Below are 41,755 nucleotides of genomic sequence, written 5' to 3' on the forward strand. Positions count from 1 at the left end.
CCTCAAAGAGCTCCAGGCCCTTCTGGCCACCTGGACAGGCCGATGCCCCACCTGCCAGCAAAGGCCGCCCTAACCACCTAACAAAGCACTACTAGAGGGCGGGCGGGTCGAAGTCGAAGTCGAGCCGTTCACCGCGCATGGCGACCCTGGTGTCCGGATGGTCGTTGCCCAGCACCCGCTGGTAGCGCTCGAAGGTGTCGGCCTCCAGCGCCTGGGCCTCCTCGAAGGCACCCTCCGCCCGCAGGTCGATGACGAGGTTGTTCGCGCAGGCGAGAGTGAGCGGGTGGTCCACCCCCAGCAGCTCGCGCAGCTGGGCCAGCGTCTCCTGCCCCAGCCGCCTGGCGCTGGGGGCATCCCCCTGTGCCGCGAGGTCGCTGGCGAGGTTGATCGCACAGGTGAGGGAGTAGTGGTGCTCACGGCCGAGCGTGCGGTCGAAACCCTCCAGGGAGCTCAGATCGAGCCGGCTCGCCTCCTCGATCTGCCCGTTGACCCGCAGCAGCAGCGCCAGGTTCATGTCACAGCCGAAGGTGAAGGGGTGCTCGTCGCCGTACATGCGGGGATAGCGAGCCGTCACATCCCGCAGCAGCTCCAGCGCCTCGGTGATCTCACCTCTGGTGCGTTGCGCGTTGGCCAGGCACAGTGCCGCCGCGAGCGTGTCGTGGTGGTCGCGCCCGAAGATGCGCTCCTCCCGCTCGTACGTCGCCTGCGCGAGGTCGAACGCCTCGTCGATCTGCCCCACCCGCCGTTTGGCGATGGACAGATCCTTCGCCGTGCGCAGGGTCCAGGGATGGTCCGGGCCGAGTTCCTGCACCCCGAACTCGTACGCGTCCTCGCCGAGGTCGCAGGCTTCGGCATAGTCACCTCTGAGCCGCACGATACGTGAGAGACCGTTGCCCGAGGTGAGGATGTTCTGTTTGCTGGATCCCGAGTCGGGACGGCGGTGCAGCCTGTAGGTGGTCTCCTGCAGCTCGAAGGCCTTCTCGTAGTCGCCGAGCAGCAGATAGTCGATGGCGAGGTTGTTCATGGCGCGCAGCGTCCGGTGATGCTGGGGGCCGAACACGCTCTGGTGCCGCCCCAGCGACTCCCTGTCGTGCGCCAGGGCCGCCGTGAAGTCACCTCGCATCCGCAGGTCTCCACCATGACTGTTGGTGAGCAGGAGGGTCTCCACGTGGTCGGGTCCCAGAACCCTCCTCATCCGCGTCAGGGTCTCGCGGTTGAGTTCGAAGGAGGCCCGGTAGTCGCCGAGCTCGCGAAGGACGATGCCGAGATGCCGCTGCGCGGAGAGCACGTGCTGGTCCTCGTCCCCGCTGTCGGCCCGCCATCTGGCGATGAAGCCCTTGACCAGGTCGCTGGCTGACTGGTAGCCCCCGGACGAGTAGAGGTAGCGCACGACGTCGAGGGCGAAGCGACGGATGCGGGGATCCTCACCGGCCTCCACCATCGCGGGTGTCATGTGGCTGAGCAGCTCGGCGTAGCGCGGCCACAGGACGGTGTCGTCCGGAAGGCCCGGCGCCGCCGCGGCGAGCATGAGGTGCACCTCGTGGCGGAAGGACACATGCTCCTCCCAGCCCAGCTCGGCGCGGAGCAGTGCCTGAACCAGCCGGTGGACCTGGATGGTCCGGTTCTCCGAGTCGATCCGCGCCAGGGCGTACCGGCCCAGCTCCCTGATGGCCCGGCTCAGCAGGATCGGATTGTCGAGAAGCGGGCCAAGACGCGACCCGGCCGCGAGGTCGTCGGGAAGTGCCCCGAACACGTCACGGGGGATGGGATCGGGGCCGAAGAAGGCGCAGCAGCGCAGGAGTTCCACGGCCTCGGGCAGCTTCGCCTTGAGCTGTGACACCGACAGCGACCACGCCGCCGTCATGGACAGCGGATAGTCCGACGCCTTGTTGGCGTCGAGCAGCTGGGCCGTCTGCTCGTCCAGCAGCCGGAGATACTGCTCGACGGACATCCCGGTCTCCGTCTGCAGGGCTCCGGCCTGCTCCAGCGCGAGCGGGAGGTCGCCGAGCTGCTCGGCCAGCCGGTCCATGTCCTCGTGGCTGGTCGAGCCGGGGACCCGCCTGGTGAGGAACTCGATGCTCTCCGCCCGGCTGAAGACGTCGACGGGCACGGTGTCGACCACGCTCTGCCAGGCGTAGTTGCGTGAGGTGATCAGGACGTGCCCCGGGCCCCTCGGGATGATGTCGTTGATGTCCTCCGGCTGCTCGGCGTTGTCGAAGATGAGCAGCCACCGGGAGTACGGGTCACCGCGGCGCAGGGCGTCCAGCACGGCGGCGGACGCGTCCTCCACCCCCATCGCGGCGGAGGAGGGCACGCCCAGGTGCGGGGCGAGCGCGGCCAGCGAGGAGCGCACCAGCATCGGCTGGTCCGCGGGTATCCACCAGACCAGGTCGTACTCGTGCCGGAAGCGGTAGGCGTACTCGATCGCGACGTGGGTCTTGCCGACACCGCCGAACCCGTGAAGGGCGTGCGGCACCACGGCGGTGACCTCGGACGTGACGCCGGTGTGCAGCTTGTCGAGGAGGCCTTCACGACCTGTGAAGTTCTTGTTCTGCTGGGGGACCCTGCCCCAGATCTGGGGCTGGCGTCCCGGCAGGCGGGAAGTCCCCGAAGACTGTGAAATGGGCACGCGACGGCCTCCACTCGCCCGATTGGGAATCAGCTTATGGCTCCGGGCCTCCGCGAGCGCATAAGCGAAGGGGTCAGAGTCTCATTGCCGCACCTCAACAGCGGATCTCTGTCACACCCTAAAATGCCTATTTTCCGGTCAACTATATAGTCCCGCCCGCCAAATTATCTTCCCGAGTACTCGCCTGAACACCGAAAGGATGTAATCATCAAGGCGTAGGCGAGGACGCTCGGAGATCCGGGGACGCGGGCGTCTCGCCGTGGGCGCAAGGGAGTCCGCATGAGCGAGGAAGCCGCCACCGCTAACATCGATTCCGGCAAAGGCCTGATCGACCTGACGGGTCTGAACTTGGCCGATCTGGACAAAATCGGCGATTCCATCCTGGACCTGGTCCGCCGGCGAATAGCCGCCGACGGGGACGCGGGGCCGGTGGCCGGATTCGACTCCTCCATATAGAAACCTTGGTGATAACCCACCAATGTGCGACATTGGAGTGCGAGACTGGCACTTTCTGTCGACAACAATGGTGGGACCGTGGACGATGTCGACTGGCAACGGTTGATCGACCAGCTCCACAGGGGTGACTGCACCCCTTTCCTCGGAGCGGGCGCCTGCGCCGGGACGCTCCCCACCGGTGCCGCCCTGAGTAACCGGTACGCCCTTCACTACGGCTACCCGTTCTCCGATCCGGGAAATCTCGCCCGCGTGATGCAGTACGGCGCGGCGGTGGTGCGGGATCCGGTGGACCTCAAGGAGGGGGTCTGCAGGCTGCTCCGCTCCCACGGCGGGCCCGCTCCCGGCGATCCGGAAGAGCCGCACCGGCTGCTGGCCGGCTTCCCCGTGACGACGTTCCTCACCACGAACTACGACGACTTCCTGGCCGAGGCGCTGCGGGCCGAGGGCAAGGAGCCCCACGTCGCCGTCTCCCCCTGGTGGGAGGCCGATCCCGCCGCCGCGCCCGTCCTGCCGGAGCCGACGGTGGACTGTCCCCTCGTCTACCATCTGCACGGAAGCTGGTCCGAACCGGCGTCACTGGTACTGACCGAGGCCGACTACCTGACCTACCTCGTCAACATGGTGGACGTCGTCGCGACCGGCGGGAGGCACCCGCTGCCGACCCCGATCCTGCGGGCGATGACCGCCCGGCCACTGCTCTTCATCGGCTACAGCCTGCAGGACTGGACGTTTCGGGTGCTGTTCCACGGCCTGATGCGCGGTACGCCGCGCAGCAACAAGCGGCGGCACGTGAGCGTGCAGCTGATGCCCGAGATCAACGGATCGGCGAGCGACGCGGAGAGCAAGGCCAGGCGCTACATCGCCCACTATCTCGACGGCTGGAACATCTCGATCTTCCTGGGGACCGCCTCGGAGTTCTGCGCGGAGCTCCTGCGGAGAATGGGACGGACACCATGACAGACGCGACTCACCGGAACGACGAGACCATCCACCCGTACGTGGGGCTACGCCCCTATGACCGCGACGAGCACGCGCTGTTCTTCGGACGGGAGCGCGAGGGCCGCGACATCTCCACCATCTGGCAGGCCACCGGTCTCACCGTGCTGTTCGGCGCCTCGGGGGTCGGCAAGACGTCCCTGCTGCACGCGGGTGTCCTGCCGCGCATCGAGCCCGAACGCGCCGACGTCCTGCCCGTGGCCCGCGTGTCGCCCCGCGGGATCACCTCGCTGCGCCCAAGGGTCACCGGCAACCCGTACGTACTGGCGCTGCTGTCGGCCTGGGCACCGGAGGAGCCGCTGTCCGTGCTGGCCGGGCTGACGGTCTCGGACTTCCTGGCCAGACGCCCGGAACGCGTCGACCGGTACGGTGACCCGGTGCCCACCCTGGTCGCCGTCGACCAGGCGGAGGAACTGTTCGGCGGTCCGCCCGACCGGGAGGAGGAGCGCCACGCGCTGCTGCGCCAGCTCGCGCGGGCTGTCGAGGAGCACGACGGGCTCCACCTGCTGCTCTCACTGCGCGAGGAGTATCTGGCCTCCGTACTGCCGTACGAGCGCCCGCTGGGCCGGGGCTCGCGGGCGCGGTTCCAGTTGCTGCCGCTCTCGCGCGCGGCGGCGCTCGACTCCACGACGAGACCCCTCGAGCACACCGGCCGGTCCTTCGCCCCGGGGGCCGCCGAACGACTCGTCGACGACCTGCGCACCGTCCCCTTCCTCAACGACGAGGGGCAGACGACCACGGTGACGCTCAGCACCGTCGAGCCCGTCCAGTTGCAGGTCGTCTGCTCCGCTCTGTGGGACTCGCTGCCGCCGGGCCTGCACGAGATCACCGCCGAGCATGTGAACCTGCATGTGAACGTCGACCACTTCCTGACCGGTTTCTGCGAGCGGATGCTGGCGCAGGTCGCGGCCGAGTCGGGGATCACCTCGAGCGAGATCCGTTCCTGGCTGCGCAGGACCTTCGTCACCGAGCACGGGACGCGCAACACCGTCTACGAGGGCCTCCGTGAGACGGCGGGCATGCCGAACGCCATCGCCGAGGCGCTGGAGGACCGTCACCTGCTGCGGGGCGAGCACCGGCTGGGGATCCGCTGGTACGAGCTACAGCACGACCGCCTGATCGGCTCGGTGCGCCAGTCGCAGCACCCGGCGACCTACCTCGGTGACGCGCGGGCGGCACTGGCCAGGCGGAACTGGGAGACGGCCCGCGACCTCGCGGAGGAGGCGGTCCGCGCCTCGGGGCCCGGTGAGACCTGGGTGCGGGCCGAGGCCCTGGTCGTGCTGGGGGAGGTCGCGGCGGCGGGAGGCGAGGTGCAGGGGGCGCGCCGCCGGTTCGAGGAGGCGGCCGACGTGTTCGCGACGCTCCAGCGGTTCAACGGGGTGGCCTCGGCGCTGACCGCGGAGGGACGGCTCTGGCTGGCCCAGGGCGAGTACGCCAGGGCGGTGGAGCAGTTGCGCGCCGCGCTCTCCTGGGTTCCCAACGACCTGCCCGCACAACTGGCGCTCGGGGAGGCCCTGTGGCACCTGGGACAGCCGCGTGCCGCGCTCGCCCTGCTCAACGGCGCCGTGGCGCTCGCCAGCGAACCCCCCGTCGAGACGCTGGCGCTGCGTGGAGAGATCCTCGCCGATCTTGGAAGGCCCGGCGAGGCCCTGCGCGACCTGGATCGCGTGAGACGGCACCAGCGGCCCACCACGATCGCCGCCAGGGCGCTGGCCCTCGCCCTGGCCGGACGGTTCGACGCCGCCGGGCAGGAGATCCTCGACGCGACCGCCGACGGGTCGGACAGCGGGCCGGTCCTGCTGCGGGCCGCACGCGTCCATGCCCTGCTGGGGCAGCACGCGACCGCCGAGGATTTCGCCTCGCGGGCGCTCGGCGCGGTCACTCCCGGGCTTCCACCGCATCTTCGGAAGCAGGCTGAGGATTTCCTCCGGAAAACGGCGTGACATCGGTTCTCGCCGCCTCCCATATGTGGTTGAACTGCTCCACCCAGTAGGTGTACCAGCGCTCGTCGCGGCCGCGGGTCAGCTCCAGATGCATGCGCGACGAGGTCGAGGGATTGTGAAAGCCGTGAATCTCCACGATGACCCGGCCCCGTGGGGTCTCCGGGTCGAGAAGCACCAGGCTGAATCCCGGACTGTAGGAAAGGAGGCGGTACTCGAACTCGCCCACGGTCTTCCAGCCGCTCATCAGGCGGAGGCGCTCCATGGTGCTCTCCAGCGCGGCGGGAAGCCGCTGGACGGGAAACTCGATCGAGTCGTCCAGTTGCTTCGCGGTCTGCTGGACCGCCCCCTTCTCCAGGGGGTCGAGAATGACGATCCTGACGCGTCCCCTCTCCCGCGCGAGCACCGTGTTGCGCATGATCTCGCAGGTCTGCGCGGAGAGCAGGTTGACCGCGGAGGGGGCGAACACCCGGACGTCACGCGCGTGGGCGAGCAGCGACGACAGCGGCGCGCTGTCGTACACCGACCGGTCGTTCAACAGCCCGTCGGGAGATTCGGCGGGTTCCGCGGGAAGGGTGATCCGGTAGAGCAGCAATCCCACTCCCGAGAGCAGGACCGCCCATCTGAGGTCGTCGTCCAGCGCGTCGCTGACGATTGACAGGAACGCGAAACCGAAGACGACGATCGTGAGAGCGTACGCGTCGATGTGCTGCCGAGCCTTGAAATCACTGCCGATTCTTCGCAGCCACCGCACATCGACCCCCAGCCATTCGGCACCGTCGAAACAGCTATGCCCATTGTCGGCGGTCCGGACCTCGTGGCGCGCGATGTTCCGCCCGGCGGCCGGGGCCTAGACCGTGACCGGCCGGCGGCGCCCCTGACGGAGACCGTCGACGGCGAGGGCACCGCCACCGCTGAAGGCGATGGCCAGGGTGCCCGCGGCAAGGGTGAGGACGAACTCGTAGCCCCCCTCGCTCACCGAGAAGCCGGCCGGGGCGTGGGCGAAGACGATCGCGCCGAGCATGTTGAGCACGAGGAGAGTGCCGAAGACCGGCAGGGCCGCGCCCAGGATGAGCGCGATGCCGCCGACGACTTCGAGGACGGCGACCGCCGGAGCCGCGACGCTCGCCAGCGGGATGCCCAGCGAGTCGAAAAAGGCCGTGGTCTGGGCCAGCCCCATCGTCATGAACTTCTGCAGCCCGTGGACCAGGAAGACCGCGCCGATGCCGATCCGCGCCAGCAGCAGGGCGTAGGGGCGCACTCGGTCAAGCATGATGACTCCTCTTTGTCATTCGAATTTGAACCAAACCATAGTGGTTAGTTCAAATTTGAACAAGCCGTAGGATGTTCTGGTGAGCGAGACGAGATGGCTCAGCGAGAGCGAGATGGCCATGTGGGTGGCCTACCTGTCCGCGACGCATCTACTGGAGCGCCGCGTCGAGGATCAGCTGAAAGCCGACTCGGGTCTGACCCACACCCAGTACGAGATCCTGGTGACACTCTCCGAACGCCCCGACGAGCAGATGCGGATGACCGAGCTCGCCCGCCGGCTGATCACTTCCAAAAGTGGTCTCACCTACCAGATCGGGCAGCTGGAGAGGCGAGGACTCGTCACGCGGGCGACCTGCCCCTCCGATGAGCGGGGCGTGCTCGCGGTGCTCACCGAGGAGGGCAGGCGCTGCCTGGAGCGGACCGCCCCCGGGCATGTGGCCGTGGTGCGCGCCTTTTTGATCGACCGGCTCAGCCCCGAGGAGATCGAGACCATGAGGCGGATCATGACGAAGGCCGCCGTGGCCATGGAGGCGGCGCCGGCCGGTCCGCTCCGCAACCCTCCGCCGGGCAAAAGCCCAGGTTAGCGCGCGGGCCGGGCCCGGGACCCCGGTTCTCGCTTTCGGCCACGGAACCGCGGGGAAGACGCGAGAATCCGGTACGGCTCGCACGGGGGGCATACCGTGCGAGCCGTACCGGATTCAGGGCCGCACCACCGGGTCAGGCGGCGGTGCAGCTGACCGAGGAGGGCGCGCCGTTGGTCCCGGACCAGCTGCCGGTGAACCCGAAGGACGTCGAGGCGCCTGAGGAGAGGTTGCCGTTGTGGGACACGTTCCGCACCGAGACACCGGCGCCGCTCTGGGTGTGCTGTCCGTTCCAGAGCTGGGTGATGCTCTGGTTACCGGGGAACGACCAGCTCGCCGTCCAGCCCGTGATCGCCTGGGCTCCGCTGCTCTTCACGGTCACCTCGGCCTGGAAACCGCCCTGCCAGGAGCTGACCAGCTTGTAGGAGGCCGTGCAGGCCTTGCCGCCGGTCGGGGTGGGAGTGGGAGTGACGGTCGGGGTGGGGGTCGCGGTGGGCTGCGGAGCCGCCATGGCCAGGTCGTAGGCCCGCTGCGGCACGAACTGCCCGGCCCCGGCGATGCAGCCGTCCGCCTCGCCCGGCAGCTTGATCCAGAGGAACGCGTCGATCGCCGAGTCGCCGGTGGCGTTGGTACTCGGCGTGCCGATCGCCCGGCCACCCGGGTCGCACCACTCGCTGCCCTGCGGGCCGTTGCCGTTGCGGCTGGTGTCGATCACCGCGCGGAGCCGGGAGACGCCGGTGGCGGAGATGACGTTCTTGGCATAGGCGACCTCGGTGGAGCTCCACCGGTAGTTGGAGACGTTGACGGAGATGCCGTCCGCGCTGCCTCCGACGTCCGCGGCGTTCAGCCGGGCCGCGGCGTCGGAGGCCGACAGCCATCCCGAGTGCCCGATGTCGTAGTAGACCTTGGCCGAGGAGGAGGCGGCCTTCAGCTTCTTGCCGGCGTACGCCATGGAGGCGTTGGTCTCCTGCTGCTGGGAGGAGCTCATGCAGTTGGTCATGATCGGGAGCACGTCTGGCTCCAGGATGATCGACGCCGGGCGTCCCTGGAGGCCGGCCGCCAGCTCGTCGATCCACTGCCGGTAGGCGGTGTGGTTGGGCGCCCCGCCGGTGCTGGCGCCGCTGCAGTCGCGGTTGGGGATGTTGTAGACGACGAGGATCGGGATCTTGCCCGCGCCGGCCGCCGCCCCGACGAACGACGACACCTGGCCGCGGATGGTGGAGGTGTTGGTGGTGGTGTACCAGCGGGCCTGCGGCACGGCGGCGATCCGGTCGCGGATGACCGGCGCCCGGTAGTCTCCGGCGTTGGCCGCGACCCATTTGGCGGCGCCGGTCTCCGGATCGACGTAGAACGGGGAGTCGGCCGCGGACGCGCCGGAGGCGACGGTGACCGCGGCACCTGACCCGATCACCAGAGCCGCGCAGAGCGTGGCCAGAACTGACCTTCTTGGCATGGATCGACTCCTTCGGGGGGGATGCATGGGAGCGCTCCCACCATAGGCGGCCGACCACCCCCGGATACAGCAGGCGCCCCTGGCTCCTCACACCAGGACGCGCTGACCTGTGCGAACGCCCGCCACAGTGGATGAAAGTTTCAATGTCGCGGCTCACCCCCGATCGGTGGGTGACAGCACGGGGAACCGGCGCAGTGTCGGGCTGAGCAGCGTACCCAGCGCGACAAGGGCCAGGCCGGCCGCGCAGACCAGCACGGCGGCCGGGCCGTCACCGGCCGTCATGAGGAAGCCGCCGGCCATCGGCCCCAGGGCGGCGGCCCCGCCGGAGAAGAGCCCCGCGATGCCGGACAGGCGGCCGCGCAGGTGGTCGGGGGTGACCGTGAGCTGGTAGGTCAGGACCGTGGTGTTCGCGACCGGCGCGAGGAACGCGGCACCGCCGAGAAGCACCCCGAGGAGGATGCCGCTCGGGACGAGCGCCATCGCCGCGGTCATCACCGCGGCGACGAGCGGAAAGCCGACAATGGTCAGGGCCGGCGGGAGGGCGGCGTGCAGGCGGGCCGCGGCCAGTGCGCCCAGCAGGCCCCCCGCACCGATGCACGCCATCGTCAGGCCCACCTCGCCGGCGCTCACCCCCTCCCCCGTCATCGCCAGGACGATGATGACGAGCGCGCTGAAGACGAGGTTGGAGGAGACCATCCACACCAGCGTCGTCCTGATGACCCGGTGTCCCGCCACCCAGCGGATCCCCTCGGCGACGCCGCCCACGGCCGAACCTCCCCTCGGGAGCACGGCGGGGGCCACCCGCCGCGGCAGGCGCAGGAAGAGCAGCGTGACGAAGGAGAGGCCGAGCATGATCGCGTCGGCGCCGAAGGGTGCCGTGTGGTGCAGGGTGAACAGGAAACCCGCCAGCGCGGGACCGAGCAGGGTGGCGATGAAAGGGCGCGCGGTATTGCGGGCGACCGCCTGCGACAGCTGCGACTCGGGCACCACCTGGGGAAGCGCGGCGTGCTCGGCCGGCTGGAAGACCGAGCTGAAGAAGCCCTCGACCGCGGCGGCCAGCAGGATGTGCGGGAAGGCGTAGGTACCCAGGAGCAGCGCCACGACCACGCTGCCCATCGCCAGGGCACGGGCACCGTGGCACAGCAGCATGACCTTCTTGCGGTCCCACCGGTCGGCGACCACCCCGGCGGGCACGTTCGCCACCATGTGCGCCACCGCGAGCACCGACGACGCGAGGCCCATCTCCAGCGGCGAGCCCGACATGGCCAGGATCAGCAGCGGGAAGGAGACGAAGGTGATCTCACTGCCCAGCTCGGAGAAGAGCTGGCTGGTCCACAGGATGTTGTAGTCGCGGTTGCGGGACAGGCGGATCGGCCCGCCGGCCACGTCACCGGCCATGTCACCGGCACCTGCCTGCGCGGTGCTCATCGCGGCGTCAGCCTTCCCCGCCGGGGGCGTCGTTCTCGTCGCGCGCCCGCCGGGCCAGCCGTCCGGTGACCTGGATGAGATCGATCCCTCCCGTCTCCGGATCACGCAGGAAACGGCCGGTGTAGGTGGTACGGCCACCGGCCGTTTCCCGCATCGTGAAGCGCAGGCCCTCGTAGCAGGTCAGCTCGAACCGCTCAGCCTCGCCCGTCGTCAGGCGGAGCCCGCCCGCACCGTCCGCGACGACCGTGAGCTCCATCTCCCCGTTGACGTACCGGCCGGCGCATTCCGGTGGTCCCGACGTCCGCAGGGCCGGGTCGGGCGGCGCCGACAGGCCGCGGCCTCCCACGGCCAGTCCCGCCGGGCGGAGTTCCGCCAGCAGGTCCTCCCAGAGCGCCGGTCCGGTGGCGGCGTTCGCGGTCAGCGCGACGACGGTCCCGCCCGCCGGTTCGAACCGCAGGTGGCAGGAGGTTCCCTCACCGGTGCCGTCGTGCCCGAACCAGTCGGGCCCGGCGTCGTGGTACATCGCCCAGCCGAGCCCCCAGGAGTCGGCCATGCCGAACGGTCCGGCCGTCACCCCCGCGAGCTGGTCGCGGCGCATCTCGCGGGCGGAGTCGCGGTCGAGCACCGGCTGGAGCGCCGGGTGGGCCAGGTGCATCAGCGCGAACGTGACCAGATCGGCGGCCCCGAGGGCGAGCCCGGCACTCGGCGCCGCCACCTTCGGCAGGGTCTGCCAGGTGACCGGCAGCATCCGGTCCCGCGGCTGCCGCACCGTGTGGCCGTCCACCACCGGCCGGAACCCCGACGGCGGCCCGACGACGAACGCCGGCGCGATGTCCAGCGGCTTCAGCAGGACCGCCTCCATCGCCTCCCACCAGCTCATCCCGGTGATCACCTCGACGAGGTGGCCCGCCAGGATGTAGCCGATGTTGGAGTAGGAGAAGACGGTCCCCGGCGGGTGCGCGGTGCCGGACTCGCGGCAGTGGCGCGCCACCCACCGCCGGGCCCCGGAGTGGTCGCCGCCCTCGTCGATGTTCGAGGCCAGCCCGCTGGTGTGGCTGAGCAGCCGCCGCGCCGTCATCCTCGGGCCCGGCCCGCCGCGTCCGGCCCCCACCTCGGGCACGTACTCGGCCAGCGGGGCGTCGAGATCGATGTCGCCGCAGGCCGCCAACGTCATCACCAGCGTCGCGGTGAAGGGTTTGGTGAGCGAGCCGAGCGGAAAGGCGGACCGTCGGGTCACCGGCTCGCCGGCCCCGTACGTCTCCTCGCCGGTCTCGGCGGTGACGGTCTCACCCGCGTGGTGCACGGCCAGCTGCGCCCCCGGCACGCGGTGCTCGCGGGCCAGCCGGGCCAGCCGGGCGGGAAGGTCGACGTCCACGCTCACTCCCTCTCCGCCCGGCCGGCGGCCGGATCGATGTGTGCGGCGACGGCGCGCAGCGCCTCCAGGAGGTCCTCCGCCAGGCGCTCGACCGTGGCCCGGTCGTGCACGCCGACCACGTGGCGCCAGTCGAAACGCAGCCTGCCGTCCGCCGGGTAAGCGATGATCTCCAGGGGCCGGATGCCCGGCGCGACCGGCTCCGCCCGGCGGGCGGGCCGCGGGGAGTGGAACGAGCGGTAGAGAACGCTCTCGCCCGGGTCGACCGGCTCGTGGAAGGCGAAGGCCACCCGTGGCCGGTCCCCTCCCGGCGGTCGCGGGGCAGCCGAGCCCCGCGGGGCGAGGTGGCGCAGCGCCCCGTAGCCCAGGCCGGCGCTCGGAACGGCGCGCAGCCGCCCGCGTACGGCCCTGACGATCGCGGGCCAGTCGGGCGGGGCTCCGCCGGGCGTGTCCTCGAGCACGACGGGGAACGTGCCGGCGAACCGGCCGACGGTGCGGGAGAGGTCGACCCCGTCGAAGATCTCCTCCCTGCCGTGCCCCTCCAGCTCGACCAGCACGCGGTCAGCGCCCGTCCAGCGGCACAGCACCCGCCCCAGCGCGCCGAGCAGTACGTCTCCGATCCCGGCGCGGAACGCCGCGGGTGCCGCGCGCAGCAGCGCGCCGCTCTCGCCCTCCCCGAGAAAGACGGACACCTCACCCGCGACCGGCGGCGCCTCACCCGGCCCCTCGGGCGGCGGCGCGGTCTCGGGCAGCGCGGTCCAGTAGGCCAGTTCCTCGTCGAACCCGCCCTCCGCGGCGTGCCCGGCCAGCATCCCCGCCCAGCGCTGGAAGGAGGAGGGCTCCGGTCCCAGGTCCACCGGCGTTCCCGCCGTCGACTGCCGGTAGGCCCGCTCCAGGTCGTCGAGCAGGATCCGCCAGGACCGGGTGTCGGCCGCCAGCGGGTGCACGGTGAGGCAGAGCCAGGGCCGCCGGCCCGGCCCGAAGTCCAGCAGCGAGGCCCGGAACGGCTCCCCGGCCGGATCGAGGCCGCGGGCCGCCTCGTCTGCCGCGAACCTGTCCACCACCTCCCGCACGGCCGCGATCTCCGGCGGGCCGGACTCCGTGGCCTCTCCCGCGCCGGATCCGGCCGCGGCCCGGAGGTCGAACCGGCGTAGCGGGTCACCGGCGGCGGCCGACGGCGCGGCCCGCTGCCACCAGGAGCCGTCCGCGTGCTCGAAGCGCGAGCGCAGCGCGTCGTGCCGGGCCACCAGCGCGGCCAGGGCCGCGCGCAGTCCCTTCTCGGCGGTCCCCTCGGCCAGCTCGACGAGGACCGGCCTGGCGAGGAGGTGCGGGGACGCCCCCCTGGTCTCGACGAACTCGCGCTGGCCGGGTGTCAGGGGTGCCGGGCCGCCCACCCGCGGGCCGGGCGCCTCTCCCGGCCCGGCCGCCGTCGCGAGCCGTGCCACGGTCTGGTGCAGGAAGAGATCCTTGGGCGAGAGGCGCAGCCCCGCGTGCCTGGCCCGGTGGATGACCTGCATGGTCAGCAGCGAGTCGCCGCCGAGGTCGAAGAAGTTGTCCTGCACGCCGATCCTGGCCACCTCGATGCCAAGGACCTCGGCCCAGATCCCGGCGAGCAGCCGCTCGGCCGCGTCGCGCGGGGCGACGCGCCCGGCCCCCGCATCGCCCTCGGGAGCGGGCAGCGCGCGCCGGTCGGCCTTCCCGCTCGACGTCAGCGGAAGCTCCTCCAGCAGGACGAAGAAGGCGGGGACCAGGTAACCGGGCAGGGAACGCCTGGCGTGGTCGCGCAGCTCCGCGACCGACGGCGGCGTGTCCCCCGCGGGCACCAGGTACGCGGCCAGCCGCCGGTCGCCCGGCCGGTCCTCCCTGACCACCACCGCCGCGGACGCGACGCCCGGGTGGCCGAGCAGGACGCTCTCGATCTCGCCGGGCTCGATCCGGAACCCCCGGATCTTCACCTGGTCGTCGACCCTGCCCAGGAAGGTCAGCACGCCGTCGGCCCGCCACCGGACCATGTCCCCGGTACGGTACATCCGCGCCCCGGCGGGACCGAACGGATCGGCGACGAACCGTTCGGCGGTCAGCGCGGGCCGGCCCAGGTAGCCGCGGGCCACGCCGTCCCCGGCGATGTACAGCTCCCCCGGCACGCCCGGGGGCACCGGCTGGCAGAGCCGGTCCAGCACGTACACCCGGGTGTTGGCGATCGGCGCTCCGATGGGGGGCGCCACCGTGTTCCCCGCCTCGACCGCCGCCGTGGTGGACCAGATCGTGGTCTCCGTCGGCCCGTACAGGTTGGTCACCGACCGCGCCGAGGCCGCCAGCGTCCCGGCCAGGTCCGCCGGCAGCGCCTCGCCGCCGACGAGGACCCGCACGCCGGCGAGGACCTGGCCGGTCTCCTCGGCCACCGCCCGCCAGAGGCTGGGCGTCGCCTGTATCACCGTCACGGATTCCTCGGCGATGACCTGTCGCAGCCGCCAGGGGTCGTGGACCAGCTCGCGGCCGGCCAGCACCACCGCCGCACCGCTGATCAGCGGCATGAACAGCTCCAGGCCCGCGATGTCGAACCCGACCGTCGTCATCGCCAGCAGGCGGTCGCGCGGGCCGAGGCCGAACCGGTCCCGCATGTCCACCAGGAAGTTGCGCAGGTTGCCCCGGGAGACCACCACCCCCTTGGGCCTGCCGGTGGAGCCCGAGGTGTAGATGGTGTAGGCCGCGCCGTCCGGATGGAATCCGCCGGTGACGGGGTCGGTGACGGGGCAGCCGTCCAGCGCGGCGAGCACCTCGGGGTCGTCGAGAAGGATCCGGGGCACCTCCTCGAAGGCGCCGGCCAGGATCTCGGCCTCGGCTCCGGCGGTCAGCACCAGCGCGGGGCCGGCGTCCCGGAGGAGGAGCGCGACGCGCTCCGGCGGGTGTTCGAGGTCCAGCGGCAGGTAGGCGGCGCCCGTCTTGAGCACCGCGAGCGCCGCCACCACCAGGTCCGCCGTCCGGGGGAAGGCCAGCCCCACCAGCGTCTCCGGGCCGACACCCCGCGATCCCAGGTGGTGGGCGAGCCGGTTGGCGCGCGCGTTCAGCTCCGCGTACGTGAGCGTGAGGTTCCCGCGGACCAGCGCGGTCGCGTCCGGGGTGGCGGCGACCTGATCCTCGAAGAGCCTGGAGAGGTCGGCCCGCGGGATCTCCCTGCCGGTGTCGTTCCACTTCACCAGCGACCGCTCGCGCTCGGCACTGGTCAGTAGGCGAACCTCCGACAACCGGCGCTCCGGATCCTGCGCCACGGCGTCGAGCAGCATCACCAGGTGCCTGGTCATGCGCTCGATCGTGGTCTCGTCGAACAGGCCGGTGCTGTAGGCGACGGCCACGGTCAGCGCGCCCCGGTGCTCGTAGAAGTTCACGATCAGGTCGTGGCTGACCTCGCCGCTCGTGACGGGCAGCGTCTCGGCGCGCAGCCCCGGCAGGTCCTCCTCCCGCGCCGGGGTGTTCTCCAGCACCACCATGACCTCGACCAGAGGGGTGCGGCTGGGGTCCCGCTCGGGCCGCATGATCTCCACCAGCCGCTCGAACGGCACGTCGTCGTGGGTGAACGCGTCAAGCACCGTCGCACGGACCTGGGAGAGCAGCTTCCCGAAGGACGAGGACTCGTCCACCAGGGAGCGCAGCACCACGGTGTTGACGAAGAAACCGACCAGCCCCTCCAGTTCGGCCCGGTTGCGGCCCGAGGTCGCCGTGCCCACCGCGACGTCCTGCTGGCCGCAGTAGCGCGCGAGCAGCAGCTGCGTGGCGGCGGCCAGCACCATGAACAGGGTGGCGTCGTGCCCGCGTGCCACGGTCCGCAGCCGGTCCACCACCTCGGGCGGCATCTCCACCGTGTGCGTCGCGCCGGCGGAGGCGCGCACGGCGGGTCTCGGCCGGTCCACGGGCAGTGCCAGCGGGGCGATCCCGTCGAGCCGCCGCTTCCAGTAGCCGATGTGCCCGTCGAGCGCCGGCCCCTCCAGGTGCTCCCGCTGCCAGGCGGCGTGGTCTGCGTACCGTATGGGGAGCGGCGCGGGTTCGCGCCGCTCGCCGCGCGTCTCGGCGGAGTAGAAGGCGGCGAAGTCCTCGGTGAGCACCCCCATCGACCACCCGTCGGTCACGATGTGGTGCATGAGCAGCGCCAGCACGTGGTCGGCGGCGTCCAGGCGGATCAGCACGGCCCGGAACAGCGGGCCACGCCGCAGGTCGAAGGGGTGCGACGCCTCCTGTTCGAGCTGCCGCCACATCGCGGCCTCGCGCTCGCCCGCGGGTGTCCCCTCCAGGTCCACCGTCTCGAAGGCCGCCTCGAAGGCCGCCTCGGAGGGGGGATGGATCGTCTGCGTGCCCCGTCCCCCGACGTCGCCGAACGTGGTGCGCAGCGACTCGTGCCGCCCTACCAGCCGCCGCAGAGCGGTCCGCGCCGCACCGGCGTCCAGCTCGCCGCGGAGTCGCAGGGCGAGGGCCGTGTTGTATCCGGTGCCGCCGGGTTCGAACGCGTCGAGGAACCACAACCGCTGCTGGGCGAAGGAGAGCGGCAGGTCGTCGTCGCGGTCCACCACCTCGATCTCGCGCCGGGCGCCGCCCGGGTCGGCGCCGCCGAGCAGGGGGGCGAGCGTCGCGATGGTCGGCGTGTCGAAGAGCTGCCTGGGCGGCGGCGCCGAGCCGAGCGCGGCCCGGACCCGCGAGATGATCTGGATGCTGAGGATCGAGTCGCCGCCGAGGTCGAAGAAGCTGTCGTGTACCCCGACCCGGGCGGTGTCCACTCCGAGCACCTCGGCCCAGATCGCGGCCAGCAGGCGTTCGGTCGCGTCGCGGGGGGCGACGTACGCCGTGCCGGTGTCGGCGCCCCTGCCGGGGTCGGGCAGCGCGCGGCGGTTCAGTGTGCCGCTCGGGCTCAGCGGCAGCGCCTCCAGGGTCACGAACCCCGACGGTACGGCGTGTCCCGGCAGGACCCCGCTGAGGAACTCCTTCAGCTCCCGGGCGTCCGCCGGCTCGCCCGCGGGCACCACGTAGCCCGTCAGCCGGACGCGGCCGGGGGCGTCCTCCCAGGCGGCGACCGCGGCGGCGGCGACACGGGGGTGGCGGGCCAGCGCCGACTCGATCTCGCCCAGCTCCACCCGGAAGCCCCTGATCTTGACCTGGTCGTCCACCCGTCCCATGAACTCCAGGTTCCCGTCGGCGCGGCGGCGCACCAGGTCTCCCGTCCGGTACATCCGGCCCTCGGCGCCGGGCGCGAACGGGTCGGTCAGGAACCGCTCCGCGGACAGCTCGGCACGGTTCCAGTAGCCCCGCGCCACCCCGTCGCCGCCGATGTAGAGCTCTCCGGCGACACCGAGCGGCACCGGGCGCATCTCCCCGTCCAGCACGTAGACGCGGGTGTTGACCAGCGGCCGTCCGATCGGGACGAACGCCGCCTCGCCCACCGGATCGCCGCCCAGCTGGAAGACCGTGGAGTCCACGGTCGTCTCGGTCGCGCCGTAGGCGTTGACGACCACGGTGTCCGGTCCCACCCCGCGCAGCACCTCCTCGGAGTCGCCGGCCGGCCAGCCCTCCGAGCCGACCATCAGGACGCGCAGCGAATCCAGCCGCACGCCGCGCCGCCCGGCCTCCTGGACCAGGGCCCTGGCCAGTGACGGGACCGTCACCAGGATCTCCGCCCGGGTGCGGGCCAGCGTCTCCAGCAGGGCGGCCGGGTCCGCCACCGCCTCGGCCGGGCACACCGCCATCGTCCCGCCGAACAGGGCCGACAGCAGGAAGTCGCCGAAGAACAGGTCCACCGAGAGACTCGACACCGACAGGGAGCGAGGCCGCGTCCCGGACAGTCCGTAGCGGGCGTCCCAGGCGCGCACCATGTGGTGGACGTTGCGGTGCTCGACCATCACCCCCTTCGGGCGGCCGGTGGATCCCGAGGTGTAGACGATGTAGGCCAGGTCCGCCGGGGTCACGGCGACGTCCGGCGGCGACGCGGGCAGGCCGTCGAGGACGGCCCGGTCCCGGTCCAGGCAGACGAAGGACGCCGGGGACCCGGCCACCCGGTCCAGCAGCCGCCGCTGGGTCACCACGACCGGGGCCGACGCGTCCTCCAGCATGGTCGCCAGCATCCGGGGCGGGTAGCCGGGATCGAGCGGCACGAAGGCGCCTCCCGCCTTCAGCACCCCCAGCAGCGCGACCACGGCGTCCACGCCGCGCTCGACGCACACCCCCACCGGTACGCCGGGGGCCGCCCCCAGCTCCACCAGGCGGTGGGCCAGCCGGTTGGCCCGCTCCTCCAGCCCGGCGAAGGTGAGCTCGCCGTCACCGTGGCTGACGGCGACGGCGTCCGGGGTGCGCCCGGCCTGCTCTGTGAAGATCTCGTGGACGCACCTGGCGGGCGTGAACTCCACGGCGGGGCCGTTCCACTCCCCCAGGAACCGCTCCCGCTCGGGCGCGGTGAGCACCGGCAGGTCCGCCACCGGGCTCTCGGGGGCGGACACGATCGCGGCGAGGACCGTCTCCAGGTGCCCCGCCATGCGTTCCACCGTCGGCTCGTCGAACGAGGCGGGGTCGTACCCCAGCGCCAGGGTCAGCTCCTGTGCCGCGTGGGCGGTGAGCGTGAGCGGGTAGTTGGTCTGCTCCTCGCCCCGGTGGTCGCGCACGCGCAGCCCGTGCCTGGCCGCCGCGTCGGGATCGTACGGGTAGTTCTCGAACACCACGACGCTGTCGAACAGGTTGGTGCCCCTGGGCACCTCGGCGCACGCGTGGATCCGCGCCATCGACAGGTACTCGTACTCGCGGGACGCGGCCTGCGCGTCCTGCAGGCGCCGCAGCCAGGACATCACCCGCTCGGTGCCGGCCACCTCCGTCCTGACCGGCACCACGTCGACGAAGAGCCCGATGATCGACTCCGAACCGGCGAGCCCGGCCGGTCGGCCGGAGACCGTCGCGCCGAAGCAGACGTCCCGCTCCCCCGCGTAGCGGGAGAGCAGCAGCGCCCACGCGCCCTGCAACAGGGTGTTGACGGTCAGCCGGGCGTCCCTGGCGCACTCGTACAGCGCCCCGGACAGCTCCTTTGGCAGCCGTAGCCGCACCTCCCTGGAGGAACGCGCCCCGTGGGCCCGCGCCACCGGCCTGTCGAACGGCAGCCGGGTCGGCGCGGTCATGCCCGCGAGCACCCCCCGCCAGTGCCGCTCCGCCTCGGCCTGGTCCTGGCGTGCCAGCCACCCGACGTACTCCCGATAGGGCGGGCGGTGCGTCACCGTGCCGGTCCGCCCCGTGGTGAGGGCGGCGTACTGTTCGAACACCTCCGACAGCACGTGCGAGGAGCTCCAGCCGTCCAGCGTCATGTGGTGGGCCGCCCACAGCAGTCGCACCTCGGTCTCGGACAGCCGCAGGAGGTCCAGCCTGGCCAGCGGCGCGACGGCCAGGTCCAGCCGCCGCTCGGCCCGGCGTTCCCACAGCCGCCGCACCGCCTGCCGCCGCTCGGCCTCCGGCAGGTCCCGGAGGTCGTGGTGGGTGACGGGGAGCCGCACCCCGCGGTGGACCACCTGCACAGGCTCGGGGACGCCCTCCCAGATCACCGCCGTACGCAGGGCGGGCGTGCGGTCGACGACTCGCTGCCATGCCTCGGCCAGCGCCACCGGATCGGTGACCCCCTCCAGGACCATCGAGTAGTGACCGGCGTAGATGTCCGACTCGGGCTCGGCCAGCGAGTGAAAGAGCATGCCGTGCTGCATGGGCGTCAGCGGGTAGACGTCCTCGATTCCCCTGCCGTCGCCGGCCAGCCGGTCCACCGTGGCCTGGTCCAGCCCGGCAAGCGGGAAGTCCGAGGGAGTGCAGCCGCCCGCGCCCGGCTCCGCGCAGTGCTCGACGATCTCCGCCAGCGCCGACATCACCCGCTCCGCCAGCGCCTCGACGCTCTCCCCGCGGTGCACGGCCGCCGAGTACGTCCAGCGGAACTCCAGCTCGTCGCCGTCGACGAGCCCGGTGATCTCAAGCAGGTGCCGCCTGACCTGCCCCGGGCTCCGCTCGGCGCCGGGGTGGGGCAGCCGCCCGCGCAGCAGCCCGCCTCGGCCGCCGGATCCGGCCTCGACGCGCCCGAGGTAGTTGAACCCCACCTGGGGAACGCGGCCCGGCGGCCGGCCGCCGGGCGCGCCGAGATGGCGCAGCGCACCGTATCCCAGCCCCTGGCCCGGCACCGCGCGAAGCTGCTCCTTGACCGACTTGAGCGTCTCCCCCCAGCCGGGCGCGGCCGGGAGGCGCAGCGCGACGGGGAAGACCGTGGTGAACCAGCCGACGGTCCGCGACAGGTCGACGCCGGGGAACAGGTCGGCGCGGCCGTGGCCCTCCATCTCGACGAGGGCGGTGTCGCCGCCGGTCCACTCGCACAGCACCCTGCCCAGCGCGGCGAGCAGCACGTCGTTGATCTGGGTTCGGTAGACCTCGGGCACGTCGCGCAGCAGCGCCCGGGTGCTCTCCGCGCTCAGCCGCGCGGTCACGGTACGCGTGGACGCGACAGTGTTCTCGATGTGCCCGCCGTGCCCGCCGTGCCCGCCGGTCCCGTGCTCTCCGGCGATGTCCACCGGCAGCGCGGCGGCCCCGGCCGCGACCTCGTCCAGGCGGGTCCAGCGGTCCAGCTCGTGGTCGAGGCCGCCCGCCGCCACGTGGTCCGCGAGACGGTGGGCCCACTCCAGGAAGGAGGTCGTCTTGGCGGGGAGCCGGATGTCCTGGCCCGCCTCGGCCTGCCAGTAGGCGGTCTCCAGGTCCGGCAGCAGGATCTGCCAGGAGACGGCGTCGACCACGAGGTGGTGGGCGGTCAGGAACAGCCGGGGGCGGTGCGCGTCGCCGAGCACGAAGAGCAGTGCCCGGAAAAGCGGGCCGGTGTCCAGCCGGAACCCCTGCTGCGCGGCCAGGATCTCCTCGCGCATCCGCGTCTCCCGGTCGGCGGCGCCGATCCTGGACAGGTCGATCCGCCGCAGCGGCTCGCCGTCCTCGGCGGCGGCGTTGTGCTGCCGCCACCGCCCGCCGTCGTGCTCGGCGCGCAGGCGCAGGGCGTCGTGGTGGGCGGGCAGCGCGGTCAGGGCGGCGCGCAACGCCTCCTCGTCGGGCTCCTCGTCGAGTTCGACGAACATCGCCTGGTTGAACCGGTCGACGCTGTCGGCGAGGTTCTCGAAGAACCAGTGCTGCACGGGCGTGAGCGGGACCTCTCCCGACACCGCCCGCTGCTCGGCGCGTGGCTGTTCCTCGGCGACCGCCTCCGCGGCCAGTTCGGCGACGGTCTGGCGCAGGAAGGTCTGTCTGGCCGTCACGCGCAACCCGGCCTCGCGGGCGCGGGCCACGACCCGCAGGCCCAGGATGGAGTCGCCCCCGAGGTCGAAGAAGTTGTCGTCCACGCCTACCCGGTCCACGCCGAGCAGTTCCGACCAGACCTCGGCGATGATCCTCTCCGCGGGTGTGCGGGGCTCGACGTAGCGTGTCCCGGCCTCGCGGTCGCCGGTGGGTTCGGGCAGCGCGCGCCGGTCCACCTTGCCGTTGACCGTCAGCGGCAGGCGTTCCAGCGTGACGAACGCCGAGGGCACCATGTGCTCGGGCAGTCTCGCCCGCAGGAAGGCGCGCAGCTGGGCCGGGTCGGGTCCGCCGGAGGCGGCGGGGACGAGATAGCCGACGAGGCGCAGGTCGCCCCGGGTGCCGCCGCTGACGGCCGCCGCCGCCGTGTCCACCGCGGGGTGCCCGGACATGACGGCCTCGACCTCGCCGAGCTCGACCCGGAAACCTCTGATCTTGACCTGGTCGTCGGCGCGGCCCGCGTACTCCAGCTCGCCCCCCGGCAGCCAGCGCGCGCGGTCGCCGGTGCGGTACATGCGGGTGCCCGGGGGGCCGTACGGGTCGGCGACGAACCGCTCGCCGGTCAGTCCGGGACGGCGCAGGTAGCCGCGGGCCAGGCGGGGCCCGGCGAGATAGATCTCACCGGGGACGCCGACGGGCGCCGGACGCAGCCGGTCGTCCAGCACGTAGGCGCGGACGCTGCGGAACGGGCGGCCGATGGGCACCGTCCCGGTGCGGGCGTCGTCGGGAGTCAGCGCCCGCGTCATGGTGGCGCCGATCGTGGACTCGGTCGGCCCGTAGCCGTTGAACATCCGCCGTCCGGCCGACCAGTCCCGCACCAGGCCCGGGGGGCACGCCTCACCCGCGACGACCAGGGTCGTCCCCTCGGGGACGGCGTCGGCGGGCAGCACGGTCAGCGCGGTCGGGGGCAGGGTGAGGTGGGTGAGACGCTCGGAGCCGATGAGCTCGGCCAGCGGAGCTCCCGGCGCCCGCTCCTCCGCGGTAGCGACCACCAGCGTGCCACCGGACAGCAGGGCGAGCATGAGCTCCCAGAAGGCCCCGTCGAAGCTGAAGGACGCGAACTGCAGCACCCGCGTCCCCGGCCCCGCGCCCAGCCGCTCGCGCTGGGTGAGCACCATGTCGTACAGGCCGGTGTGGGGCACCACGACCGCCTTGGGGCGCCCGGTGGAACCGGAGGTGTAGATCACGTAGGCGGGATGCGCGGGGTCGGAGCGGAGCGTCCGGGGTCGCTCGGCGAGAGGGGCCACGATGTCCGGCGCGTCCAGCGTGACGAGGGGGACGCCCCCCGGCAGCCGCTCCGCCACCTCGGTGGTGGTCAGGATGAGGATGGGAGCGGCGTCCTCCACCATCGTCCGGACGCGCTCGGCCGGGTGGTCGAGATCCAGCGGCAGGTACGCGGCGCCGCTCTTCAGGACGGCGAGGATCGCGACGACGGTCTCGGCCGACCGGGGGACGGCCACGGCCACGATCCGTTCGGGACCCGCGCCCCGCCCGGCCAGCAGCCGGGCCAGCCGGTCCGCCCGCCCGTCCAGCTCGCCGTAGGTGAGGCTCCGCCCGGCGTGGACGACGGCGATCGCCGAGGGGTCGGCCGCGACCTGCTCGGCGAACAGTTCGGGAACCGTGCGCGGCGCGGGGCCGCCGCCCTCGCCGCACCAGATGTCGGTCAGCAGCCGGTGTTCCGCGGCGTCCAGGAGGGGAAGGTCGGCGATCGGCCGGTCCGGGTCGTCCGCGATCGCGGTCAGGAGTGTCAGCAGGTGACCGGCCATGCGCCCGGCGGTGGCCGGGTCGAACAGGTCCGTGCTGTATCCGAGGTGGGTGACGAGCGCGCCGTCACGCTCGTAGAAGTCGAACGAGACGTCCATGGGCGCGACCAGCACCGGCGGACGGATCTCCTCCACCCGGACGCCGGGCAGCTCGACGGCCCCGCGCGGCGCGTTCTGCAGGTTGACCGCGACCTCGGCGAGCGGGAGCCGGCTGGGGTCGCGCTCGGGCCGCAGGACCTCCACGAGCCGCTGGAAGGGCACCTCGTCGTTGTCGAAGGCGTCCAGGACCGTGGAGCGCGCCTCGCCCAGGAAGGCGGTGAACGGCAGGGACTCGTCGACCTGGCAGCGCAGTACCAGGGTGTTGACGAAGAAGCCGATCAGTCTCTCCAGCTCGACCCGGCCACGGCCGCTGGTCGCGGTGGCGACCGCGACGTCCCGCTGCCCGGAGTAGCGCGCGAGCAGGATCTGCACGGCGGCGACCAGGGTCATGAACAGGGTGGCGCCGTGCTCGCGGCTCGTCTCCCTCAGCCGCGACAGCACGGCCGGGGGCACCTCGAAGACATGGGCCGCGCCCGCCGAGGTCCTGACCGGCGGCCGCAGCCGGTCGGTGGGCAGATCCAGCGGGGCGAGCCCGTCGAGCCGCTCACGCCAGTGGGCGAGCATGCCGTCCAGTGCCGTACCGGACACCCGGTCCTGCTGCCAGGAGGCGAAGTCGGCGTAACGCAGGGGCAGCGGCGGAAGCGGAGACGGCTCGCCCGCGATCCCCGCGGCGTACAGCGCGTTCAGCTCCTCGGCGAACACGCCCATGGACCAGCCGTCGGTGACGATGTGGTGCGTGCTGAGGGCCAGCACGTGCTCGTCCGGCCCGAGCCTCAGCAGTCCGGCCCGGAACACCGGGCCCCGGCGCAGGTCGAAGGGGCGCTCCGCCTCCCGTAGCAGCCAGTCGCGCACCGGCGCCTCACGGTCGCCGTCCGCGGGCACGCGCGCCCGCGTGACCTGGATCGGCACCTCCGCGGCCGGCTGCACGGTCTGCACGCCCCTGCCGTTCACCGAGTCGAAGGTGGTGCGCAGCGACTCGTGCCGCTCCACCAGGCCGTTGACGGCGAGCCTGAGCACGTCCAGGTCCAGGGCACCGGTCAGCCGGAGCACCAGCGGGACGATGTATTCGGCGCTTTGGGGGTCCAGCTCGTACCTGAACCAGAGCCGCTGCTGGGCCGGTGACTGCGGCGACGCCTCCCGCGAGGGGGTCCGCGGGATCCCCTCCCTCTCCGGGGAGGCGGGGGCCTCGCCGGCCAGCCGCCGGAGCATCGCCTCGCGTAGGTGGTCGGGCAGTGCGGCCACCCGGCCGTCACGCGAAGAGGGGGCGTTCAATGTGTTCTCCCGTCCGGGTTCCGCTGGCCTGTTCACGAGCCCTGGCTCTGGGCGACCCGTTCGAAGGACGCCAGGATCATGTCCTGCACCACCTCGGCCAGGGCGCCGACGGTCGGAGCGGTGAAGAGCTCCCTCGGGGAGATCTCGACGTCGAACGCGCGCCGCACCCTGGAGGTCACCCGCAGGCTGGTGATGGAGTCGCCGCCCAGGTCGAAGAAGTTGTCGTGTATCCCGACCCGCTCGACCGCGAGCACCTCCGCCCAGATCCGGCCGAGGGCCTCCTCGGTCGGGGTGCGCGGGGCGGCGTAGGCGGCGCGCACGGCTCCCCCGCTCTCCGGTTCCGGCAGCGCCCGCCGGTCCACCTTGCCGTTGGCGTTCAGCGGCAGCCGGTCCAGGGACACGAACGCGGAGGGGACCGTGTAGGCGGGCAACCGCTCGGCCAGCGACCGGGCCAGGTCCGCGGGCGAGGGCCGCGCGCATCCCGCGACCGGCACCACGTAGCCCACGAGATACCTGCGCCCCGGCGCCTCCTCGCGCGCGACGACCACCGCCTCGGCCACGTCCGGCCGGGCCCGCAGCGCGGCCTCGACCTCGCCGGTCTCGATGCGGAACCCGCGGATCTTCACCTGGTCGTCGGTCCGGCCGAGGAACTCGATGTCGCCGTCCGCGCTCCAGCGGACCCTGTCCCCGGTGCGGTACAGGCGGCCCCCGGCGTCGAACGGATCGGCGACGAACCGCTCGGCGGTGAGCGCTGGCCTGCCGAGGTAGCCCCTGGCCAGACCGCTTCCCGCGAGGTACAGCTCGCCGGGGGCGCCGGGCGGTACCGGAGCGAGATCGCGGCCCAGCACGTAGGCGCGCGTGTTGTCCATCGGGCGGCCGATCGGCGCGGTACCGGCCCCGGCGAGTTCCGGCGTCATCTCACGGCAGATGACGAAGGTCGTGGTCTCGGTGGGGCCGTAGCCGTTGTGCACCTCCGTCGCCGGGCAGTGCTCCATCACCCGCAGCATCGCCGCCGGTGAGGCGGCCTCGCCGCCCGTCCACACCTCGCGCAGCCCGGCGAAGCACTCGGGCAGTTCCTCGGCGAAGAGGTTGAACAGCGCCGTGGTGAGGAACATCCCGGTGACGCCGTGCCCGGTGACCAGGCGCCGCAGGCTCCGGGCGTCCAGCTCGCCCTGGGCGACCACCACCCGGCCGCCGGCCAGCAGCGGGACCCACATCTCGTAGGTCGCCGCGTCGAAGGCGTGCGGGGAGTGGAAGAGGACACGTTCGTGCCCTCCCGAGCGCCACCGCCGGTCCATGGCCAGGCTCACGATGTTGCGGTGGGTGACCGCCACGCCCTTGGGGACCCCGGTCGAGCCGGAGGTGTACATCACGTACGCCAGCCGGTCGGGGTCGGCCACGGCGGCCGGGCTCGGAAGCGGGGGACCGTCCAGGGCCGTGTCGCCGTCCACCACCAGCACCCGCGCCCCGAGCCCGCCGGTCTTCGAGACCGTCGCCCGGTCCGTCAGCACGGCCACCGCCGCGGTGTCCCGCAGGATCCAGCGCAGCCGGTCGGGCGGGTAGCTCGGGTGCAGGGGGACGTAGGCGCCGCCGGCCTTGAGCACCGCGAGCATCGAGACCAGCGCGTCGGCCGTGCGAGCCTGGAGGACGGCCACCCGCGACTCCACGGTCACCCCCAGGGACGCCAGGTGGCGCGCCAGCCGGTCGGCGCGCTCGTCCAGCTCGGCGTAGCCGAGGCTCTCCCCCTCCGACACCACGGCCGGCTCGCCGGGAACGGCGCGCGCCCGCTCGGCGAACAGCTCGTGCACGCACCGCGCGGGGGTGTCGTGGGCCGTGTCGTTCCACTCCACCAGCATCCGGCGCCGTTCGCGCCGGGTCTGCGAGGGCAGCGACCCGATGGTCCGTTCCGGGTCGGCCGCGATCTCCTCCAGCAGCGCGGCCAGGTTCTCGCCGAGCCGCCGTACGGTCGCGGCCTCGAACAGCGCCCCGTCGTGGAGCAGCACGAAGGACAGCTCCTCGCCCGGATAGACGACCAGGTTGAGGGGGTGACCGTTCACCTCGGCGGCGTCGACGTCCCGCAGCCGCACGCCGGCGGCACCGGCCGGGGCGTGGTCGATCGGGTAGTTCTCGAAGACCACGACGCTCTCGAAGAGCTGGGCGCCGGGTCGCAGCTCGCTCCAGGAGCGCACCCGGGGCAGCGACACGGAGTCGTGCTCGCGCGCCCGCGCCTGCTCCTCCTGCAGCTCGCGCAGCCACGGCAGCAGGGCGCGGCTCTCGTCCACGGCGACCCGGACCGGCAGCGTCTCGATGAATATGCCGATCATGGACTCCGCGCCGGCCAGGTCCGCGGGACGGCCGGAGACCGTCGCGCCGAAGCAGACGTCCGGCTCGCCGCCGTAGCGGGAGAGCAGGATCCCCCAGGCTCCCTGCAGGAGGGTGTTGAGCGTGAGCCGGCCGTTCCTGGCGTGTTCGGCGAGCCGCCGCGAGACCGAGGCCGGCAGCTGCACGTTCACCCGGCCTGCCGCCCTGGGCCGGTGGTCCGGTGCGGGCGGCCGGTCGTACGGCAGGGGCGTCGGCTCCGTGAGCCCGGCGAGCGCCTCGCGCCAGTACGCCTCGGCGTCGGTGTCGTCCAGGCCGAGCAGCCGCTCGACGTGGTCGCGGAAGGGGCGGCGGGCCGCCGGCCGCCAGTCCCGCCCCTCGCGGCGCGCGGCGTAACAGGAGAGCACGTCCGCGAGCAGCCGGTGGACGCTCCACCCGTCCAGCAGGATGTGGTGCAGGGTCCAGACGACCCGCACCCGGGTGTCGTCGAGCCGGATGATCGCCAGCCGGGTGGGCGGGGACCCGGCGAGGTCCAGCCCGGCCTGCCGGTCCCGCGCGAGCAGCCGCTCCAGCTCCGCTCCCTGCTCCTCCTCCGGCAGGTCACGCCAGTCGTGATGGGCGATCGGCAGCCGGGCCTTCCGGTGGACCACCTGGAGCGGGTGGTCGAGCCCCTCCCAGGCGACGGAGGTGCGCAGCACCGGGGTCCGCTCCGCGACGAGCCGCCACGCCTCGCCGAGCGCCTCGGGAGCGGCCACCCCTTCGACCACCATCTCGAACCGGGCCGTGTAGACGTCGGAGCCGGGTGCCATCAGGCAGTCGAAGAGCATGCCGCTCTGGGTGGGAGTGAGGGGGTAGACGTCCGCCACCGTGCGGCCGGTGCCGACCAGCGAGTCGAGGCTCGCCTGGTCCAGACGGGCCAGCGGGAAGTCCGAGGGGGTGCGGCCGCCCGCGCCCGGCTCCGCGCAGTGCCCGACGATCCGCTCCACGGTCGCGGCGAACTCGTGGGCCAGGCGCTCGACGGTGGCGGGCTCGTGCAGGTTCGGCGAGTAGTACCAGGTGACCTGGAGCCGTCCGGACCTGATGGAGCCGACGACGTCGAGCACGTGCGGCCGGTTGTCGCGCGGATCCTGGAACAGCTCGATGCCGGAGATCTCCCGGTAGAGGTCCCCGTCCCCGGCCTCGGTGTCGAACCGGCCGAGGTAGTTGAGGCAGATCTGGGGGACGGGATCGCCGGCGAGCGCGGACCCGTCCCGGTAACGCAACGCACCGTACCCCAGGCCGCGCCGGGGAACCGCCCGCACCTGCTCCTTGACCGACTTGAGGAGGTCGCCCAGATCCTGTCCCCGGGGGACGTCCAGTGCCAGGGGGAAGTAGCTGGTGAACCACCCGACCGTGCGCGTGAGGTCCACGTCGGGGAAGATCTCCTCCCGTCCGTGGCCCTCCAGACCGAGCAGGACGCGGTCGCGCCCGGCCCACCCGGACACGACCCGGGCCAGGGCGGCCAGCAGCACGTCGGTGATCTCGGTGCGGTAGACGTCGGGAACCTCGCGGAGCAGGGCCCGGGTGGTGGTCTCGTCGAGTTCGACGGACACCTCGCGGACGGTCTCCACGGTGTTCGGACCTCGCCCGCCGAAAGGCCCGCCGAGGGGCCCGTTGACGGGGCCGTCGAGGGGCAGGGCCGCCGCGGCCCCGGCACGGCTCACCTTCGCCCAGTGGCCGAGCTCGTCGTCGAAGCCCCCGGCCTGGACGTGCCCGGCCAGGCGGAGGCTCCAGTTCTGGAACGAGGTCGTCCTGGGTCCGAGGTCGACGCTCTCGCCCTGGAGGATCTGCCGGTACGCGGTGCGCAGGTCCTCCAGCAGGATGCGCCACGACACGCCGTCCACCACGAGGTGGTGCGCGGTCAGCAGCAGCCGCGGCCCGCGGCCGGTGCTGAGCAGTACCGCCGCGATCAGCGGCCCGTCGCCGAAGTCGACACGGGCCTGCGCGGCCGCCGTCTCCCGCTCGACGGCGGCGTCGAGTTCGGCGTCGGCGACGCCGGACAGGTCGGCCCCGCGCAGGATCACCTCCTCCCCCGCCGGCACGACGCGCTGCGACCGCTCTCCCCGAGTGACCTCGAAGCGCGACCGCAACGCGTCGTGCCGCTCGACCAGTGCCGCGACCGCCGCCCGCAGGGCCGTCTCGTCGACGTCGTCCGCCAGTTCCACGGTGACGAACTGGTTGAAGACCTCGGGAACCGTGAACCTCTCGAAGAGGAAGTGCTGGATGGGGGTCAGCGGCGCCCGGCCGCCCGGCCCCGCACCCTCCGTGCCCTCCGTGCTCCCGGGGCTTCGCACCTCGGTCACGTGAGGGCTCAGCGCCGCGATCGTCTGCCAGCGGAACAGGTCCCTGGAGGTGAGCCGCAGCCCCGCCCTCCGCGCCCTGGAGGTGAGCTGGATGGCGAGGATGGAGTCGCCGCCGAGGGCGAAGAAACCGTCCTCGACACCGACCCGGTCGACGCCCAGCACCTCGGCCCAGATCCCGGCCAGTTCCCGCTGCACCGGGTCGCCCGGCGGGACGTACCCGCCGTCTGAGTCCCGCGGGGCACCGGGAGCCGGCAGGGCGGCGCGGTCCACCTTGCCCCGCACGGTCAGTGGGAACTCCTCCAGGACGACGATCGCGGCGGGCACCATGTGGTCCGGCAGCACCGTGCCCGCGAAGGCTCGCAGCTCGGCGGGATCCGGCTCCGCGTCACCGGCGGGGACCACGTATCCGGTCAGCGCCAGGCGCTCGTGGCCAGGCCTGGCCTCGGTGGCCACGACGACGGCCCCGGCCACGCCCGGGTGGCTCTGCAGCGCGCTCTCGATCTCCCCCGGCTCCACCCGGAAGCCGCGGATCTTCACCTGCTGGTCGGTGCGGCCGAGATACTCCAGCTCCCCTCCGGGCAGCCGGCGGACGAGGTCCCCGGTGCGGTACATCCGGCCGCCCGGGGCTCCGAACGGGTCGGCGACGAACCGCTCGGCGGTCAGGTCCGGCCGGTTCAGGTAGCCCCTGGCGAGACCGGCGCCCGCGAGGTACAGCTCACCGGCGACCCCCACCGGCACCGGGTTGGCGTAGCCGTCCAGGACGTACGCGGCGGTGTTGGCGACGGGCGAGCCGATGGGGGGCAGCCCCCCGGCCCGGCCGGCCTCCTGCCAGGTGACGTCGCCCGCGGTGGCGACGACCGTGGCCTCGGTGGGACCGTAGTTGTTGACCAGCCGGTACGGCGTCTCGGGGCGCGGGCGGCGGCGGAGCACGTCCCCGCCGGTCAGGATCGCGCGCAGTCCGGTGGCGGCGAATCCGGGCTCGTCCAGGACGGAGTCCAGCCGGGGCGTGGGCAGGAAGCAGATCGTGGTGCCCATCCTGGCGAACCAGTCCACCAGCGCGGCGGGATCGTCCAGCGTCTCCCGGTCGGGCAGGGCCACCCGGGCTCCGGCGCAGAGGTAGGGCCACACCTCCCACACGGCGGCGTCGAATCCCAGCGACGCGACCTGCGAGGCCCGGTCCTCGCTGACCACCTCGAACTCCGCCACATGCCAGGCGCACAGGTCGGACAGGTTCCGGTGCTCGACCATCACGCCCTTGGGACGGCCCGAGGAACCGGAGGTGTAGACGATGTAGGCCAGGTCCCCGCCGGCCACGGCGATGTCCGGTTCGGTGACCGCCTGGCGGGTTTCGCCGGGGTCGCCCGCGTCCAGCGGCACGACCATGGCGTCCAGGCCGCGGGCCCGGCCCTCCGTCGCGCGATCGACCAGCACGACCGGCGCGCCGGTGTCGGCCACCACGTAGGCCAGCCGCGCGTGTGGGGTGTCCGGGTCGAGCGGCACGTACGCGCCCCCGGCCTTCAGCACGCCGAGAAGCCCCGCCACCAGCTCGGGGCCGCGCTCCGCGCACGCCACGACGGGCACGTCAGGACCCACGCCGAGGGCGCGCAGGCGGTGGGCCACCCGGTTGGCGCGCTCGTCCAGCTCGGCGTAGGTCCACCTTCGCTCCCCGCACTCCAGCGCGACGGCGTCCGGTGCCCGCCGGACCCGCTCGGCGAACAGGCGGTGCACGGGGAGGTCCGCGCGGCGGTCCCTGAGCCGGCCGTTCCATCCGGCCAGGGACCGCCGCTCGGCCTCGGTCAGCAGGGGCAGCCGGGCGAGCGGCCGGTCGGGGGCCTCGGTCACCGCGGCCAGCAGGACTTCCAGATGACCGGCCATCCGCTCGGCCGTCTCCCGGTCGAACAGGTCGGTGCTGTACTCGATCATCACGTCCAGCGCCCCGTCGCGCTCGACGAACTCCAGGGTGAGGTCGAAGATCGCCGACACGTGCGGGAGCCGGAAGCCCTCGGTGCGCGCGCCGGTGAACTCCAGCGGCCTCTCCGGTACGTTCTGCAGCGCCACCATCGCCTGGACCAGCGGGGTCCGGCTCGGGTCGCGGCCGTCGCTCAGCTCGTCCACCAGGCGTTCGAACGGGACGTCCTGGTTGCCGAAGGCACCGAGCACGGTCTCGCGCACCCGGCCGAGGAAGTCGGTGAAGGACAGGTTCCCGTCGACCGCCGACCGGAGCACCAGGGTGTTGATGAAGCAGCCGATGAGCGGTTCCAGCTCGGGGCGGTCGCGCCCGGAGATGGGGGTGCCGACCGCGATGTCCCGCTGGGAGGAGTAGCGGGCGAGCAGTACCTGGCAGGCGGCGACCAGCGTCATGAACAGCGTGGCGTCGTTGCGCGCGGCGAGCCCGTTGAGCGCCGCGGTGAGCTCGGGGGGCAGGGTGAAGCGGTGTGCCGCCCCGGCGGAGGAGCGCACCGCCGGGCGCGGCCGATCGGTGGGCAGTTCGAGGGGTGACAGACCGGCCAGTTGTTCCCGCCAGTAGCCGAGCTGGTCCCGCACGGCCTCTTCCGTCCAGCGTCCGCGCTGCCAGACGGCGTAGTCGGCGTACTGCACGGCCAGCGGCGCCAGCTCGGCCCGGCCGCCCTCCCTGGCGGCGCCGTACAGCCTGCTCAGCTCGTCGGCGAGCACGTTCATGGACCAGGCGTCGATCACCGAGTGGTGCACGGCCAGCACCAGCAGATGCTCGCGTTCGGCACGGCGCAGCAGCGTCATCCGCAGCACGGGGCCGCGTCCCAGGTCGAACGGGAGGCTCACCTCCCGGCGCAGCAGGCGCTCCAGTTCCTCCTCGCCGAGCCCGGAGGCGTCCACGACGGTCAGCGGGACCTGAAGGCCCTTTGCGGGATGGACGACCTGGACCGGCTCGCCGCCGGTCGAGGAGATGGTCGTCCGCAGCGACTCGTGCCGGGCGACGAACTCGCGCAGGGCCGACTCCAGCGCGGCGGGGTCGAGCTCGCCGAGCAGCCGGTAGCCGAACCGGACGTTGTAGTCGGCTGCCTCGGGGTCGAACTCGTGGAAGAACCAGAACCGCCGCTGCGCGAAGGAGAGCGGCAGATCCCCGTTGCGGGGCACGGGCACGACGGCACCGTCGGTCCCACCGTCGATCCCACTGCCGGTCCCACTGCCGGTCCCGGTGGCGGCCGGGGTGACCGACGCCGCCAGCGCGGTGATCGTGCGCAGCTTGAAGATGGCACGGGCGGGAAGCTCGGCGCCGAGTGCCGCCCTGATCCGCGGGAGCACCCGGAAGGCGAGCAGGGAGTTCCCGCCGAGCTCGAAGAAGTCGTCCTCGACACCGACCCGGTCGACGCCCAGTACCTCGGCCCAGATGCCGGCGATCGCCCTCTCCGCGTCGTTGCGCGGGGTTCCGTGACCGGCGTCCGTGCCGTCCTGCCGGGCCGGCGCGGGCAGTGCCCCGCGGTCGAGCTTGCCGCTGGCCGCCAGCGGCAGCCGGTCCAGGGTGCGGAACACCGAGGGGATCATGTGCTCGGGAAGTGTCCGGGCCAGGAACTCGCGGAGCTCCGCCGCCGCCGGGGCCGCCTCGCCCGCCGGGACGAGATAGGCCAGCAGGCGCGTGTCCCCCGAGCCCTCACCGGAGGGCACCACGGCGGCCTGGGCGATCGCGGGATGTCCGGCCAGCGCCGACTCGACCTCGCCCGGCTCGACGCGATAGCCCCGGATCTTGACCTGGTCGTCGGTGCGCCCCAGGTATTCCAGATCCCCTCCCGGCAGGCGCCGCACCAGGTCCCCGGTGCGGTACATCCGCTCGCCCGGCCCGCCGTACGGGTCGGCGACGAAGCGCTCGGCGGTCGCTCCCGGCCTGCCGTGGTAGCCGCGGGCCAGCCCGGCGCCCGCCACGTACAGCTCTCCGGGTACGCCCTCCGGGACGGGGCGCAGGGATCGGTCCAGTGCGTAGGCGCGGGTGCCGCGCATCGGGCGGCCGATCGCGACGGGTCCCCGGAGCGGCCCCGCCTCCGGCTCGACCCGGAAGGAGACACAGCCGACCGTCGCCTCGGTCGGGCCGTACTCGTTGACCACCGCCACCCCGGGGTGCCGTGCCCGCCACCGGTCGAGCACCTCGCCCTGGAGTGCCTCCCCGCCGATCACCAGTTCCGCCGTCGGCGAGCGGTCCTCCGGCAGGTTCTCCAGGATCGGCAGGTGGCTGGGGGTGATCTTCAGGAACGACGGCCGGTCTCCGGAGCCGCCGGGACGGCCGCCGTCCAGCTCGCCGACCTCGATCCGGCCACCCGCGGCGAGAGTGCCCCACAGCGCGGTCACCGTCAGGTCGAAAGACGCCGACGAGTGCAGCAGCGCGACCCCCGCCAGCCCCGGGTAGTCGCGCTCGCAGCAGGCCAGGTAGCTCGCGAGCTGCCGCCGCTCGACCAGCACGCCCTTGGGGCGGCCCGTGGAGCCGGAGGTGTAGATCGCGTACGCCAGGTTCATCGGGCCCGCCCGGCGGTCGGGCTCGGTGACCGGCCGGTCCGCGATCATCGGCCCCTCGTCGTCCAGGCAGACCACCCGCGCGGCCGTCGTGGGCAGCCGAGCCCGCAGGTGCGCCTGGGTCACGACGGCGGCCGCGCCCGCGTCGCCGATGGCGAAGGCCAGGCGGCCGGCCGGGTTGTCCGGGTCCAGCGGCAGATAGGCGCCGCCGGCCTTGAGCACTCCCAGTAGCGCCACGACGAGTTCCACGCCGCGCTCCGCGAAGACGCCGACGAGCGTGTCCGGGCCGACGCCGCAGGCGCGAAGGTGGTGCGCGAGCTGGTTGGCCCGCGCGTCGAGCCGCCCGTAGTCGAGCGACTCCCCGTCCGAGGCGACGGCCGTCGCCTCGGGGGCGCGGCGCACCCGCTCGGCGAACAGTTCGAGCAGGCACCGGTCCCCCGGTGACTCGGCGCCTTCACCGAACGGCGGTGTGGCGGCGCCCTCGGGCGCGGGTACGGACGGTGCGTCGTGGGTCACGCTGACTCCTGCCTTCGAGGACGTGTCCGATGACGGTTCGGCTAGTAGATGACACGGGAGGAGGCGCTCAGCCTGAACTCCCGGGACTTGCGCAGGTCCCTCGCCACGTTCAGACGGCGCAGCCAGCGGTCCGTCCCGTCGAAGCGCGCGCTGAAGGGGCTGCGCCCGTGGACGGCCTTGTAGTTGTCGATGAGGCAGATGTCACCCGGCTTGAGGACGACCCCGGTCATCGCGGAATCCAGCGCCGTCCCGAATTCGGCAAGCGCTTTACCCGCGTCCTCTTCCTGGATCCCGCCCATGTAGTGCGGGTCGATGCGGATATATGGGTCGTCAGGGTCGCCGAAAAGGACCGCAACAGGCTCAGGAGTGTCCAGTGCCAGGTCGACCTGCCGGTAACTGCGTTTCCGTAGATCCGCGACCTTCGTATCCTCGTCGGTCACCGCTGCCCGATTCGCCGGGCGGTGTGAGTCGTCCGGAAGAATGTAGAAGCGTTCCTGCGACAGAATGGCTTTGACATCATCGTCGATACGCACGTCGGAAACGTCGGCATAGGTCGTCTCGACCTCGTCGGGATTGCGCAGGCACATCAGGCCGAGATAGTCGGTGCGCAACGGGTGGAAGGCGTCCTCGGTGTGCCAGACAAGCGTTTCCTCGCTGCTCCAGCCGATCTGCTCGTGTTCGTAGCCCTTGATCGGGAAGACGTCGTGCATGATGTAGCCGCCCTGCTGCGTGGCCCATCCGATGGGATCTCCCAGCAGGGACGCGATGAGGAAGAACGCGATGTCGTGCCCGATGGTGGGCGAGGGCACCGGCTTGTTCTTCCAGTCCGCGGGGGTCGGGCCGATCCTCGCGTCGTCCACCGGAAGCCCGGAGATCAGCAGGATTCCGGACGGCTCCGCGAGGCGGAACTCGTTGAGCGCCCTGCGGAGACGTCGCGGAAGTTCCTCGGCATACGTCCGGCTCTCGCGCTGGAAATCAGCGGACTCGACGGTCTGGTAACGCTGGGAGAGGTTCCGGACGATTTCCTCGATCACCATGACGTCGTCGTCCAGCAGATGTAATGCCAGCACAATTAACTCCCTCTGCCAACGGCAATCGGTTCCTGGGAATCACCGTGGCCGGGGCGGCCATTCGTCCCCGGCCCTAATCGAGCCTCCGGCATGACGGGGGGCGGGTTCAACGTCTTTGACTTAGGGGCTAAACAGCGCAGTCAGAGCGGGATTCGTGCTAACGTCGTATGTGGTTCTAATCCTCCGGACCGGCCTTTTCCGTGTCACCGCCCTGTCGATCCGCCGACGCGGGACACCGTAGGTCAGGCACCTCCGGAGCCGAGGCCGTCGCCTTCTCGGCCGGCCGTTTCCCAGAACGCCGTCGGCAGCATTAGGGAGAACTACATTGCGCCTATCGGGCCTCACCCGGGTGACCAGCGCCGCCGCGCATCTGCAGGTGTTCGCGATATCCGGGATCAGTGCGGTGCTGTTGACCAGGGCCTATCTCCAACAGGCCGGTTATCCCCAGCTCGGCGGAGGGAGCCTGCACATCGCCCACGTCCTGTGGGGCGGCCTGCTGATGACGGTGGGCATGGGCATCACACTCGCGTTCCTCGGCCAGGCCGCGCGGACCTGGGGTGCCGTCCTCGGCGGGGTCGGGTTCGGGCTGTTCGTCGATGAGGTCGGCAAGTTCGTCACCCAGACGACCGACTACTTCTACCGTCCGGCCGCGGGGATCATCTACCTGGTCTTCGCCCTCCTGGTCGTGCTCTCCCAGTGGTTGAAGGGCCGGACCGACTTCTCCCGGCGCGAGCGCACGGCCAACGCCGTCTACGCGGCACTCGTCGGGGTGACCTCGGGGCTGACCGTGGAGCAGCGGCACGCCGCCGTGCGACTGGTCCAGGGCTCCGACGACGCGCTCGACGCGGCGGCGGTCCGGTTGCTGGGCATGGTCCCGGCCCGGGAGACGGCTCCCGGACCGTTGCGCACCGGCCTGGCCCGCGCCCGCGCCGCCCTCGACGGCCTGACGCGCCGCCCCCTGCTCGTCGCCCTCGCGGTGGTGTATCTCATCGTCCAGGCGCTCCTGCCCCTGGTGGGCCTCGGGCTGGAGAACGCCTACGGCACGCTCGACGGCGAGCAGGAGTGGGGGGCGGTGATCGGCATGGCCGTCTCGGCGGCGATCACGGTGGCGCTGGGCCTGTGCGGTGCGGTGCGGCTGCGCGGGAACCGCATGGCCGCCTTCCGGCTGCTCAACGCCGCGCTGCTGGTCGACATCCTCTTCGGCCAGGTCTTCGCGTTCGTCATGAACCAGTTCTCCGCGGTGCCCGGCCTGGCGGCCGACCTGCTGCTCCTGGCGATCATCTCCGCCGAGGTCCGGCGGCTGCGCGAGCCGGACTGAGGGGCGCGACGGCCGGCCACCGTCGGCCTGACCGTCGGCCCGACCGTCGATCGGCGGTCAGGTCGACGACGGCTCGGCCATCGCCACGGCGATCTTCCGCGGCCCGGTGAACGGCTCGCGGCCGTGCGAGGTCAGCATGTTGTCGATGACCAGAAGGTCGTCCTGACGGTAGTCGAACCGCACGGACGCCGACCGGTAGCAGTCTCGCAGGTGGCCGACGACGTCGTCGGGGATCGTCCCGCCGTCGCCGTAGTAGGTGTTGCTCGGGAGGTTCTCCTCCCCGCACATCTCCAGCAGCCCCAGCCGCACCCCTTCGGGAAGGGTGGTGATGTGGAAGAAGGTCGCGTGGTTGAACCACACCGGGTCGCCGGTTACCGGGTGACGGTGCACGGCCTGGCGGACCGCCCTGGTCCGCAACCGGTCACCGCCGAGCCACTCCGTCTGCACGCCGTTGCTCCGGCAGTAGTCCGTGACCTCGTCCTCGCTGTCGGTGTTGAACGCCTCGTGCCACGACATGCCGAGCTCGTCGCTGTAGTTACGGACCACCATCCACCCCCGCCGCGCGAACTCCTCGCGGATCGACGGGTCCATCCTGTCGTGGACGGCACGGGTGGAGGCCAGTGGCGTGGCGCCCTGGGACGACGGCGGTCGCAGGCAGTGGAAGTAGAGCACCATCGGCCAGACAGTCTGGTAGGAGTTCTCGTTGTGCAGGAAGATCTCCTCCTGCGAGGGGTAGTCGGTCGAGGTGTAGACATTGCCCTTGATCACGCTGCGCGGGGACGAGCGCTCCGCGTAGGTCAGCGGCGCCCCCGACAGCTCGCGCACGACCTCGTCGAAGCCGTCGACGCCGCCGACCTCGAAATCGCGGAACAACACGGCGCCGTGCGCGGTGAGGCTCTTGCGGATCTCCTGCCGGTCGGATCTCACCAGGTCGGAGATCCGGGTACCCCCGCCCTCGATGACGAGGGGCAGTTCGTGGCCAGTCATGGCCGGTCCCCCATCGCCTCGGCCAGGCTCCTCGGACGCATGTCGGTCCAGTTGTCGGTGATGTAGTCCAGGGCGGCCTGCCGGTCCGTCTCGGGCAGGACCACCGTCCACCCCGCGGGCACATCGACGAACGCGGGCCACAGGGAGTGCTGCCCCTCGTCGTTGACCAGCACGAGGTAGGCGCCTTCCGGGTCTTCGAAGGGGTTCGAGTTCATGGCGCTCTCCTTTTTGGAGGTTCTCCGTTCACGAGGCGTGCCGGAGCGGGGGTCAGTTGCGCTGGGGAGACAGGAAGAGCTCCCCGTGCAGCAGCGCCACCCCCAGGGAGGTGAGGGTGTGCAGCGCCGTGTTGCGGTTGCGGGCAGTGGTGATCAGTCCGGCCTTGCGCAGTACGGTGGCGTGCTTGCTGGCCCCCGCGAGAGAGATGCCGAGCCGCTCGGACAGGCCGCCCGTGGTGCAGCTCTCGGCCAGCGCCTGGAGCGCGGCCGCCCTGGTGTGCCCGACCAGGGCGCCGAGCGCCTCGTCGTCGGGCACCGGCGCCCCGGCCAGGTCGGACAGGAGGGCCGGGGTGCACGGCGCCGAGACCACCAGGGCGGGCAGCCCCGTCTCGTGCTCGGCGTCGAGGAAGAGGTAGTTCCTGCCCTGCAGGAACAGCGAGGGGCTCAGCAGCAGACCGCGTCCGCGCAGGTGGACGTCACGGTCCTCGCTGTCGGGGATCTCCAGCACCGGCGGGTTCCAGCACAGCCTGGGGTGCAGCGTCTCAAGCAGGCATTCGACGCCGTTGCTGATCGTTATCCGGCCGTACGCCTCGCGCTCGGACTCCAGGTAACCTCGCACCCTGCTCCAGTACGGCAGCACCGCCACCTGACAGAACCCCAGCACGGTGGCGCTCACCCGCCGGTCGGCCCACTCGTCGGCCACGGAGCGCGGCTCGGCTCGGCCGGGAGAGCGCTCGACCAGTTCCAGCAGCTCCGTCGGCGCCCGGCGTTCACGGACCAGCTGCTCCACGCTGCCGACGCCCTCGCCCAGCCGATCACGCACATGCTTTCGCCACCCGTTCAGGGAGGCGCCTCCGTTGCGACCGAAGATGTCCAGCGCGAACACGCTCTCGGCCACCGGCCCGAGGCTCGCGACCATGCGCAGGCGTGCCAGGTCCTCAACCGTGAAATGAATCCTCAACACCGCGGCCCCCAGCGTTGTAGAAAGATTGGTTTTTCTGTGTTGTTGGAAAGCAGGTCACGCCTCTCAACGGAGGCCCCGGCAAATGATGGCCCGCTCTGCCGGCCGGCGCGCGGACTACTCGATCTCGGCGGGCGCCGGACAATGCCCAGGGCCGTCCGCGAGGATCCCCCAGTAAACCGAGAGTGATATTCTCACCACTCTCCCATTGGCTCTGTCAATAAGATCAACCTAACTCCGACGCCGATCGGAAGTCAACTCTCGTTGCGGAAAGCGCCAAATCTCATACACACCAGTTGATGCGCTTACCTTCGAGACAGCCTCTGAGCTGCGCCAATCTCCGGATCTCTCGACCACCCAGAGCACGGCGGCACCGGTTCCCGGCAGCCGGACGGCCGGGAACACGCCTCCCCCGAATCGGCGACCGGCCCATTACCCAGCGTACCGAAAGCGCGCCTGACCGCCCTGTTTAGCTATCGAGTCAATGATGTGGAGCCGGACCGCGCTTTTGGTAGAGGCTTTCAACAATGCCGGGGTGGATGACACCGCCGAGCCGCGCCTTTCACATCATCCGGCGTTCTCCCGGTGTTCTCCCGGTGTTCCGTTCTCACGCGCAGGGATAAGGGTTCAGAATGGTCAAAAGCGTAGTTATCGTCGGAGGTGGCACGTCGGGCTGGATGACCGCCTCGTACCTGCGGGCGGCTTTCGGCGACCGAATCAACGTGACACTGGTCGAGTCGAAGAACGTGCCCACCATCGGGGTCGGAGAGGCGACCTTCAGCACGATCCGCCACTTCTTCAACTATCTGGGCCTGGACGAGCGCGAGTGGATGCCGGAGTGCCAGGCCACCTACAAGCTGGCGATCCGGTTCGAGAACTGGCGCTCCCAAGGCCACCACTTCTACCACCCGTTCGAGCGCCTGCGCACCGTGAACGGATTCCCGCTCACCGACTGGTGGCTGAACGAGCGCCCCGGCGGCCGGTTCGACAAGGACTGCTTCGTCATCGCCTCGCTCTGCGACGCGAACCGGTCTCCCCGCTATCTCTCCGGAGCACTGTTCGAGCAGGACTTCACCGAGGGCGGCGCGGAGCGCGGTTACCGCACCACGCTGACCGAACAGAACACTCAGTTCCCCTACGCCTACCACTTCGACGCCGCGCTGCTGGCGAGGTTTCTCACGAAGTACGGCACCGACCGCGGCGTCCGGCACGTGCTCGACGACGTGGTGAACGTGAACCTCGACGAGCGCGGCTGGATCAGCGACGTCGTCACCAGGGAGCACGGCGCGCTGGAAGGCGACCTGTTCATCGACTGCACCGGCTTTCGCGGGATGCTGCTGAACAAGGCACTCTCGGTGCCCTTCATGTCGTACCAGGACACCCTGCCCAACGACCGGGCTGTGGCGCTGCGGGTGCCGGTGAACATGGCCGAGCGGGGCATCCGCCCCTGTACCACGGCCACGGCTCAGGAGGCGGGATGGATCTGGACGATCCCGCTCTTCGGCCGCGTCGGCACCGGCTACGTCTACGCCAGTGACTACTGCACGCCCGACGAGGCGGAGCGGACCCTCCGCGAGTTCGTCGGCCCGGCCGCGGACGACCTCGAGGCCAATCACATCCGCATGCGGATCGGCCGGAGCGAGAACTCCTGGGTGAACAACTGCGTCGCCATCGGACTGTCGAGCGGCTTCGTCGAGCCGCTGGAGTCCACCGGCATCTTCTTCATCCAGAACGCCGTCGAACAGCTCGTCAAGCACTTCCCCAGCGAGCGCTGGGACGACCGGCTGCGCCGGTCCTACAACCGCCAGGTCGCCAATGTGATGGACGGCGTGCGCGAGTTCCTGGTGCTGCACTACCACGCCGCGGCGCGAGCCGACAACGACTACTGGAAGGACGCCACGACCCGCCAGGTACCCGACGGGCTGGCCGAACGCCTGGAGCAGTGGCAGGTCAAGCTGCCCGACCCCGAGACGGTCTTCCCTCACTACCACGGGTTCGAGCCCTACTCCTACACCGCCATGCTCCTGGGGCTGGGCGGCCTCCCCGTGCAGGCCCCGCCGGCGCTGAGGCTGTTCGACGGCGCCGCGGCCTCCAGGGAACTGCGGATCGTCCGCGACCAGTCCCGTGAACTGGTCGACAGGCTGCCCAGCCAGTACGAGTACTTCGCGCGCCTGCACGACCTGCCCCCCGAGCGGCGGGTCGCGCACGGAGCACCACGATGAAGGACCCGCTGGTCGGCCTCTCTCCCTTCGACATCCCCTTCGAGCCCTCCTTCGAGCCCCCCTCGGCGCCGCCGGCGGTCGACCCGACGCGGTTCCGGTCGCTGATGTCCGCCTTCCCCAGCGGCGTCGCCATCGTGACGACCGCCGAGCCCGGCGGCAGGCCGTGGGGGATGACCTGCTCCTCGGTGTGCAGCGTCGCGCTGGACCCGCCGACCCTGCTCGTGTGCGTCCGCAGGCTCAGCCCGACGCTGAAGGCGATGCTGAAGCTGTCGACCTTCACCGTGAACCTCCTGCACGACCGCGCGCGGTACGCGGCGGAACTCTTCGCCTCGGGGACCCCGGACCGCTTCGAGCGGGTCAGGTGGCGCACGGAACCCTCCTTCGGCGGGCCACACCTCGTGGACGAGGCCCACGCGTTCGCGGACTGCCGGGTCACCCGGACCGTCGAGGTGGGCGACCACACCGTGGTGTTCGGCCAGGTGTTCCGGGTGGAGCAGCGGGCTCGGGCGGTACCGCTGCTCTACGGGCTCAGGGAGTACTCCTCCTGGTCGCCCGCCCCCCGTCGCCCGGAGGGCCCGCGGCCGACCGGCGGCCTGCCTGCCTGAGACGCCGCAGACGGCGCGCGCCGGGTAGCCGGGACAGCCGCCACGCCCACCGCGAACGGCGGTAGGCGCGGGCGACGTCGCAGAGAAAGGCGACGTCCCCCGCCAAGACGTCCCCCCCCGAGATCGGAAGAGCGGG

General features: G+C 72.0%; 19 protein-coding genes. 7 read left to right on the forward strand and 12 right to left on the reverse strand.

All coding sequences use genetic code 11. The features are described from left to right. Positions 1 to 91 precede the first annotated feature (91 nt). Positions 92 to 2,629: an FxSxx-COOH system tetratricopeptide repeat protein gene (gene fxsT, locus ABT130_RS32480; RefSeq protein WP_350961878.1), complete on the reverse strand. Its 2,538-nt coding sequence runs from the start codon at positions 2,627 to 2,629 to the stop codon at positions 92 to 94. A gap of 279 nt (positions 2,630 to 2,908) precedes the next feature. Between fxsT and fxsA the strand changes: the two genes are divergently transcribed. The 3 genes from fxsA (at position 2,909) to ABT130_RS32495 (ending at position 6,024) form a co-directional block, all read left to right on the forward strand. Continuing rightward, entirely contained in the window at positions 2,909 to 3,085 is a 177-nt protein-coding gene (gene fxsA, locus ABT130_RS32485; RefSeq protein WP_350961881.1) for an FxSxx-COOH cyclophane-containing RiPP peptide, read from the forward strand. 78 nt (positions 3,086 to 3,163) lie between these two features. Continuing rightward, positions 3,164 to 4,042, forward strand: coding sequence for an SIR2 family NAD-dependent protein deacylase (locus ABT130_RS32490; protein WP_350916873.1), 879 nt, complete (start codon positions 3,164 to 3,166; stop codon positions 4,040 to 4,042). Beyond that, on the forward strand, positions 4,039 to 6,024 hold the full coding sequence (locus ABT130_RS32495) for a tetratricopeptide repeat protein (RefSeq protein WP_350961884.1): 1,986 nt from the start codon (positions 4,039 to 4,041) through the stop codon (positions 6,022 to 6,024). The genes ABT130_RS32490 and ABT130_RS32495 overlap by 4 nt, the downstream gene beginning before the upstream one ends. Here ABT130_RS32495 and ABT130_RS32500 read toward each other — a convergent pair. Next, positions 5,960 to 6,775 (reverse strand): hypothetical protein, encoded by an 816-nt coding sequence (locus ABT130_RS32500; protein ID WP_350961886.1) that lies wholly within the window; start codon positions 6,773 to 6,775, stop codon positions 5,960 to 5,962. The genes ABT130_RS32495 and ABT130_RS32500 overlap by 65 nt on opposite strands. 96 nt (positions 6,776 to 6,871) lie before the next feature. Continuing rightward, on the reverse strand, positions 6,872 to 7,294 hold the full coding sequence (locus ABT130_RS32505) for a DoxX family protein (RefSeq protein ID WP_350961889.1): 423 nt from the start codon (positions 7,292 to 7,294) through the stop codon (positions 6,872 to 6,874). A 79-nt stretch (positions 7,295 to 7,373) separates the two neighbouring features. On the opposite strand from ABT130_RS32505, the gene ABT130_RS32510 reads away from it, so the two are divergent. Beyond that, positions 7,374 to 7,877, forward strand: a complete 504-nt coding sequence (locus ABT130_RS32510) for a MarR family winged helix-turn-helix transcriptional regulator (RefSeq protein ID WP_350916861.1) — start codon at positions 7,374 to 7,376, stop codon at positions 7,875 to 7,877. Between the two features lie 133 nt (positions 7,878 to 8,010). Here ABT130_RS32510 and ABT130_RS32515 read toward each other — a convergent pair whose 3' ends face one another. From ABT130_RS32515 to gntD, 6 genes are all read right to left on the reverse strand, one after another. Beyond that, positions 8,011 to 9,327, reverse strand: a complete 1,317-nt coding sequence (locus ABT130_RS32515; RefSeq protein ID WP_350961892.1) for a glycoside hydrolase family 6 protein — start codon at positions 9,325 to 9,327, stop codon at positions 8,011 to 8,013. 153 nt (positions 9,328 to 9,480) lie between these two features. After that, positions 9,481 to 10,755, reverse strand: coding sequence for an MFS transporter (locus ABT130_RS32520; protein WP_350961894.1), 1,275 nt, complete (start codon positions 10,753 to 10,755; stop codon positions 9,481 to 9,483). 7 nt (positions 10,756 to 10,762) lie between these two features. After that, the gene (locus ABT130_RS32525; RefSeq protein ID WP_350961897.1) at positions 10,763 to 12,130 is read right to left on the reverse strand and encodes a serine hydrolase domain-containing protein; all 1,368 of its coding nucleotides are present in this window, start codon (positions 12,128 to 12,130) and stop codon (positions 10,763 to 10,765) included. 2 nt (positions 12,131 to 12,132) lie between these two features. Continuing rightward, positions 12,133 to 24,585 (reverse strand): non-ribosomal peptide synthetase, encoded by a 12,453-nt coding sequence (locus tag ABT130_RS32530; protein WP_350961900.1) that lies wholly within the window; start codon positions 24,583 to 24,585, stop codon positions 12,133 to 12,135. A gap of 32 nt (positions 24,586 to 24,617) precedes the next feature. After that, complete coding sequence (locus ABT130_RS32535; RefSeq protein WP_350961903.1) at positions 24,618 to 34,241, reverse strand: non-ribosomal peptide synthetase; 9,624 nt, start codon at positions 34,239 to 34,241, stop codon at positions 24,618 to 24,620. A 41-nt stretch (positions 34,242 to 34,282) separates the two neighbouring features. Then, positions 34,283 to 35,311, reverse strand: a complete 1,029-nt coding sequence (gntD, locus tag ABT130_RS32540; RefSeq protein WP_350961906.1) for a guanitoxin biosynthesis L-enduracididine beta-hydroxylase GntD — start codon at positions 35,309 to 35,311, stop codon at positions 34,283 to 34,285. Positions 35,312 to 35,636: 325 nt separating this feature from the next. Between gntD and ABT130_RS32545 the strand changes: the two genes are divergently transcribed. Then, positions 35,637 to 36,629, forward strand: coding sequence for a hypothetical protein (locus ABT130_RS32545; protein WP_350961909.1), 993 nt, complete (start codon positions 35,637 to 35,639; stop codon positions 36,627 to 36,629). A gap of 57 nt (positions 36,630 to 36,686) precedes the next feature. Here the strand turns inward: ABT130_RS32545 and ABT130_RS32550 are convergent, their stop codons facing one another. The 3 genes from ABT130_RS32550 to ABT130_RS32560 are packed head-to-tail and all read right to left on the reverse strand — an operon-like array spanning position 36,687 to position 38,795. Continuing rightward, entirely contained in the window at positions 36,687 to 37,616 is a 930-nt protein-coding gene (locus tag ABT130_RS32550) for a TauD/TfdA family dioxygenase (RefSeq protein WP_350961911.1), read from the reverse strand. Further along, positions 37,613 to 37,831 carry an MbtH family protein gene (locus ABT130_RS32555; RefSeq protein ID WP_350916835.1) on the reverse strand — a complete coding sequence of 73 codons (219 nt, stop codon included), beginning with the start codon at positions 37,829 to 37,831 and terminating at the stop codon, positions 37,613 to 37,615. The genes ABT130_RS32550 and ABT130_RS32555 overlap by 4 nt, the downstream gene beginning before the upstream one ends. A 52-nt stretch (positions 37,832 to 37,883) precedes the next feature. Then, positions 37,884 to 38,795 (reverse strand): ArsR/SmtB family transcription factor, encoded by a 912-nt coding sequence (locus ABT130_RS32560; protein WP_350916832.1) that lies wholly within the window; start codon positions 38,793 to 38,795, stop codon positions 37,884 to 37,886. Positions 38,796 to 39,424: 629 nt separating this feature from the next. Between ABT130_RS32560 and ABT130_RS32565 the strand changes: the two genes are divergently transcribed. Continuing rightward, the gene (locus ABT130_RS32565; RefSeq protein ID WP_350916829.1) at positions 39,425 to 41,014 is read left to right on the forward strand and encodes a tryptophan halogenase family protein; all 1,590 of its coding nucleotides are present in this window, start codon (positions 39,425 to 39,427) and stop codon (positions 41,012 to 41,014) included. Then, positions 41,011 to 41,619 (forward strand): flavin reductase family protein, encoded by a 609-nt coding sequence (locus ABT130_RS32570; protein WP_350916826.1) that lies wholly within the window; start codon positions 41,011 to 41,013, stop codon positions 41,617 to 41,619. The genes ABT130_RS32565 and ABT130_RS32570 overlap by 4 nt, the downstream gene beginning before the upstream one ends. Positions 41,620 to 41,755: the final 136 nt, after the last annotated feature.

The sequence above is a fragment of the Streptosporangium sp. NPDC001681 genome (assembly GCF_040298085.1).
In the GTDB taxonomy this organism is placed as follows: Bacteria; Actinomycetota; Actinomycetes; order Streptosporangiales; family Streptosporangiaceae; genus Streptosporangium.

Bases quoted from the DNA above. Each gene is read 5' to 3' on its own strand.
- ABT130_RS32565 (WP_350916829.1), top strand. From the start codon at position 39,425: ATGGTCAAAAGCGTAGTTATCGTCGGAGGTGGCACGTCGGGCTGGATG.
- ABT130_RS32495 (WP_350961884.1), top strand. From the start codon at position 4,039: ATGACAGACGCGACTCACCGGAACGACGAGACCATCCACCCGTACGTG.
- ABT130_RS32555 (WP_350916835.1), bottom strand. From the start codon at position 37,831: ATGAACTCGAACCCCTTCGAAGACCCGGAAGGCGCCTACCTCGTGCTG.
- ABT130_RS32505 (WP_350961889.1), bottom strand. From the start codon at position 7,294: ATGCTTGACCGAGTGCGCCCCTACGCCCTGCTGCTGGCGCGGATCGGC.
- ABT130_RS32520 (WP_350961894.1), bottom strand. From the start codon at position 10,755: ATGAGCACCGCGCAGGCAGGTGCCGGTGACATGGCCGGTGACGTGGCC.
- ABT130_RS32570 (WP_350916826.1), top strand. From the start codon at position 41,011: ATGAAGGACCCGCTGGTCGGCCTCTCTCCCTTCGACATCCCCTTCGAG.
- ABT130_RS32550 (WP_350961911.1), bottom strand. From the start codon at position 37,616: ATGACTGGCCACGAACTGCCCCTCGTCATCGAGGGCGGGGGTACCCGG.
- fxsA (WP_350961881.1), top strand. From the start codon at position 2,909: ATGAGCGAGGAAGCCGCCACCGCTAACATCGATTCCGGCAAAGGCCTG.
- ABT130_RS32515 (WP_350961892.1), bottom strand. From the start codon at position 9,327: ATGCCAAGAAGGTCAGTTCTGGCCACGCTCTGCGCGGCTCTGGTGATC.